Source organism: Phocaeicola massiliensis B84634 = Timone 84634 = DSM 17679 = JCM 13223 (assembly GCF_000382445.1).
GTDB classification, from domain to species: domain Bacteria; phylum Bacteroidota; class Bacteroidia; order Bacteroidales; family Bacteroidaceae; genus Phocaeicola; species Phocaeicola massiliensis.
Genome location: NZ_KB905472.1, coordinates 315,058 through 372,728 on the forward strand (window position 1 = coordinate 315,058; position 57,671 = coordinate 372,728).

Here is a 57,671-nt window from a genome sequence, read left to right on the forward strand (position 1 = left end):
CTCGTCCAAGTCAAGGTTTCCACCATTGTTTGCCATCATTTCGTCAAAATCAAGAGTCTGCTTGGGGGCCTCTCCCGCTTTGCGTGAGCAAATGGCATTGTCAAGGTCTTTGCCGGTTATGATTTCAGACAGTTCGATAAAGAATACACGTTCAGACAAGGGGTCGAAGACATAAAGCAATTTCTGTTTTTCGTCTTCCAACAGGTCGCTTAACTTGGTTTCCTTCATGATGTAACTGTCTTCATCCGAACTGGTACCCATATCCTCCAGTGTGATCTCCTGTTCTTTTTCCCAGTCATCATCACAGATGAAGAATGAGGTTAGTTGGTCATTTTTGTATCCTGCTGCTTTCAGGATGGCTTCGTGAAAGTCATGGAAAGTAGCTTCAGAATCTATCTTTATTTCTCTTATAAAATCATCGACTTCATCAGAGATGAGTGTAAATCTATATACCATATACTATATACTATATAACTTGTTTTTCGTGCAGTAAAGTTATAAAAAACTTTGTTATCTGATGATACCTCTTTGAGAATTTTCTATGAAAGAAATAATATATTCTATTTCCGGGCTCATAGGAACTTCTTTTCGCACTTCTGCCAATGCGTCTGTCACGTTCATACCGCTTTGATAGATAATGCGATAGGTGTTGTGTATGTTCTCAATCAGTTCATTTGAGAATCCGCGGCGGCGTAGCCCTACAATATTAATTCCTGCATAAGCAATCGGTTCGCGTCCGGCAATGATATAAGGGGGAATGTCTTTGCTGAATCGCGAGCCTCCCTGAATCATTACATATCCGCCCACACGACAGAACTGGTGCATCAATACGGCAGCACTGATAATGGCATTGTCGTCAATGATAATCTCACCCGCCATTTTAGTAGAATTCCCGATAATGCAACCGTTTCCCACCAGTGCATCGTGCGCCACATGTACACCTTCCATCAGTAGGTTGTTGCTGCCTACCACTGTTCTGCCTTTGGCGGCAGTACCACGGTTGATGGTTACGTTTTCGCGGATAGTGTTGTTGTCACCAATTTCAGCAGTTGTATCTTCACCGTGGAATTTCAAATCTTGCGGTATAGCGCCTATGACTGCTCCCGGAAAGATGGTGTTTCCATTGCCGATACGTGAACCATAAAGGATGGTGGCATTAGGCATGATGGTATTATTGTCACCGATTTCCACATTCTTATCGATAAATACGAAGGGACCGATTTCTACGTTTTCACCAATCTTTGCTTCGGGATGTATATATGCTAGTGGACTGATCATTTCTTTTCTTATTTGTTTTTTACTATTTGTGCCATGAATTCTGCTTCGCACACAACTTTCTCACCTACGAATACATATCCTTTCATTGTAGAAACACCGCGGCGGATAGGTGCCAGCAGCTCTACACGGAATATCAATGTATCTCCCGGCACTACTTTCTGACGGAACTTCACACCGTCTATTTTCAGAAAGTAAGTGGAGTATCTTTCCGGTTCGTCTACCGAGTTCAGTACAAGCAGCCCGCCACATTGTGCCATTGCTTCAATCTGGAGTACGCCCGGCATAACGGGTTCTTGAGGGAAATGCCCCTGAAAGAACGGTTCGTTGGCAGTAACATTCTTCACACCTACAATGTAGTTGGCACCAATGGCTATCACTTTGTCTACCAGTTGGAACGGATAGCGGTGTGGAAGTAATTCGCGGATGCGGTTAACATCCATGATAGGGGCTTCGTTACAATTATAACCGGGAGCCTGAATTTCGTGCAATTTGATTTCTTTGCGTATCTGGCGTGCAAACTTATTATTGATTGTGTGTCCCGGGCGTGTTGCGATGATGCGTCCCTTGATGGGTTTGCCTATAAGGGCAAGGTCGCCAATGATATCCAGCAGCTTATGACGTGCCGGTTCGTTATCCCATACCAAAGGAATGTGATTGATATAACCCAGCTGGGTGGCATCCATGTGGGGAACACCCATTACGTCAGCCAGTTTGTCATAATTGTCCTGGCTCATTTCTTTTTCGTAGATGACAATGGCATTGTCCAAATCACCGCCTTTAATCAGGCCGGCTCCTAATAACGGCTCAATTTCGCGTACGAATACGAATGTACGTGCAGAAGCTACTTCGGTGGGGAATTTAGACATATCCTCCAAAGTGGCAAATTGGTTGGACAGAATTTTGGATTGATATGAAATCAAGACATTGACACTGAAGTTTTCATCCGGCAAAACAATAATGGAAGAACCGGAAGCTTCGTCTCTGAATTCTATTTTCGATTTGATGATATAATAGTCCTTAACGGCATTTTGTTCTTCGATACCCACACGTTGGATGCACTCTACATATTGTTTGGCACTACCGTCCAATATCGGGAACTCGGGTCCGTTCACTTGGATGAGGCAGTTGTCAATGCCTGCTGCATAAAGTGCTGCCAATGCATGTTCGACTGTGCTTACTTTTATGCCGTTCTTTATCAGTACAGTGCCGCGGGTGGTATCACCTACATTTTCTGCCACTGCATCAATTATTGGTTGTCCTTCAAGGTCAATACGTTGGATTTTATACCCGTGGTTGTCCGGTGCCGGATTAAATGTCACCGTCAAGTTTACTCCGGTATGCAGGCCTTTTCCGTTTAATGAGAAACTGCCTCTTAGTGTCTTCTGTTTCAACATGGGGTTTATTTATTTAGTTGTTTTTTTAATTCTTCTATTTCTTTCTGCATGCTGTTCAGTGCTGCATACATTTCGGGAAGCTTCTTGTAGACGGCCGATGACTTCATGAAGTTCTTGGCATTGATGGCCGGGGTACCCATTATCTTTTCATTGGATTTGATATTGCCGGGAACACCTGCCTGTGCACCGATTCCTACTTTGTCTCCCACTTTGATATGACCGGCCAGACCTACTTGTCCGCCGAACATACACCATTCGCCCACTTTGGTAGAGCCGGCGATTCCCACTTGCGAAGCCATTACGGTGTGGCTTCCTACTTCTACATTATGGGCTATTTGGATAAGGTTATCAAGCTTTACGCCTTTGTGTATCACTGTTGCTCCCATTGTTGCACGGTCTACACATGTATTGGCGCCGATTTCCACATCATCTTCTATGATTGCTATGCCGATTTGAGGAATCTTTTCATATCCTTCGGATGAAGGGGCAAAGCCGAAGCCGTCAGCACCAATCACACAACCGGCGTGCAATATACAGTTATTACCGATACGGCAGTCATGGTATACAGTTGCATGCGGATATAATGTACAGTTATTGCCAACTTTCGCATGGCTGCCTACGGTTGCATGCGGGTGGAGTGAAGTATTATCACCAATCTCAGCACCATCGGCTACACAAGCGAATGGGGCGATATATACATCTTTTCCTATTTTGGCGGTAGGGGCAATATATGCCAGCGGGTCAATGCCGGTTTTTTTAGGTTTGCTCATTTCATAAAGTGTCAGCAGCTTTGCCAAACTTTCGTATGCATTGTCCACTTTGATAAGGGTCGCTTTAACTTCCTGTTCGGGGACAAAGTCTTTGTTAACCAACACAATGGTAGACTGCGTATCATAAATGTAATGAGTATACTTCGGATTTGAAAGAAATGAAAGTGCACCCGGCATTCCTTCTTCTATTTTAGCAAAAGTATGCACAGTTGCGTTTTCGTCACCAACAATAATTCCCTGGATGTATTCCGCAATTTGTTTAGCTGAGAACTCCATAATACTGTTTTAATTCTTTATGTTCTAAATGTTTCTGTTTTATTACTCGCGCGTTACATATCTGTGTAACCACACTATTAATTATGCAAATTACGCATTTTTTTTTTATATATCCGTACAATTCGCTAATTATTTAATGTCCGCCTTCTTCAGGGCGCAGGTAACATACATAATATTTCTTGACTTTTCGAGAGAGTAGGGAGATATTCAGCATATCCGAAGCTTCGGCAATGTCCTTGGTGCTTCCGTCGTTGTAGATGATTTCAATGCTGTCGTCTTCCTTTTTGTACATGTCATTTTCTATACTGGATATCGATAGAAAATAATTCGCTTCTTTCCTGTTGATATATAACTGATTACATATCCTTGAAAGCAATTCTTCCTTTCTCTCTTTCGAGATGGGGGAAGAGGTGACTTCTACTTTAAAGAGATGACGGTTGATGAGTCCGCGACTCAAAGTAGAGAGTATAATATCACTGTGGCTGCTCCATACTTTCAGTGCAGTCCATATATCGTTGTCGTCTAATTGAATAAAATATTCTAGACAATTAGAATCATTATAAAATTCTTCTTTACTAATGGAATGGTACAGGAAGAACTTCAAAGCCGGGGAAGCAAACAATTCGACTCCTTTTGAGGCTAATTCTTTGGCACGGAGCAGCGTACTGATGAGCATCTTTTCGCTGGCTACGGATGTTTTATGCAGGTAGACTTGCCAATACATCAAGCGGCGTGATGTCAGAAAGTTCTCTATGGAGTAGATTCCTTTTGATTCGACTACCAGATGATCGTCTTTTACGTCCAGCATCTTGATGATACGCGCCGAACCGATATTGCCTTCCGTTACTCCGGTATAAAAACTGTCGCGGCGCAGATAGTCCAACCGGTCCATATCCAGTTGTCCGCTTACCAATTGATGAAGAAACTTCTTGGGGTACTCGTCTTTGAAGATTTGGATAGCAAGATTGAGCTGTCCTTTTAAGTCTTTGTTGATACGCTCCATCAGCATCAGTGAAATTTCTTCATGCGAAACTCCTGTGACCAGTGTGTTCTCCAGAACATGCGAAAAAGGTCCGTGTCCGATATCGTGAAGCAAAATAGCCGCCTGAACAGCTTCCGCTTCGCTGTCAAAAATGAAATTACCTTTGGCTGTAAGATGGCTGATGGCTTCACTCATCAAATAGAAGGCTCCCAGCGAGTGCTGAAACCGGGTGTGTTGCGCTCCCGGATACACAGCAGAAGATAACCCCAGTTGCTTTATGCGTGTAAGGCGTTGCAGCAACGGGTGGCATACAATATTATATAACAACCCCTTCGGGATATTGATAAACCCGAAGACGGGGTCGTTTATGATTTTTCTTTCACTCATTAAAGGATTGCTTTCAACTGTTCTTCCATTTGTGCCTGAACTTTCTTGGCTTCTTGTCCGGCTACGTTTGCGAAGTTTTCAGTTTTATCGGCATAGATAATGGCGCGGCTGGAGTTGACAATCAGTCCGCAAGTGTTGTTCATGCCATATTTGCACACTTCTTCCAATGAACCGCCTTGTGCACCGATACCCGGTACCAGCAGGAAGTGGTTGGGAACAATCTTACGGATATCTTCGAATGCACGTCCTTGGGTGGCACCTACCACATACATCATGTTTTCATCGTTTGCCCAATTCTGTGAGGTGCGCAACACTTTTTCAAACAGGCGTTCTCCGTTGGCATCTTCTGTCAGTTGGAAGTCATGCGAACCTTTATTGCTGGTCAAAGCAAGCAGAATAACCCATTTGCCTTCGTAAGTGAGGAACGGAGTTACGCTGTCTTCGCCCATATAAGGAGCAACAGTGACAGAATCGATGTTCAACTCTTCGAAGAAAGTACGGGCATACATAGCCGAGGTATTACCAATATCGCCACGTTTGGCATCGGCAATGATGAATTGGTCAGGATAGTTTTCCTTGATGTAGTTCACTGTTTTTTCAAAAGCAATCCATCCTTTCACGCCCATGCTTTCATAGAAAGCCAGGTTGGGCTTGTATGCAATACAGTAAGGAGCTGTAGCATCGATAATAGCCTTGTTGAAAGCAAAGATAGGGTCTTCTTCCTTCAACAGGTGTTCGGGGATTTTCTTTATGTCAGTATCCAGTCCTACACAGAGGAATGATTTCTTTTTTTTGATGTTCTCAAATAATTGTTGCTTGTCCATAGTTATACTATTTAGCTTAATATTATTATAATTCACTCTCCTTCAATCGCTCTGCATTTTCGGCCACTATCAGATGGTCGATGCAATCTTGAATATCACCGTCCATAAAAGCAGCCAGATTGTAGATGGTGTAATTGATACGGTGGTCGGTGATACGTCCCTGCGGGTAGTTGTAAGTACGGATTTTGGCCGAACGGTCTCCGGTGGATACCATAGTTTTACGCTTGCTGGCAATATCATCGATATACTTTTGATGTTCCTTGTCATATATAAAGGTACGCAGGCGCGAAAGGGCGCGTTCTTTGTTCTTTGGCTGGTCGCGGGTTTCGGTACATTCGATGAGGATTTCCTCCACTACTCCCGTATTCGGGTTTTTCCAGTTGTAACGCAGACGCACTCCCGATTCTACCTTGTTGACGTTCTGTCCGCCGGCTCCACCGCTTCGGAAAGTATCCCATTTGATTTCGCCTTCGTTGATTTCCACATCAAATGGTTCGGCTTCCGGCAATACGGCAACAGATGCCGCCGAGGTATGCACACGCCCTTGTGTTTCGGTAGCCGGAACGCGCTGCACACGGTGAACTCCCGATTCGTATTTCAGCGTGCCGTACACTTTGTCGCCGGTCACATAACAGATAATTTCCTTGAATCCTCCGGCAGCACCTTCGTTGGCACTGGAGACTTCCAGTTTCCAACCTTTCGTTTCGCAGTATTTACTGTACATGCGAAACAGGTCGCCGGCAAAGATGGCTGCTTCATCGCCTCCCGTGCCGCCACGTATTTCGAGGATGGCATTACGGTCGTCCTGCGGGTCGGCGGGAACAAGCAGCAGTTTGATTTCCTCTTCTAGTTCGGGAATACGCACTTCGCAGGCATTAGCCTCTTCGCGTGCCATTTCTTTCATTTCGGGGTCGGATTCGGTTGTCATTATCTGCTTTGCCTCTTCCAGTCCGTTCAGACATTGTATATATTCTTTGCGGGCCTTCATAATGTCGCTCATATCCTTGTATTCCTTGGTGAGCTTGACATAACGCTTTTGGTCTGCAATCACATTCGGGTCGGTGATGAGGGTGGAAACTTCCTCAAACCGGGCTACCAGCCCTTCTAATTTTTCAAGTAGGGTATTATTGTCTGCCATATATGTTTATTTGTTCTTGGTTTCAATCCAGGTAAATATGACGGCCATAGCGAGTAGGAGAATGACATATCCTATCCATTGCCATGTTGTGTATTTTTTTACCCATTTCTTGGATTGGAAGTACACGTCTGCAATGATGCCTGCCGTAGCTCCTATAGCCATATAAGTAACGTTTTTTAGAAAAAGACTGTCCAACCATACGCTCAGACCTATACAGGCTGCTCCCAGAAAGATACATGCTAGCATCAGCAGGCAACCTTTGGGTGGTATTCCTTTTCTTGTTTCTTTGTTTTCGTCCATGGCCTTCTCTTTGCCGGATTTAGTATTTAAACTCCCCAAACTCGGAGCGGATAATCAATTCTTTCTTGTCGCTTTCTTCTACGCGTCCCACAATTTGTGCGTCGATATTGAACGACTTGCTGATAGCGATTACTTCTTCGGCATGCTCCGGTGACAGGTAAACTTCCAGACGGTGGCCCATATTGAATACCTTGTACATTTCTTCCCAATCGGTGCCGCTTTGTTCCTTGATGGTCTTGAACAGCGGGGGAACAGGGAACAGGTTGTCTTTCACTACACGTACTTTGTCTACAAAGTGCAGAATCTTGGTCTGTGCACCGCCTGAGCAATGAACCATACCGTGAATTTCGGGACGAAGTGCATCCAACAGCTTCTTCACTACCGGAGCGTATGTGCGAGTGGGTGATAAAACCAACTTGCCTGCATCCAGCGGACTGTCCTCCACTTTGTCTGTCAGTTTCAGGTTTCCGCTGTAAACTAATTCTTCGGGCACGGCCTTATCATAACTTTCGGGATATTTCTCTGCCAGATATTTAGAGAACACATCGTGGCGGGCGCTGGTCAGTCCGTTGCTTCCCATACCGCCGTTATATTCTTTTTCGTAAGTGGCTTGTCCGTAAGAAGCCAGACCGACAATGACGTCACCCGGACGGATATTGGCGTTGTTGATGACATCGGCGCGCTTCATGCGGCAAGTCACGGTAGAGTCTACGATAATGGTACGGACCAAGTCGCCTACATCGGCAGTCTCGCCGCCGGTGGCATAAACGCCTACTCCCATATCACGAAGTTCGGCAAGCAGTTCGTCCGTTCCGTTGATGATGGCAGAAATGACTTCTCCGGGAACGAGCAGTTTGTTGCGTCCGATGGTGGATGAAACCAAAATGTTGTCGACAGCACCCACACAAAGCAGGTCGTCAATGTTCATAATCAGTGCATCTTGCGCAATGCCTTTCCACACACTCAGGTCGCCTGTCTCTTTCCAATAAAGGTAGGCCAAGGACGATTTTGTGCCTGCACCGTCGGCGTGCATGATGTTGCAATATTCGGGGTCTCCGCCCAGAATATCAGGGATTATCTTACAGAAAGCTTGGGGGAAAATACCTTTGTCAATGTTCTTAATGGCGTTGTGTACATCTTCTTTGGATGCTGACACGCCGCGCTGCATGTATCGTTGATTACTCATGAGTTAAATGTTTTGTTCAATTGAATGCGCAAAAATAGCTATTATTTTGCTTATAGCCTTGAGTTTTACAAAAATAAAAAGAAATCCGGGGGTATGTTTTGCTTCCTGTCTGTATTTATTCCGATGCTTGGCCCCGATATTAGCCGGATTAAGCCTTTTCATCCTTTTGATTAAGTCTTTTGATAGGGCAGATTATTACAGACTTCGGCAATGGACCATACAGTCCGTTGTAATGGACTGTATAGTCTGCCGTAGTAGACTGTACGGTCTGCCGTAATAGACTGTACGGTCTGCTGCAGCGGACTGTAATAATCTTCCGTTTGAAAGAGCTTAGCCGACAGTAAAGAGTTGCTTGGTCTTCCCTTTTCTGCGAGAAGCAGGATAGTTGTTTATTTCAGGTATTGCTCTTTAAAGATATTGACGCATAGAATGAAGATGGAAATCAGTAGCGGACCGAATATCACTCCCATGAAACCGAATAGAGACAGTCCGATGACAACTCCGAATATCGTGATGAGAGGATGGGTGTCTGCCATCTTTTTTTGGAGAATAAAGCGGATGAGGTTATCGATATTGGTTACTATTAACCCACAGTAAAGAAGCAAGCCGATGGCATGAGGCCAATCACCCGATATAGCCATGTAAGCAGCTAAGGGAAACCATACAAGGGTTGTTCCCACAATAGGAATGACGGTGGCAAAGCAGGTAAGGAAACCGAAGAGCAATGCACTGGGAGCATCAAACAGGTAATATCCCAACGTAGCGATTGCTCCTTGAATGATTGCCAATAATGGGATACCTATCGCATTTGCCCGGACAATCATATTGATTTCGTTCATTACATGTTTCTTGTTGTTGTCACTGAAGGGGAGAAGCTCATAAATATATTGTTCCATTTTTGTTCCTCCAATCAGCATGAAGTAGAGTACAAAAACCAAAACAAACAGATTGACGGCAAAACTGCTGATGCCGCCCATCAGAAATTGGCCGATGCCGGGGAGTATGGATGCTATCGAGCTTATGTTTTCTTTGCTTAGTAAGTCATATTCTGTCTTCCGGCGAATCCAGTCGGCAAGGTTGGTAATTGTGTCGACAAAAGTGGCGGTGTCTACATTGACGGTCTGTAACTTGCTGATGAGCAGCCATACAGCCAATGAGAGAGGAACAAGAAAGCAGAGTATGGCTTCTATCAACAGGATAATGGCAGTGATGCTTTTCCTTATTTTTTTCTTTTGGGTAAGATAGAGCATCTGGTCTCTGACCATGATGTAGATAGTACATGCTCCTAATATTCCTCCCATAAAAGGAGTCATTTTCAAGAAGAGCAAAAGCCCTAATCCTAGTATGATGGTGATAAGGGAGTATTTCCGGTATTGTTCTTTTACGCTCATGTTTTATTGTATATCTCCTGGTGGATAAACAATAAAACAGAGCATAATGTTCATTTCATCAGAAGGGAACGTTCTTTGTCATGTTCTCGTAATTGTTATATTGCCCGCTGATGTTTCCTTCTGTTTCGGGAGCCAGTTCCATAGCCTTTTTCATATCTTCCACAGAGCCGTCTTTGTCACCTTTCAACAGTTTGATGCGACCTCGTTCGTGATAGGCTTGTGCAAAGTTGGGATTGATTTCGATGGCTTCATCATATACTCCGATGGCCTTGTCGAAGTCTTTCTTTGTAAGGAAAAGCTCTCCCAACAGCAGATATGCCTTTTCATTAAAAGGATTGAGCGACAATACTTGATTGAAACATTCCTCTGCCTGTTCCTCTTCACCGGTTGCTGCAAGGATTTCTCCTTTCAACAGCAGAGCTTGTTCGTCTTCGGGGTTGAGGTTCAGTAATTTCTGAATGTCCTCTGCGGCATCTTTTGCTTGCTTCATGCCCCATAATACTTCAGCACGTAATTGGTATGCCTCCGTATAATCTTCTTTTAAGACAATTGCTTTGGTCAGCATGGCAATGGCATTGATTTCTTCTTTCATTCCCACCGCTGCCTTGGCAGTGAGATAATAGGTCAGCGGATTCTTGTCGTCTAAAGCAAGTGCTTTTTGGCAGGCATCGTTCATGCCTTCATAGTCTTCCTGCATGAAGCAGATACTTGCTAATGACAGAAAAGTGTTGACCTGTTCCGGCTCTTTTTCTGCCATGCGGTTGAAGGTGATGCGTGCATCATCCAGGCGGTTGGCCTGGATGTATGCATTGGCAAGCAAGGTGAGCGTTTCCATTTCGTCATTGATGGCAACTGCTTCCTCAAAACATTTGATGGCGTATGGCAATTTGCCCATGTGCCGGGCGCGGATACCATCATATTTTAAAATCTCAAAGTTCTTTTTATCGTTTTTCTCTTTTTCTGTTTCAGGGGTATTGCTCCCACCGAATAAAGATTTAAAAAAGCCCATAATTTATAATCGTTTTATTTGTCTACAGTAATAACGAATCGTCTGAGATAGATTTCTTGTTCTTTGTCTTGGCTGTTGCTGAATCTCACAGCTTTGACGGGAGCTTTCTGCAGATCTGCTGTCAGGCGATTCTTTTCCTGCTTGTAATCTATTTTCTTCCATTCTTTGCCGTCGGTCGAAACTTCAAGTACTCCCCAGGTTGCCACTTCGGGTTTGCCGAAGTCAATGTCAATGCTTTGTGCCGGATAAACGTTGTCCAGTTCGATGGTGATAAAACCTTTGCCTTGCCATTTGATTACTTCCAGTGCCGGAGACACTTGGATGCGGTTGGTTTTTAACTGTAATGGCAGGTTTCTGATTTGTTCCACATCACTGATAAGCTTATGCGGCATATAATCGGTAGTTGCATCCAGTAGGGTATTATATTTCTTGTTATAGCGTTCTGTGACTGTGGCAAAAGTTTGGTCAATCAATGGCTTAATCACTTTTGTGGCAGTTTTTACGCCCGGCTGGTATGGATTCTGATTGTAAGTCTGGTCTATTTGGAACATCTGTTGCTGTAACGCTTTTACATGCTTGTATTTGCGCATAAACAGTTCCTGGTTGCCGTTTTCGTATGCTTTTGCCATGGCCAGGACTTCTTCTCCTGTTTCGCCCAGCAGCTTGAATTGTGTCAGCCATGGTTTCATTTCTTTTACCAATGGAGTGTTTTCGGCGTCAGTCAGCAAGATATCACCGGATTCTGCCATTCTGCCGAAAGTTTCCTGCAGGGCGGCATAATCGTTTTCATTGTATTTCTCGCCTTTTATATAACTGTCGGTAAAACTTTGGGCAACGGGTTGCAAGGCAACGGATTCGTCACGACGATATCGGTGTCCGTTAGCTCCCAAATCGGAATTATGTGCCGCAAAGAATTCCAGTTCTTCGGCAGATGCAGGCATAATGTTTTTGATGGCATCTTTCCAAGTCTTTTCACTGTCATACTTTTCGGGGTTCCATGAGTAGGATGCCACTCCGTATATGGCAATCTTCGATGCTTCGGCATGTTCCATCGGATTGGTCACGAAGCCGGACATTTGGTCAGCTATCCGGGTGTCATTGCCGTATACGGGACCGAGCAGCAGGTGGTCGCGTACATAGTCGGAAACAGGGAAGTTCCACCAGATATAGGCCGGACGTTTGATACGTTCGTTAATCCATTGGATGCCTTCTTGGGTGATGTCGGAGATAACGCGGTCGCCTGTCCACATGATTTGGATACTCGGATTCAGCTTGTCGCCCAGTGTGGTGAGATATCCGCCTTTAGGGTCGGACCAGCTTTTGTTATACTCTGTGGGACACATGACAAGGGGAGTCACGTCCTTTTTCACTTTTACAAAGTTTTCGTCGATGTAGTTCAACAGCTCTGCCTGTTTGACAGGGTTGGTTCCTTCACCCGAAATATCGTCAAAGAAAACAGCGAAAGAGCGCACGCCCAAGTCATACATCTTTTCAAACTTTGCCAGCAAGTTGTCACGGTCTTCCTGATTCCACTTGATGTCTTGTCCCGGATGAATGGCCCATACGAAATCGACTTCATTTTCTTTAGCCACCTTTACCAGTTCTTGCAATTGTTCGGCTTCTTTTTCGGGATAGGGCAGACGCCAGTTGGGAGAACTGTGGTAAGGGTCGTCTTTAGGTCCGTAGATATACGTGTTCATCTTGTTTTCGCCATAGAATTTGAGTTGGCGCAGACGAGCGGCATGGCTCCACGGAGTGCCATAGAATCCTTCCACTACACCGCGGAAGCGGATGGAGGGGTAGTCTTTTATTTCGACAGCCGGAAGTTGGTTGTCTTTCAACAGGCGGCTGAGAGTCTGCAAGGCATAGAATGTTCCTCGTTCGTCATTTCCTGCCAATACGATTTCTTTATCGTTGATACAAAGATAGTAGCCTTCCTTTTGATTGGGAATGCGGCGGGCAAACTTGCGGATGGCTTTGTCTCCCTTTTCCCCGATATAGATACGTAGACCTTCTTTGGCAGAATGATTGCCTGCCAATAATTGTTTTAATTGTTGTACTGCATAGGGGTTGGCTTCCGTGTCTCCCGTGAATTGATAGCTTCCGGGTAAAGTGATTAGCTGTCCGGATTCGGAAATCTGTTGAGGAACAGGCTGGATGTCTGTATGTTGTGCAAATGCATTGAATCCTGTAAACAGACAAATAATTGCTAAATACGCTTTTCTCATGTCTTATTTGGGGTAAAAGGTTAATAAATCAGTGGCAAAGATAATACTTATAAAGAAAGAATTCCATCATTTGATTGTATTATTTCTTCGGATAGGAGGTATGAAAGCACTCTTTCTGCTTTTTCGCGTTCTCCGTTTATGCGGTTTAACAGAGTGGCGGCAGAGAGGGGAGAAGTTTCGAGCTGTTCGCGGATTTGATTTTCCATCTCTTGAAATTCCCCCAGTTTCATACCCGAATGATGTTTGCTGAGACATACGTCACATAAACCGCAGTTATGCTCGTTTTTCTCGCCAAAATAGCGGAGCAGCATACGGCTGCGGCATTTGTCTTCGGCAGTGGCATACTCTGTCATGGCCTTGATTCGGGTGATATAGCTTTCCTTGCGCTCTTCATAGATGTCACGGGTGATGGCAAGTCGGCCGGCCTCCTGCCGTTCACGGGTATATATAATGTAAGGTGTCTTCTTGCGCGGAATATAGTGCAGTATATGGCGGCGGGTCAGCATCAGGAGAATTTCATAAATGCGTTGGCGGGTCAGTCCCGAGCGGATGGCCAGAGAGTCTTCGTTTATATAGGCATAGTCGGTAAACAAGCCGGTGTAAGAGCGAAGGATGACATTGATGAGTTTCTCTGTTTCGGGGTCGGTCTCGCGGAGTTTGTACAACTCGTCTCTGTGGATGGTGAACAGAATGCGGGAAGCATTGTCTTGTTCATCTGTATATTCCAGATATCCGGCACGTGTCAGTATTTTTAAGGCACTGTCTGCTTGTACAGGGAAATGCTTGAAGTTACGGCAGAATTCATCCAGATTGAAGGCAAAGGTACATCCCAAACCGTCTCCCATCGCCATCTGGAAATAGTAGTTCACATCTTCATATACTTTGCGGATGTATTCTTTGTCGGGGAATGTGTCGGTAATCCGTTTGCTGAGTGTTGCTTTATCGCTCTTGGCATAGAGCAGGACGGCATAAGCTTTTTGTCCGTCTCTCCCCGCACGTCCGGCTTCTTGGAAATAGGCCTCGGGTGAATCCGGCAAATCAACATGGATGACGAGACGTACATCCGGCTTGTCAATACCCATTCCGAATGCATTGGTGGCAACCATGACACGGCTTTCGCCCGATAACCAACTTTTCTGCCGTTGGTCTTTGACGTCATTGTTCAGTCCGGCATGATAAAAGGTGGCTGTAATTTCATTGTTTACCAGTAATTCCGCTACTTCCCGGGTACGCTTCCGGTTTCGGGTGTATACGATGGCGCTTCCTGACACGCTGTTCAGAATATGCAGCAATTCTTCCTGTTTGCTTTCTGTGTTGCGGACAATGTAAGCCAGATTCTTTCGCTCAAAGCTCATGCGGAAAATGCGGCTGTCTTCTCTAAAACCTAATTTAGTCTGAATATCCTTTACTACTTCGGGGGTAGCTGTGGCGGTAAGTGCCAATACCGGAACAGTAGGAAGCAACTCCCGAATTTCGGAAATCTTTAAATAGGCAGGGCGGAAGTCATATCCCCATTGAGAGATACAATGAGACTCGTCGACTGTAATCATGTTGATTTTCATATTCCGCAGTTTGGCGCGGAATATATCAGTGTCCAGTCGTTCGGGAGAGATATAGAGAAATTTATAGTCACCGAATATGCAGTTCTCTAGTGCAACAACAATCTCTTCGCGCGTCATGCCCGAGTAAACTGCCAGTGCTTTAATTCCCCGGTCTCGAAGATTGCGCACCTGATCTTTCATGAGCGCAATGAGAGGAGTAATGACCAGACACAATCCCGGTTGTGCCAATGCCGGTACCTGGAAGGTAATGGATTTACCTCCACCGGTAGGCATCAGCCCCAATGTATCATGTCCTTTTCCGATACTTTCTATGATTTCTTCTTGAATACCGCGGAAGTTATCATAGTTCCAGTATTGTTTTAGAATCTCTTTGTAGGTCACCCTTTTCTATTCCTCACTAGGTTTGATATCTTCAATCTGTAACTGCACCTCTCCGCGCTTATGCGTGTTTTCTTCGATGGTATAACAGATGTCGAACGAGCGCTTGGTCTTGATGTAACGGGCTTGTGAGCTTTGTCCGAAAGCGATTCCGTTCATGACGTTATTTGATTTGTTGTCGACCAGCTCCAGCTTGATATGTTCCTGATCACGGCCTACTACTTTGCTGGTTCCGTAATCATATACATTATGTGTACAGAATACCGGTTTGTGATTATCCGGGCCGAACGGATTGAACTTTTTCAGGTCGGCATGAAATTTCGGGGTAATGTCGCGGAAATCTATTTCGGCATCGATGTCTATCACCGCACTGGTTTGTTCGGGTAAAATATGTTCGGATACATATGTTTCGAAACGGTGGGTGAACTCTTCTACATTTTCTACTTTCATCGAAAGACCTGCCGCATACGTATGACCACCAAAGTTTTCCAGTAAATCACGACAGTTTTCAATAGCCTTATACACATCAAAACCGGAAACGGAACGAGCCGAACCGGTTGCCAGGTTATCCGTGCGTGTCAGTACCACTGCCGGACGGTAATAAATTTCGGTCAGGCGTGAGGCTACAATCCCGATAACTCCTTTGTGCCATGCTTCATTGTAAATGACAATGGTACGACGGTCTGCCAATCCTTCCAGACTGTCCACAATGTGGTTGGCCTCTTCAGTCATGGTTTTGTCAAGGTCTTTTCGGGTCTCGTTGTACTGGTTAATCAGATTGGCTTTCTCCAAAGCAGAAGAGAAGTCTTTTTCTATCAATAGTTCTACAGCCTCTTTACCGTTCTGTATACGACCGGAAGCATTGATGCGCGGACCTATTTTGAACACAATGTCTCCGACAGTGATTTCTTTCTCGGATAATCCGCAAATGTCAATAATTGCTTTAAGTCCTACGCTTGGGTTGGAATTCAACTGTTTCAGCCCATGATAAGTCAGTACACGGTTTTCTCCCATGATGGGGACAATATCAGAGGCTACACTGACTGCAACCAAATCCAAAAGGGGAGTCAGCTGGTTGAACTCGATACCGTTGTTCAAAGCAAAAGCCTGCATAAATTTGAATCCTACACCACACCCTGACAGATGTTCGTAAGGGTAAGTGGCGTCCGGGCGTTTGGCATTCAGAATAGCTACGGCAGGAGGCAGTACATCATCGGGTACATGATGGTCACAGATGATGAAATCAATTCCTTTTTCTTTTGCATATGCAATTTCTTCCACCGCTTTAATGCCACAATCCAATACGATAATTAGTTTTACACCTGTTTCGTATGCATAATCCACCCCTTTCACTGATACTCCATAGCCTTCGTTGTAACGGTCGGGAATATAGTAATCAATGTTCGAATAGAACTGCTGGAGAAACTTGTATACCAATGCTACGGCTGTTGTGCCGTCTACATCATAGTCTCCATAAACCAATATGCGTTCTTTCTTTCCCATAGCTTGGTTTAGGCGTTCTACGGCAATGCTCATATCCTTCATCAGGAAAGGATCGTGTAGTTCGCTAAGCTGTGGGCGAAAGAATCTTTTAGCCTCTGCTGCTGAGGTTATACCTCTTTCTAGCAATAGCTTACAGAGGACGGGATTGATTCCTGTCTCTTTAGCTAATGCTTTAGCTGCTTCTGTCTGTTCTTGGCTTGGAGGTTGGTAATTCCATTTGTGATTCATTTTATATATTGTTTTTTCTTTTTCTTCTCGCATGGGGAGGCTTCGCTTTTATTTGTTTCGGGCAGTCTCCAATTAATCCGTAAAGTTAGGAAAAAACAAATAAAAAAACCGTTAATTCCGTATATATTTTTACGGAATTAACGGTAGTGCTTTAAATACTAGTATATTACAGCATTATTTAATACCTAACTTTTTAGCGATTTCTTTAGGAAGTGCTTTCTTGTTGACAACGATATTCATGGTTTTATAGCGCACGAATGCTTTTGATGCATACCATACACCGTTATATTTGCCGGCTTTGCCCCAAGAGTTCTTTACCATATAGTATTCATTTCCATCCTGGTCTTTGGCGATACCATAAATCTGCATTCCGTGGTCATCGGTAGTTTCCCAGTTGTCATATGCTTCCTGGCGTTCTTCCTGAGTGCACCATTTCTGAGGTTGCGGTTTGCTGTTCAGTTTCTTTTCTTCCGGTTTCATTTTCAGCCAATGTGCCATGTCGGAACCACTTAATTCCTGTACTTTTTCAGCATCGGGCATCACTGCGATACCATCGCGGGTAAATCCTTGTTCGCTGACGTCAGACCCCCATGCAATAGTATAGCCGGTATTGATGGCGTTGTCAAATACTTCCATCAGTTCGTCAATTGGTAGGTTGTAAGATTGTCCCCAACGCCAGTTGTCCTGAATTTCAAGAACAAACGGTTCATAGAACGGATGATGGGTGTAAGAAGTCAATGAAATATAATCGTCCGGATTCAGTCCGGTTGATTCGAAGAATGACTGCGGAGTATATTCTTTCCCTTTGTAAGTGAATTTTTCGGGACATTCACCCAAATAAATGTCATGGATGGCAGCAATAGCTTTCTTCCACAGCGGTTTACGGTTTTCGTCTGTTTGGAGCGAACGGTGTTTTCCTTTTGCGATGGCAGCAACAACCGCATCAGATACGGCAGTCAGTTCTGTATGGTTACTTAATGTATCTCCATACATCACACCCGGGCGCATTTCTTCTTCCGGCACCAAACCGAATTTTTTCATACCATATATTACATCATAGAAAGAACCTCCTTGTGAGAAAGATACATCTCCATGAGTGCGCACTGCTGCATCGGCACGGTCAAGATAAGTTTGATGTACGATGTACATTTCGGACAAGTCGTATTCTCCTTTTCCCATACGGAGTAATTCTGATTCCAAAAAGGCCATACTTGAGTAGCACCAGCAAGTTCCTGCACGGTTTTGGTTCTTAATAGAAGTAATAGGAAGTTCCTTTACGGTAGTAAATACAAATCCTTCTTCTTTAGGTTCTTCTTTTGCTTCTTGAGCCGACAGACTCATGCTGAAGAGTCCGGCTGCGGCGAGTAATGTAAATCTTTTCATTCAGTGATAATAGTTTTGTTTGATATTAAATTATTATTCATTCATAATTGCTTCTACCTCTTCGATGGTGATGGGGATGCGTTTTTCTCCGGTAAAACGAGAGCCTTCGGGGGTAATCAGAATATCATCTTCCAGACGTATGCCGCCAAAGTCTTTAAATTTATCAATCGCATCGTAATTCAGGAAGTCGGTATGCATCTTTTCGGCTCTCCACTTGTCAATGAGAGCGGGAATAAAGTAACAGCCCGGTTCGTCTGTGATAACAAAACCTTCTTGCAGACGACGCCCCATGCGCAAAGAAGCAAGTCCGAATTGTGACGAAGGGCGTACTTCATCGTCATAACCGACATAAATCTGTCCCAGATCTTCCATATCATGTACATCCAGTCCCATCATGTGGCCCAATCCGTGAGGGAGGAATAAGGCATGTGCACCGGCTGCAACAGCTTCGTCTATATTGCCTTTCATCAGTCCCAGGTCTTTCAGTCCTTGTGCCAATACTTTACATACTTCTTGATGTACCGACATGTAAGTGATGCCCGGTCGGGCAATTTCCAATGCTTTGTCGTGGCAGGCCAATACTATATTATATACATCTTTTTGACGTCCTTGGAATTTTCCACCGACAGGAACGGTACGGGTATGGTCGGAACAATAATTGCTCAGTCGTTCTGCACCTGCGTCGGTCAGCATCATGCGTCCTACTTCCAAAATGTGGCTGTGGTCGTGGTTATGCAATGTTTCACCATGCTGAGTCAGGATAGTGGCAAACGAAGTCATGCTTCCATAAGAAGAAGCGATGCCGTCCAATACTCCGGCAATATATTGTTCTTTTACTCCCGGTTTGCATAAACGCATGGCAGCAGTATGCATTTCATAGCCGATATTGCAAGCCAAGTCAATTTCTTCTATTTCACAGGCTTCTTTTACAGAACGTAAAGCAACGACGGCTTTGATCAGTTCCAGTGAAGCATATTTTTTAACGATAGAAGCACGGATACCGGTCAGCTCTTCCAACAGCATCATGTTATCATAACGATAGGGAGGAAGAAAGTGAACTTTTCTGCCTTGTGCAATGGCTTTTCCCACTATTTCTTTCAGTTGTGCAAAAGGAAAACTCTGCTGAACACCTACCTGTGCGGCCAAGTCCTTGACGCTTGGTTGAGGTCCCATCCAGATAATATCGTCCATATCGACATCATTGCCAAAGAAATAGTCTTCTCCTGCTTCAACGTCCATCACTCCTGCATATCCCGGATGAGAATGACCGAAGAAATAGAGGAAAGAACTGTCTTGACGAAATTTATATGTATTATCCGGGTAGTTTGCCGGAGCTTCGTTATTGCCTAGTATAAGGATAAGGCCGTTTTGCACTTTATTTCTCAGTGCTTGCCGACGGTTTTTATAAATAGCAGAATCAAACATGGTTAACTTGATTTTAATTGAATATTAATGAACTGTTTGCAAATGTAACAATTATAATTTTAAATTCATGCGCAGAAGTTTAAAAAATAATCACTGCGGAGTGACTTTGACCTTATTTATCCCTGTATATTTTTTTATTCTTTCTTGTATAAACGGGAATTTCTTAATAACTTGCCGCATGTTTTCAATGAGATTTTTATTAAATCTGTTTCTTTTAATTTCTTAATAACTAACCAAATGAATGGAATGATAAGCCGAAGCCTGATGGGGGTCTTTTGCAGTGCTTGCTTTTCGGTGATGAATGCACAAGACCGTCCCAATATTGTAGTATTTATTGTGGATGATATGGGGTTGATGGATACTTCTGTTCCTTTTGTAACAGACCATCATGGAAATGCGGTAAAACAACCGTTGAATGAATGGTATCGCACTCCTAATATGGAACGCCTTGCCAAACAGGGTATTCGTTTTTCTACTTTTTATGCTCAGAGCGTGAGCTCCCCTTCAAGAGCTTCTATTATGACAGGGCAGAATGCAGCCCGGCATCGCACTACAAATTGGATTCAGCCGGAGAATAACAACCGTACTCCTTATGGACCGTTGGATTGGAATTGGAAAGGACTGACTCGTAATAATCTCATTTATCCTTATGTATTGGAACAGGCGGGCTATAAGACCATTCATGTAGGTAAAGCGCATTTTGGCTGTATAGGCAGCGAAGGGGCTGATCCTAAGAATTTAGGCTTTGACATTAATATAGCCGGTTCTGCTATCGGCAGTCCGGGCAGTTATTATGGAGAAAACGGTTATGGGGCGATAAAAGGAGCAAAGTCTCGCGCTGTTCCCGGTTTGGAGCAGTATTTTCATACCAACACTTTTTTGAGCGATGCACTGACATTGGAGGCGGATAAAGAAATAGAGAAAGCTGTTGCCGAAAAACGACCTTTTTACTTAAACATGGCTCATTATGCCGTTCATTCTCCTTTCGAGACAGACAAACGGTTTATAGGACATTACACAGACCCGAAGAAGAATCAACAAGCATGTGCCTTTGCCACTTTAATCGAAGGTATGGATAAATCATTGGGAGATTTGATGGATAAATTGGAAGAATTAGGTATTGCTGAGAATACATTGATTATCTTTTTGGGGGATAATGGAGGTGATGCCCCTTTGGGGGGAGCTGCGGATTATGGCTCGTCAGCACCTTTTAAAGGTAAAAAAGGTTCGGAATATGAAGGCGGAGTGAGAGTGCCTTTCATTGTTGCCTGGGCGCATCCTGATGCGGAAAATAAGTTTCAGAAAGCTTTTCCCGTTGCACAAAATGCCATACAGACACAGATGGGGACAGTGATGGATATCTATCCCACCGTATTGTCTGTTGCCGGAGTAAAAGTACCGGAAAATCATATATTGGACGGCTCCACCCTTGAAAGAATGATAGCAGGCAAGAAGGATAAAGCACATCGGGATGACTTCCTGATGCATTTCCCTCACGAACACCGTGGCAGTTATTTCACTTCATACCGCAAAGGTGACTGGAAGCTGATTTATTATTATAACCCGGAACATCCCGATGCTCCTTATTATAAGCTGTTTAATCTGTCAGAAGATCCCAATGAGAAGAATGATGTGGCAAAAGCAGAGCGGAAGAAAGCCAAAGAATTGTTTGGGCTGATGGTGAAAAGATTAGAGATGGAAAAGGCACTCTATCCCATCGACAAGGATAAAAATGAGTTAAGACCTTTTTTTATAGCAAAATAATTTTTGAAGAAAAGATGTTTGAATATTCATCGAAAAAGATAACTTTGCGCCGAACTTTAATAGGAGGCTGTTTGTTCCTTGACTTTGATTATGAAAATAGACGATAAAACAGGATTGGTATTGGAAGGAGGAGGCATGCGTGGGGTATTTACCTGTGGCGTGCTGGATTATTTGATGGATAACGAAATCTGGTTTTCTTACGGAGTAGGAGTATCGGCGGGCGCGTGCAACGGGCTTTCGTATATGTCCCGTCAGCGAGGGCGTGCAAAATTCAGCAATATCGATTTGTTGGATAAGTATCATTATATCGGTATCAAGCATCTGTGGAGCAAACATAGCATCCTTGACCAAGAATTGCTTTACGAGCATTTCCCTAAAGAAATCCTGCCATACGATTATGAAACGTATGCAAAGAATCCGGCACGTTTCGAAATGGTGACCACCAATTGTCATACCGGGCGCGCCTGTTATCTGGAGGAGAAGTACGACCGGAAACGTATTATAGACATAGCTAAGGCATCCAGCAGCTTGCCTTATGTGTGTCCTGTTGCATATGTGGATGGTATACCTATGCTCGATGGCGGAATTATTGATTCTATTCCTGTGATGCGGGCTTTTGAGCAGGGATATGAAAAGAATGTGGTGGTGCTTACCCGTAATCGTGGTTATCGTAAAAAGGGAAGGGATATCAAGATACCTCATTTCATTTATAAAAAATATCCTCGTTTGAGAGTGGTGCTCAGTAAACGTTGCCGCGTTTATAATGAACAATTGGAACTGGTTGAGAAGTTGGAAGATGAAGGCCGGATTATAGTGATACGTCCTCACAGACCCATGGAAGTCGACCGGATTGAAACGGATATAAAAAAGCTGACCGATTTGTATGACGAAGGGTATGCTTGTGCGAAAAAGATATTTGAGGAAAAGCACTTGCTGGAGAAGTGAATTTAGCGGAAAAACTTTTGATGAATATATTCAGGTAGCGTTATGGTTGAGGCAGTCATAACGCTAATTTTATATTATGTATTTTGTTTTCTTCCTGAATTATTGATTATATTTTGGGGTTTATGCTGATATCGGCCGGACTTCCTAATTCGTTTCATAGGATGAGCGTAATTATTTTGATAGGTAAAATCGTAAGAGTGAAGAAAAAAGCATATATTTGCAATTTTCAACTATAAGTCTTATCGTAGATTATTATACATAAAAAATATACAATGAAAAGAATAATTCCATTCTTGCTATCTGTCTCTCTTCTTTATTCTTGTCATCAGGAGGAAGAAATCAGTCTGCCGACCGATGGGCCGGTTATTAATCTTGCTGAGTTGGGACTGTCTGAAAATGATGTTGTACAGGGACGTATGCGCATTAAACTGAAAGAAGAACCTGCCGGAAATTTAAGCGAGAAGAGTATCGAAGGCGGCATATCCGCACGAATTAAAATGATAGGCCGTTCTGCTTCTGCATTGAAAATAACCCGCATGGAACGTACTTTTCCTCATGCCGGGAAATATGAAGAACGTACACGCCGTGAGGGACTGCATTTGTGGTATGATGTTTGGTATTCGGAGGATGTTTCTGTGGCGCGTGCGACCGGTGAAGTTTCAGTGCTGGAAGGGATAGAAATAGCCGCGCCTGTCGTGAAGGTGAGATCTTTGGGGGCGGGCGAACCGGTTTGGCGTGCCGTCGACTTTAATGATACCTTTATTGCCAAGCAGTGGTATCTGGAAAATCCGGGTACGGAGTCGTGGCAACAATTAGGAGCCGATATCCGGGTGGCTGATGCCTGGAAAAAATGCACAGGAGACCCCCGTATCATCGTTGCCGTGATGGACGGAGGTGTTCAGGTAGACCATCCCGATTTGGTAGATAATATATGGGTGAACGAAGGAGAGATACCCGGAAACGGTATTGATGATGACGGGAATGGTTATATAGACGATATAAACGGTTATAATTTTATGTATGATTCCGGTAAACTGACTCCCATGAAACATGCTACGCATGTGGCGGGAATCATAGCGGCGAGTGGAAATAACGGTAAGGGAATTGCCGGAATAGCAGGAGGAAACGGTACGGCGGGAAGTGGCGTAAAACTGATGTCTACCCAAGTGCTGGGGGCTACAAGTTCAAATAATACAGCTGCGGCTATTAAGTATGGTGCCGATAATGGAGCGGTTATCAGTCAGAACAGCTGGGGTTATAATACGACCACTACCAGTGTTTCGTATATTGATCCTGCGGATAAAGCGGCAATTGACTATTTTATCAAGTATGCCGGATGCGACAATGATGGCAATCAATTGCCCGATAGTCCGATGAAAGGCGGTATTGTAATCTTTGCTGCAGGTAATGATAATGTGTCTAATCCCGGTACGGCTTCTCCGGCAGACTATGATGCGGTGGTGTCGGTGGCTGCCATTGCTCCGGACTATACAAAGGCTTCTTATTCCAACTATGGTTCATACATTGATATTTCGGCTCCCGGAGGTAACTTGAATGGTAATGGAATGGTATATAGTACTATTCATAATTCTTCTTACGGGGATATGAGTGGAACTTCTATGGCTTGTCCGATGGTGTCGGGGGTGGCTGCGTTAGTTATTCAGAAATATGGATTGAACGAACGGGGATTTACTCCTGACAGGTTAAAAGAAATACTCTTCAAGAGTGCTTATGATGTGGATAATTATAATCCGAAATATGCCGGACAACTCGGCTATGGTTGTGTAGACGCTACTGTGGCATTGGGAATTGAAGTAACGGATGAGATGCCGACGCTGACATTGAAAAACAATAAAGTGAGTGATGGAAACTTGCTTTTTTGGGTAAACTATCAGTTGGCCGGTAATGCACGTATCATTATTTATAATAGTACGGGTGGAAAGGTATTCGACTCAAAAAGAGGAGTAATGGCTATGTCTATCACAAAAATAGATGTAAGTAAGTTGGCTGCCGGATATTACACGATGGAATATCAATGCAACGGCCGCACGATGAAACAGAACTTTATTAAATATTAATCCGGTAGAAGAATAAACAGTAGAATATGAAGAAAACGATATTTTGTGTAATAGCTCTTGGCATGTCGGTTGCCACAGTTTATGGGCAGGATGAGGTAACTGCTATCAATACGGGTGCTGCCAATTTCCTGACTATCATGCCCGATGCTCGCACCGCTGCATTGGCCGGTGCAGGTGTTTCACTCACCGGAAATGAGAATGCCATCTTTTTGAATGGCGCGACCATTGCAGCGGATAAAAACTGCCGGGGAGGTGCTTCTTACACGTATGCTCCGTGGATGCGCGATTATCAGTCAGGTTATTCGTTGCATACATTGGGAGGTTTTTATAAGATAGACGAAAAGAATGTGATTCTGGCAGGATTTCGTTATTATAATTATCCGAAATTGGGTGTGCTCGAGACCGGAGGAGAGAGTATACGTCCGAAGGAATTGGCTGCCGAGGTGGGTTATGCTCGTGAGTTAATCAAGAATCTTTCTGTGTCGGCTACTTTCCGTTATATTTATTTGGATATGGGAAAGGTGGGTAATGACCGGGGAGCAAGTACAGTTGCTTTTGACTTAGGCGCTTTTTATACAAAGGCGATTGCCAGGATGGAAGGGGCGAGTTGGTCTGCCGGATTGCAGGTGAGCAATCTGGGGCCAAAGATTAAATATCCCAAATCCAGCGAGTCTCTGCCGATGATGGCCAAAGTAGGCGGTTCGGTAGACTTGCCGTTTTCACAGATGCACCGTCTGATGATGACGGCCGATTTAGGTTATCGTTTGGCTCCTTCGGATGTGCAGGCTGTGAATGTGAGTGCCGGAGCAGAATATACGTTGGCAGAGCATTTTATGTTTAGAGGCGGTTACCATTATGGAGACAAGGAAAAAGGCGACCATAGCTTTGCCACTGTGGGTGCAGGAATGAACCGTTACGGTGGACATTTGGATTTTGCATGGTTGTTTGCATCGGATGACTGTCCGTTCCGAAATACATTTTGGGCGACTCTTGGATATTCTTTCTGATGATATAAATAAAAGGGAGTGTGTCAAAACATGGATAATGCTGTCGTTTAGTTCGTAGGGGCGAGGTGCACTCGCCCGAAAACAGTTTACTTTGTGTCTTTGGGCAGGCAACCCCTGTGCCTACAGCTGATGATTGGATAGGCCATTTTAGTTTTGTCACACTCTCTTTTATTTATGCCTTGTTGTAATGCCCTGGTTCTAATGATTATCGTTCATTTGCTTCATGCGGCCGATCAACAGGTAATTATTGTCATTTTCTTGGATGGAACTTGCCAGTGTGTTTACCTTCTCCCTAATTTCAGGTAACAGGTTGGTTGTCTTGAGTGCTGTTTCCAGCTCCTTTTTCAACACACCGGGGTCTACGTTGCGAATGTAATACCCGTTCCGGCAACTTGCGAACCAAAAAGCATCTCCTCCTCCCAAAAAGTCATTGTGTACTTTGTACAATCCTCCTTTCAGTGTTTTTTTGTCTACAATAAAATTTCGGTGCTCTCTTGTTTCGCTGCCACCGTGATTGTCTGTTTGCTCCATTTTTCCTACGACAGTCCCAATAAAGCAAGTCGGGTATTCGTATTGCCAGTGAATTGGGATTTTTCCACCAGAGAAATGGATGGTAAAGGTCGGCTGTAGCTTGTTCTGTGCATAATCGTAATGATACAAGGTATCTGCTTTTTCTATATGAAAGTCCAGAAAGGAGAAATCAAAGGCTTCCGTGTTGTTGTTATGGTAAATGTCGTTGCTGTAATCGGGCTTCATCTCTGTTATGGGAGAAAGCTCGGCAAGTCGGTTACCTTCGAGGTCTTGTACCCAAATCATTCTTGGATTGTTTTTCCAAGGCAGCGTGGCTACAGTAATCCGCCCTTTGTCTCCGTCTGCATAGAAGACGGATTTGGGGAGCATCCATTTTTCTGCTTCATCTATCAGGGGAATGTTTTTTTGCAATTCTCCGTTCAGATTGTAAGTGATGAGTTTGGTTGCATTCCATGGCATGAGGTAGATGCGGTCATGCTTTTCATCCAGTTGGAAAGGCCCTACCTGAGTATATTCTCCGGGACCGTTTCCCACTGAGCCGATGTTACGCAAGAATTTCCCTTTACGGTCGAATAATTTAAAAGGTATGTTTTGAGAACAGTGGATTAGAATGTAGTTATCCGATACAGTTACGCTACTGTTTCTTACCAGTGCTTCGTCCTTATTGTCCAACTTTACAATTTCCAAGTCTTCAATGAAATAACTGAGTGGCAAGTGGATGGAATCTTTAACGGCTGTCCAGTCGCATACCATGAGGGTTGTTCCGTTTGTTTTCACTTCGGCTGCTACAGTGGGCAATTCGTTCCATATCTTTGAATCGTCCGATGCCGTGTTGTCGTTCTCTTTTTGTTTGTTGTTGCAGGCTGTTATAATCAAGGTTGCCAAAACCCAAAAGAAATGTGTTCTCATACTTTGTAGTTTTAAAATTTACCGCAAAGTTAGGTATGAAAGGGATTTGATTGTAAAATCGTGATGGACAACTGAAAAATATTATATTGTTGTGTATTAGCTATTTATTTGTTTTATGTGATGGACAATTAATACTTTTGCAAGTATTCGTCCAATGAAATTCCTTCATCGGAGGTGATACCGAGTTTTTCTTTCATTCGTAGCTTCTTCTTGCTGACAGAGTTTCGGCTTATACAGTAAATGTTCGACATGTCGTGTAGGCTGACATTGATTTTTATCAGGCAACAGAAGTTAATGTCCGCTACACTCAAGGCGGGAAATTCCTGTTTCAGGCGTGTTGTGAAATGGTCATAGTTACTGTCGAGTATGATTCTTATTTCCCGCCATTCATTGTCTGTCAATGATATTTGCCGGTTGTTGTTCTTGTCTTCTTCTGTGTCATTGTCTAAAGAAGGTAGTTTTTTGAATACTTCCATTTTACGAAGCAGCTCTTCGCGTAACATGCCGGCCTTCTCTCTGAGGACACTTAATTCTTCTGCTTGTTTCAGTAGTTTGTTTTCTTGCTTCAGTCGGTCGCTTTCTTGTTGAAGCAGCCTTTTCATTTCTTCTTTTCTTTTGTATTGGAGATAGAACAGGAAGGCACAGACAATCATGGAGAGGATGAATGTAAGTAGCAATATGAGGTTGATATGACGTTGGCGTACAATTTCCAGTGCATTGATTTCTGTTTCCAGCTTTAGTTCGTTATACTGGCTGGCACTGGCTTGATGGTTATAGGCTGAATAGATGTTATGAAGGAAAGCAATGGCATTTTCATGTTTGCGGAATGCCTTTTCGGGAGAGCCGATGTGCTCGTACAGGTGAGAGAGGCGTAGTGCGGCTTCACTTGCCAAAAATATATTGCTTGATTGGGATACCAGATTATAGTAATAACAGGCGGAGTCTTCCCGGTGCATGAGCTCGTAAACATGAGCTTTGTACATGTTGTGCAAAGGAATGTCGTTTCGCTTCATATATCGACGGGATTGTCGTAGGGCTCGCAGGGCTTCGGAGAACTGTCCTTGTGCTGTGTATAAGTCGGTATATTCTTTAGCAAGGCTATAGACGAATTCGCTGTCTTTATCTTTCATGGCACAGGCTTTGGCGGAATCCAGCATTTCTTTTGCGACTCCGAATTCTTTTAGTTGGAGTAGTGTCTGAGCTTTTTCCCGATAATAATGCTTGCGGTGCAGATGAGTGGTGTCTATGCCCATTCTTTTGTTGATGTAAGCCAAAGCAGAATCTATTTTCCCTATTTGTTTAAAGAATTGTGTTTTATATATATAGGTGCGTACAAGCTCCTGGGGGCATTGTTGTCCCCTTGCTCTTTTTTCAATTATTTGAAGCATGGAATCGGCTTTATCGTATGCTTGATTGTATAGGAATAGTCTGTACCTGATGTGGTTTATCTCTTTCAGGTTTATTGTGTCTTTTGTTTTTTCATAATGTTGAGACAGTTTCTCTATCTTCTCTGCAGAATGCCGGATGAACGGTTGGGGTGAGGTGCTGAACTGAATTCGCCAATAGGTATAGACGTCTTCTCCTTCCAACTTTTCAGGTATGATTCTGTTTAAGTAAGTGAGCGTGCTGTCTATTTGTTTATCTGCATAGAATTGTTCAGCTTTTTGCAGCCATAAGTCATTTTCTCGTACAGAACAGGCGGTAAGTAAGAGGAGCAGGGAAAATATTGAGAGAGACTGTAACTTCATGCGGTCATTTGATAGGGAATGAAAAGAGGATGTCCCATTTTGATGAAACATCCTCTGTATAAAATTCTGTTTTATTTGATATTATTTGGCGAAGCTCACCGCACGTGTCTCGCGGATAACTGTTATTTTTACCTGTCCCGGATAAGTCATTTCATCTTGAATCTTCTTCGCAATTTCTCCTGACAGGCTTTCAGTCTGCTTATCGTCAATCTTGTCGGCGCCTACGATAACACGTAGTTCACGACCGGCTTGGATAGCGTATGTCTTTGTTACTCCCGGATAAGACATGGCCAGCTGTTCGAGGTCATTCAATCGTTTGATATAAGCTTCTACTATTTCTCGGCGCGCTCCCGGACGTGCACCTGAGATAGCGTCGCACACCTGAACGATAGGAGCCAACAGGCTGGTCATTTCCGTCTCATCGTGGTGAGCACCGATAGCATTGCAGATATCCGGTTTTTCTTTGTACTTCTCTGCAATCTTCATACCTAGCAGTGCGTGCGGCAATTCCGGTTCTTCATCAGGCACTTTACCGATATCATGCAAGAGTCCGGCACGTTTGGCCTTCTTCGGATTCAATCCCAATTCGGAAGCCATCACAGCACAGAGGTTGGCTGTTTCGCGGGCATGTTGCAATAAGTTTTGGCCGTATGAAGAACGATATTTCATCTTACCGATGATGCGAATCAATTCAGGGTGTAAACCATGAATACCCAAGTCGATAGTGGTGCGTTTACCGGTTTCGATGATTTCGTCTTCTACTTGTTTACGCACTTTGGCAACCACTTCTTCGATACGTGCCGGATGAATACGTCCGTCTGTCACCAACTGATGAAGTGCCAGGCGGGCTATTTCGCGGCGAACCGGGTCGAATGCAGAAAGCACGATAGCTTCCGGGGTGTCATCCACTACGATTTCAACACCTGTTGCTGCTTCCAAGGCACGGATGTTACGTCCTTCACGACCGATGATGCGACCTTTGATTTCATCGGATTCGATATGGAATACGGTGACAGAGTTTTCGATAGCTGTTTCTGTAGCAACTCTCTGAATGGATTGGATAACGATTCGTTTGGCTTCCTTGTTGGCTGTCAACTTGGCATCGTCCATGATATCATTGATGTAAGAAGCAGCTTGTGTTTTGGCTTCCTCCTTCAAAGAGTCCACCAAACGTTCTTTGGCTTCTTCGGCAGACAGACCGGATAGTGCTTCCAGCTTTTCGCGTTCTTGCATCTGTAGTTTATCAAGTTCCTCTTTTTTCTTGTCTACAATAACAATCTGTGCTTCCAGATTCTCTTTGATAGCTTCAGCTTCTGTACGTTTACGTTGTACTTCTTCTTGTTTTTGATTCAGCATCAGTTCGCGCTGTTTCAACTTGTTTTCGGCTTGTTGGATTTTCTGGTTGCGCAATGCAACTTCTTTTTCCAAGTCGGCCTTTTTATTTAAGAATTTCTCCTTAACTTCGAGAAGCTTGTTCTTCTTAATTACTTCAGCTTCTGTTTGTGCTTCCTTAATGATGATATCATACTTAGATTTCAGGCCATATCTGAAAAGCATGTATGATAACCCACCACCTACAGCGAAACACACAATTGCTATTATTACTGTTGTTACCATTGTTATTAATTTATATAAATAAAAAACGCACAACCATTCTGCCAAGAACTCTTCTCTTGACAGTTAAGTTGTGCGTGAATATCTTTAATTTAAAATTTTAAACTATCCGTTTTTACTAAGATATTGCTCTATCTCTTTTGTTAGCTCTTTTAACTTCTCCTGATAAGGTTCAGTATTATTTTTGTCTTTCATAGAAATGTTTTCAAAAGCTAATTCCAACGCAGCCATTGCCCAATGCCTTGTAGGGCTGAAATCAGGAAAGCGGCTACGGTATTTGTTTAGTTTATTATCAATCTGTTTGGCAGCGTTCCTATATAACAGTTCATCTTCCCGACGAATAGTTAAAGGGTATCTTTCGTTGTCAATCAGCAAATGTATTTTCATCACATCGTCCATCATACTATCGTTTTATTGTTTTAAAATCCTATTGGCCTTTTAATAAAGCGATGCATCTGTCGACTTCACGCACAAGCTTTGACAATCTTTGTTTTGTATCTTTGATATCATTATCGTGGATACTGATTGTCCTCGCCATTTTTAAATTGGTATACATTGCTTCCAATTCTTTACGACTATTTTCTACTTGTTTTATCTCATCGTCTTTTTCGGCGAGAAGTTGCTTCAACCGGGCATTTTCACGTGTTAATTCGTCGTGTAAATACATAAAATGTCTCAGTCTTGCTTCAAAAGTACTTAATAGCTTTTTGTCTTCTTCAGTCATTTTATACCAAAATTGTACACAAATATATAGGATTGAAAGCAAACAAGAAAATATTTTGAAAGGAATTTATCAATCCCGACCAAAAAAACTTTTTTTAAGTCTTTTGCAACTCCTTTTTTTATGTCTTTCTGTCGGTTTACTTTTTCAGCGTTTTGTATGAAAGGATATGCCAGGTAGTGCCAATAGCTATGGCGAGTAATATTATTTTCAACCAAAGGTAGGGGGCTATTTGGAAAATGCAATAACTGAGTGTTATCCATATCAATGATAAGGAAATGATTTTTGCACGTAGGGGGATAGCGCGGTATTCGCGGAAGTTTTTAATATAAGGTCCCAGTTGTTTTTGTTGGATTAGCCAACGATACAGACGTGGAGAACCGCGAAAATAGAATGCGGCGGATAATAATAAAAAAGGGGTGGTAGGCAGAAGAGGTACAAAGATTCCAATAATGCCTAATACCAGTGATATCGTTCCGGTGACGGTATAGAAAATTTTCATGGATGCAAATATAGACCAAAAAATGAAAAAAATAGGGATAACTGTTCTATATTCTTAGATTTTATAATGTATCTTTGCATCTGCACACCGAGGTGACATTAGGTGTAAGTTCTTTCTAAATATAAACTAAAGTGATGTATACAGTAATTAAGCGAATGGAAGTATCGGCTTCGCACAGCCTGAATCTTTCGTATAGAAGTAAATGCGAGAATTTGCATGGTCACAATTGGATTATTACAGTTTATTGCCGTTCGGAGGTGTTGAATGCAGATGGAATGGTGGTGGACTTTACCCATATCAAAGAGGCTGTGATGGGGCGTTTGGATCATCAAAATCTGAATGAGGTACTTCATTTTAATCCTACAGCCGAAAATATTGCACATTGGATTTGTGAGCAAATACCCTTTTGTTTTAAAGTTGAAGTCCGTGAATCGGAAGGTAATACTGTGATATATGAAAAAGATTAATGAGATTTTCTATAGCTTGCAGGGTGAAGGATATCATACAGGTATTCCTGCTATATTTGTCCGCTTTTCGGGATGTAATATGAAGTGTTCCTTTTGCGATACGTTACATGAAGACGGGATAATGATGAGCGATGAAGAAATAATATCGGAAGTTGTTAAGTACCCCGCTTCTATGGTTGTTCTTACCGGAGGCGAACCGGGTTTATGGATTGACGAAAGTTTGGTGGATGCTTTACATAATGAAGGAAAATATGTCTGTGTCGAAACTAACGGTACGTGTGTGCTACCAGGCAATGTAGACTGGGTAACTTGTTCGCCAAAAGAAGGAGGGGAAGTAAGATTGAACCATATAGATGAGGTGAAGATTGTCTATGTGGGACAAGATGTATCTGTTTATTTGGATTTGCCTGCTCGGTATTATTTTATACAGCCTTGTTCCTGTTCCAATACCGAGGCAGTAATTGCTTATATTCTGAAGTATCCCAAGTGGCGATTGAGTTTGCAAACTCATAAGTTATTACAAATCCCCTGATGTCTTTTTCTGCAATAAAAATGCTTTCAAGAAAAAGTTGATATAAAGTTGCTTTCACACGTTTCGCTCTCTGAAACCCTTTATTCATCGGCTTTTTGGGTGAAAAGGATTTTTAAGAGGTGAATTTATTGCTTTCACACGGAAACTCTTATGAACAGTGAGTTTCCGGTATTTGTGAAATGTGAAAGGACATTTTATCAACTTTTTTTTCAAAACTCAATTAATGCATTAAATCGGCGAGAAAATTCAGAGAAAAGTGTTTTGAAAAAAAGACCTTGGTCTTTTCGCAAAACATCTTGTTCTTTTTTAAAAAGAACAAAGTCTTTTTCTAAAAGCCGATGAAGTTTTTGGAGGCTCTTGATTCAGTATTAGTTTTATTGTTTATATTCAAAATTTTAAATACCGATTTCCCAACAGCAATAAATAATAGCCTTATCAATTTCATAAACTGTTAAGTTTCTTTTTATGTGAGGCAAAGGTACGTATTTTAAGGAGTTTCGGAACGGGGAAAGTTGAGGCTTTGCACGATATAAAAAAGTTGTATCAATTTGATACAACTTTTTAGCACGGGAGGAGAGGCTCGAACTCCCGACACCCGGTTTTGGAGACCGGTGCTCTACCAACTGAGCTACTCCCGTGTTTTCGGCTGCAAAGGTAGTGTAATATTTGAAATATACAAATCTATTTATGAAAAATATTTTTTTTCTATTCGTTCAGTAATCCTAATTCGTTGAACATGACCCGATAAGCTGCAGCTTTTTTTTCCAGGGCCAAAGGATAGGCACGGCTGGAAGAAGGCATTCTGTATAATTTCATAGCCTTGTCTCCAAATTCGAAAGGTTCGCTTGTACCTACGGTTGGCTCTTTTACCTCTATTTGTTCGCGGATAATGTCTGTTGCTTTCTGTCCGGTGGTAACAATGGCTTTGCACATCGGAATTTGTTTTAGTAACAGGCTGATATCTGTTTGTTCTATTACTTCCAGAAACTTGTCGGAGGCATTGTCTTGTAAACGGCGGATAGCTGAAGCTGTATCATAAAGTGCGATTCCTTTGTCGTTTAGGAATTCAATGATACGGTCTTTATCAAATACTTTCTTCTCAGGGTTCAGGAAATGCTCTTTGTCCTGAAAGAAAATAAGTCCGACGATACGCCACATATCATTTTGCAGGTTAGGGTAGAAGAAATCCATGCTCCACCGTTTTTTTTGCGGAGGAAAACTGCCAAGCATCAGCAGGACAGCATTAGCCGGCAGAAAGGGTTCTAATGGATGTTCTTCGATATTTAATAGAGAATCCATGAAATCTTTGGAAATTAAGTTTATGAAGCTATATCGAAATATGTACTTACCATAGGGGCAAATACTCGGATTCGTCCCTACAGCAAAGCTATAATGGCAAGAGTAGTAAACCGCAATGCGAGTTTATTCTTTTGGCTTCGGCTCTTTTTTAGCCAATAAAACGATATTGTAAACGTATTCGGTCATCCAATTTTCAGAGTATCCCAATGCGTGTTGATACTTACGGATAGCAATACAAGTTTTGTGTACGCTGTCATCTTTCCAGTCTGTTTTGGTCATAATGTCATGGATAGTTTTTTCCGTCATATTACGTAACATCTTCTTCATTACGCTGGGCATACGGAACTTCCATTGCATCAGATTGCCGATAAGCATCATCAAGTCATTGCTGAATCCTTGGAACATAAAAAGATATGTCTTTACATCGTTTACATTCTTACAATTCTTTTTAATGGAATTGTCTATTTCTTTGAAGAAATCATCACTTAGTCCATAAAGTTCTACTAACATTTTTTTACAGCGTGACTTTTCGGCAATTCCTAATTTATTGTTTTGGGTCGGGATTTTAAGTGTACGTTTGAAAACTGCCATGTCAGGCAGAAAATTAATATTGGTAATACCTATATTGCAGGCCATTACAGACTGATAATATACACGAATCAGCGTCATGAAGTCTTCCATTCCACCTACTTTGGCGTTTTCTTCTCCTTCTGCTTGTTTTTTACTGAATAATTTTGAAAATATGCTCATGGCTTTTTTATTTTATGTTCTTGCCGCAAAGATACTTATTTTTTTTTAATACTTTACCAACATTCCAAATCTTCCTCAATGTCCTTCATTCTATCTTTCGTGAAAACAGGATTCTTAATTCCGCTACGTTTCTGTATCCGATAATCTTCTAATAGGCGGAAAGCATATTTGCCTAATAGAACGATGGCTATCAGGTTACAAATGGTCATGAATCCCATTGCTATATCTGCCAGGCCCCATGCCAAGTCCAAGCTGGCAAGTGCACCGAACATTACCATGCCGCATACAGAGATGCGGTAAACCGGAATAGCCCAGCGTTGGCGGGTGATATATCGTACATTGGCTTCGCCGTAATAATAGTTTCCCAATATACTACTGTAAGCAAAAAATAGAATTGCTACTGCTACATAAATTGTTCCGATATCACCTATTTCATTATTTAACGCCATCTGTGTCAGTTTAATTCCGTTGGCTTCTCCTGTAGACGCCAGCCCGCTGAAAAGAATGATAAATGCTGTACATGTGCAAATGACCAAGGTATCTGTAAAAACACCTAATGTTTGAATCAATCCTTGTTTTACGGGATGGGTGACATCGGCGGTTGCTGCCACATTGGGTGCAGAACCCATACCGGCTTCGTTGCTGAACAATCCGCGTTTGATGCCTTGCATCAATGCCATGCCTATACCCCCGCCTAATGCCTGTTCCCAACCGAAAGCATTCTCAATAATCAGCTCAATGACTCCCGGCAAATGTTTGACATTCATAATCACGATGAAAAGTGCTAAAAAAATATACCCCAAGGCCATGATGGGTACAATGATGCTGCTGACTTTGGCTATACGCTGAATACCTCCGAAAATAATAATTAATGTAAGTGCAGTCAATATGCATCCCATCAGAGCCGGAGAAATATTGAAAGCTTCCTCGAATGCGGCACAGATAGTGTTGCTCTGCACGGAATTGAAAGCAAACCCGAAGGTGAAAATGAGCAAAAAGGCGAATAGAATTCCCATCCATGGTTGTTTTAATCCTTTTTTCATGTAATAAGCGGGGCCACCGACAAAAGAATTATGTCCATGTACCTTATATAGCTGGGCAAGTGTGGATTCGATAAAGGCACTGCTGGCACCAAAAAGTGCAATTACCCACATCCAAAAGACTGCACCCGGACCACCCAATGTAATGGCGGTGGCTACTCCTGCCAGATTGCCTGTTCCCACGCGGCTTGCTATGGAGATGGCAAATGCCTGAAAAGAGGAGATGTGATGTTCGCGACCTTCTGTCTTGCCGGTGGAATCTCCAAGCAGGCGTACCATTTCGCCTATCATGCGGAATTGTACAAATTTCGTTTTGTAAGTGAACCAGAATGCGCAACCTAGCAGCATTATAATTAAGATGTATGTCAAAATAACATCATTTACGTTGCCAATTAATTGGGTTAAAATATCCATTACTTTATATTGTCTTTAGTTTAGGTTTTAATATTGATGTTTTTATTCTTGGTTTAGTCTGAAGTAAAACTTATGTCCGCTAAATACAGGCTCTACTAAGCCAAAACGAATAAAGTCTGCTAATAGTTCGCTTGCAGTCTTCCTGTTTAAGTTACAAATTCGGCAACACTGATTGAGAGATATTTCTCCACGTTCTTTCAGTGTGTCAAGCAGCCGTTGTTCTCTTTCTGTAAACTCAACCAATACGCCTTCCGTTTTTTTTGTATGCTGCCACATTTTCAGATGTACAGGTGTGGCAAGGATATTTTCATCTTTGATACGGATGTATGCCCAAGGCTTATTTTTTTCATCCAGTGCATAGACAGGCTTGACTGCCATTTCACCGATAGAAACTTCTAATACGCTTTTTCCTTCGACCAAATAAGTCCGTGTCTCGATTTCTACTTTAGGGCAGCAATACATTGTGGCTGCCGCTTCTATCATATATATTTCTTCTTCTGAACGAATGCCGGCTATTTTGCCGTTGTCTTTGACGCCGACCAACAATCGTCCTCCTTCTGTATTGGCAAAGGCGGACAAGCTTCGGGCTATCTTGCGTGCATCCGATATTTCGAATTTAAAATCTTGATGGCAATGTTCTCCCTCCGAGACCAGTTGCCGGATGTATTGGGTATCTGTTAATGGCTTCATTTCGGTTGCAAAAATAGGAAAAATAATGCTTATGCTCAAAAGGGAGGAGGAAGGATGAAACAAATTATAGGTATTAAATGATAAAAATGAAAGAATTAACTTGGTTATTATCAAGCTTTTTCTTTCATTTGCATAGGAAAAAGAAATTAGCTTTTAAATAATAAAGGATATGAAGAAATTGGGACTTGTCATTGTGCTGTTGTGTCTTTCTATGGCAGTTAGTGCAGGTGGGTTTATGTTCAAGCATCTTGAAGTAAAAGATGGTTTGTCTAGTAATCGGGTAAACGATATATTTAAAGATTCAGAAGGCTTTATGTGGTTTGCTACGGCTTCGGGGCTGAATCGTTATGATGGTTGCCAAATGAAAGTTTATCGCAGCCATAACCTTGACTTGGGACCTTTGCCGGATAATTGTGTTCAAAAGGTACAGGAAGATGGAAAGAAAAGACTGTGGATACGTACCGCTGCCGGTTATACGATTTATGATTCTAAAACAGAAAGTTTTAATCGTGATGTGCATGCTTTGTTGTGGGAAGCCGGTATTGACGGAATCCCTGCTTTGACTTATATTGATAAGAATAAGAACATGTGGTTCTATATTGCTTCTAAAGGCTGCTATCTTTATATTCCTGAATCACAGTTGCTTTATCCGCTTTTGTTTGATGCCGGTCAATTGCCTGAAGGAGAGATAACGGATATTTCAGAGTGTAGTGATGGAGTATTGCTTGTGTATAATACGGGAATGATTGTGTGTCTGAACAGGGATACAAATAAAATAAATTGGGATTTAAAGGAGATATCCAAAGAATTGGGAAATAATAAATATGAGACTTTTTCTTTTTTCGTAGATAAAGAGAATGACATTTGGATTTACAGTCCTTCCGGACTTTGGATTTATAATCCGGCAGAGAAGAAGTGGCAAAAGAAGTTAAGAGACCTTATAAATCGGCAATCGCGGAGTGCGGTGTTGTCCGTTGCTCAGGATTTGCAAGGACGTATTTGGATAGGACGGGAACATGACGGGGTAAATATCCTGAATAAGTCTACCGGGGAAATAAAAACATTGATGCATCAACCTGACGATGAACGCAGTCTGCAAGATAATACTGTTTCTGCATTATATGAAGATCCTAATGGAATGATGTGGTTAGGCACATGGAAGAAAGGAATATCTTATTATCATGAAAGTATCTTCAAATTCAGTCTTGATTATGTGGGTGATGTCACTGCTGTTGAAGAAGATAAGAATGGGGATTTGTGGATAGGAACCAACAATGATGGTTTGATACATTGGAAAATAAATACCGGTGAACCTCAATTGTTTGTCCGTGAGGTATCCGATGCCAATTCTTTATCATCGGATGCTGTCTCTTGTTTATTGAGAACCAGAGACGGAAAGCTTTGGATAGGAACGCTGGGAGGAGGATTGGACTGTTATGATAATGGTCGATTTACTCATTATAAGAATATGGTGAAAAATAGTAAATCATTGACTGATAATAATATTGTGGCGTTGGCGGAAGATAAATCCGGTATTGTCTGGATAGGTACATCAGGTGGTGGTCTGCAAAGTCTCAATCCACGTACAGGAGAATTTAATACTTATAATACCACAACGTCTGACCTTGCATTTAATACTGTTTCTTCATTGTATATAACTAGGGATAACTCCTTAATGATAGGGACTTCCCGGGGACTGTCTGTCATGGATTTGTCAACAAAAAAGATTATTTCTTTGACGGGAACTAAATCGGGAAAAACTCGTTTCTCAAACCAGAATATAAATCAGGTGTATGAAGATAGTCGTGGGCTGATATGGATAGCAACTCGTGAGGGATTGAATATTTATAACCCGAAGATAGATGAATTGACGATTCTTGCAGAGAAAAATGGTTTGTCAAACCTGTTGACAGTCGGAATTGTGGAGGATGATAACTCGAATATGTGGATAACTTCTGCCAAAGGATTGACTCATATCATACCGATGCTTGACTCAAAGACCGGTATGTATGATTTTCGTTGTAATATTTATGATGAAAGAGATGGTTTACAGAGTAGCGGTTTTAATCAACGCTCTGTGAAAAAGTTGTCTTCCGGTGAAATCGTAATAGGAGGAGTATATGGAATTAATCGTTTCTTTTCTGATAAGATTAAATACAACGAGGTATTGCCTAACGTGTTTTTTACTCATTTCTTGTTGTTCAATAAAGAAGTTGAAGTAGGAGAAGTATATGGTGATAAAGTCATTTTGGATAAGGCTTTGAATTTTGTAGATCAAGTGGAGTTGGATTATAAGCAGAATATGTTTTGTGTGCAGTTCGCTTCAGATAATTATATTATTCCTGAGAAAGTGGAATATGCCTATAAGCTGGAAGGATTCGGTGATGAATGGATTACGACTAAGACAGGAGAGGCGGTTTATACCAATTTATTTCCCGGTACTTATTTATTGAGGGTAAAAGCAATAAACAGTGATGGATTCAGTGGAAATGAAGAAGCTTCGCTGAAAATAGTTGTTACACCTCCGTTTTGGCTGTCTACATGGGCTTGTATACTGTATGTTATTCTGTTTGTTGGCATTATGTTGTTAATGTGCAGTAAAATGTGCGGTGGCAAACGTAAATCCGGACAATCAGAGGAGCAGTCTGAGATAGGAGAGGATGAATCGGATGAGGAATCGGAAGAATTAGAACAGCCCGGCAGTTATAAACCGGAAGAGAAGGTGACGTCTGAAGAAGAATCCGGTGCCGTTTTACTTGCTCACGATGAATCAATATCTTCCGAAGTTGTGGATGAAGTTGTTTCGAAAGCAGTTGAAGAAGAAGAGGTTGTAGAGATAAAAACGATAGAATCTGTTTTGGAGGAAAAAAAGGAAATTGACACCGTTTCAACCATCAAGACCCAGAGGGCCAGAGTTATCCAACTTATAGAAGATGAAAACAGTGACGAGTATACTACTTATATAGTACCGGAAGATGAGTTGCCGGAGGTGATTATTACTGCAGGAAGTAAGAAGGTTGATGGTATTATCCCTCCTGCTATCAGTGAGATGATAGGAACGAAGAAAGCTGTAAGCCATAGTGGTAATGATGAATCGGTAGATGAGAAGCTATTGGGAGCCGCGATGAAATATGTAGAAAGTAATATTTCCCGTAGCGATTTATCGGTAGAAGAATTAAGCCGTGAACTGGGAATGAGCCGTGTAAACTTATATAAGAGATTGGTGGCTATGACAGGGAAGACACCGATAGAGTTTATTCGTGTTATTCGTTTGAAGCATGCTGCTAAGTTGTTGCGTGAGACTCGGATGAATATATCGGAAGTTGCTTATCAGGTGGGATTCAATAATCCTAAGTATTTTACTAAATATTTTAAAGAAGAATTTGGTATGCTTCCGTCAGTGTATCAGGAGAAAGAAAAACAAGAACAAGGCGAATGATAAGAACAATTCCATTTGGAAGTTGTTTTATTTGTAATAATCACATTTAAAATAAGAATAGAATGGAACATACAGTCATACATGATGAGAAGGTAAATCGGTTTGAGGTTTTTGAATCGGGACAGATTGCTTATCTGCAATATGAGGAAAAAGACGGGGTGCTGGATATACTCCATACCATGGTTCCTCCACAATTGGAAGGAATGGGAATAGCAGCAGATTTGACAACGGCTGCTGCCAGATATGCCGAAATAAATCAATTGAAGATAAAACCTACTTGTTCATTTGCAAAAACATATTTCATACGTCATTCGCAATACGGGGATTTATTGGTATAAAGACGAAAAAGCAGTGTGTTGGAAATCCAATGTAACTATTACACTGGTTTGTTTTTGACACACTGCCTTCTTTGGTATCCGTATTTTAGTCACACTGTTTGTGAGTCATAATCTCCAATACTAATTTATCTGTTTCATTCATGCCTTGTGAGCCGATTTTGGTCAGGTTGCGGATACTGCGGTCTACATTATCATCGATAATACCTTCTACGGAACTGACGCATTTATGCTCCATTGCTAAAATAGCGGAAAATACAGCTGTAGATACACCACTGGTCAGTTTGAGGGCACAGCTGGGCTTTGCTCCGTCGCAAATCATTCCCGTGATATTGGCTATCATATTTTGTACGGCAAAAGTAATCTGTTCGTAATTTCCTCCCATTAAGTAGGTTATTCCACAACTGGAACCTGTTGCTGCAACTACACAGCCGCACAAAGCAGATAAACGCCCCAAACTTTGTTTTATATAAATAACAGTCAAATGACTGAGAACGAGTGCACGAATTAATTCTTCTTCAGATTTATGGTTGTCTTCTGCATAAACCACCACAGGCAAAGTAGCAGTAATTCCTTGGTTTCCACTGCCGGAGTTACTCATTACAGGAATCATGGCTCCGGCCATACGTGCATCGCACGCTGCAGAAGTATAAGATAGAATATGAGTGAAAGTATTGCTGCCTAATAACTGTTTTTCGCTTTTACTTTCTTTTAATATTTTGCCTAATTGATGTCCGTAATTACCTTGAAAAGAGCGTTCGGCTGCATTTTTGTTCAAACGTTTGGTCTCAAGTATGAAGCGGATTTCTTCGAGAGGGGTAGTCGTGGCAAAGTCATAAACTTTCCGCAAATTAAGTTCTGGTTCATGTTGTTCTTCTTCAGAGGAGCTTGTAGCCTGTTTGTTCAGTATAACATCATTGTTATGAGATACATATATAAAATTAGTATGCCCTCCTGATATAATAGCCGTTGCCTTGTCATTATCGGCTTCACAGATTATCTCAATATATAGCTTTTCGTCTATGTCTTTTTTAAGCCCGATGCAGATTGCTTGTGAATCTATCAGCTTTTTTCCTTCCTCTACAGCTTCGGGGGTGCTGTCTTTTAATACTTCAAGCTGGTATTCGGATTTTCCGATTAAAGCTCCCAAAGCGATGGCAATGGGAAGGCCGATCATACCGGTTCCCGGGATGCCCACTCCCATGGCATTTTTCAATATATTGGCACTTAACAGTGCTTTTATTTTTTCAGGTCTTTTCCCTAATGTTTCAGTTGCTTTGGCTACACAAAGTGCGACAGCTATAGGTTCGGTACATCCGATAGCAGGAACCACTTCGCGGTTAATCAGGGCAATGATTTGCTCTCTTTCTGACTTGGCAATCATAGTTTTAGAATTTTTATGAATAAGAAGGCTGTCCGATTCATTTTATTCAGAATGACAAGATGATGGGACTGCCGGGTCTTTAGAGACAGCCTTCTTATCCGGGGGTTTATTTTTCTTTCTTGTAATTATCTAATCCGGTCTGAAGGAAATCCACGTATTTATCTATATCTTCGTCATATGAATACGATTTATTCAGCGGCTTTCCTTCATTGTCTATTAATACATAGAATGGTTGTGCATTAGCACCAAACTTAGAACGTTGCAGATAACTCCATTTGTCACCTACTGTGCGTAGAGTACGTTCCTTACCGTTTTCCATTACCTTGATATGTTCCGGCAATGGCTCTTTGTTGTCTACATATAATGTAATCAATACATAATCGTCTGTCATCAGTTTGCTTACTTTCGGGTCTGTCCATACAGCAGCTTCCATCTTGCGGCAGTTTACACATCCGTAGCCTGTGAAGTCGAGCATAACCGGTTTTCCATTGCGTTTGGCATATTCCATGCCGGCATCGTAATCATCAAATTTGGCATGGACTTCATTGTTATACAAATTGAAATCCTGAGTTGTCATAGGAGGAGCGAACGCGCTGACAGCTTTTAACGGTGCTCCCCACAATCCGGGAACCATATATACGGCGAATGCCAAAGAAATCAATGCCATAAAGAAGCGGGGTACACTTGTGGTATTGTCATCGTCATCATGTGGGAATTTAATCTTGCCTAACAAGTAGAATCCTAACAAACCAAAGATTACAATCCACAAGGCAAGGAATGTTTCGCGGTCCAGAATTCTCCATCCATAAGCTAAGTCGGCTACGGATAAAAACTTTAAGGCAAATGCTAATTCAAGGAAACCCAATGTTACTTTTATGACATTCATCCAGCCTCCGGATTTCGGCATTGATTTTAACCAAGACGGGAACATAGCGAACAGTGTGAATGGCAAAGCCAAAGCGATAGCAAAACCCAGCATGCCGATAGCAGGGGCAATGACACTGCCGGTGGTAGAAACTTCTACCAATAAGAAACCTATAATAGGACCTGTGCAAGAGAAAGAAACCAATGACAAGGTAAATGCCATAAGGAAGATACTCAATAAACCGCTTGTTTGTTCTGCTTTGCTATCCACTGCATTACTCCATTTGGAAGGTAATGTCAATTCAAATGCTCCGAAGAATGACGCAGCAAAAATAATCAGCATTAAACAGAACAAGATATTAAATACAGCATTGGTAGATAGAGCATTTAATGCACTTGCACCGAAAATTAAAGTAATAGCCAAACCTAATGCAACATAAATAACTACGATAGATGCACCGTAAGTCCAAGCATCACGGATACCTTTCTTTTTATCTTTGCTGCGTTTCAGGAAGAAACTTACGGTCATTGGAATAATAGGCCATACACACGGAGTGAATAAGGCAAGCAACCCACCGATGAATCCGGCAAAGAAAATATATATCCAAGAACGATCTTGCTGCGAAGTTGTCTCACCATAGCTGTTCAATTCTTTGATAACCGGTGTCCAATAGTCCTGTACAGAGGTTTCGTTATCGGATAAGGCTACAGTAGCAGCACTGTCAATGGCAGTTGCTTCTGCAACAGAATTTTCAGCAGCAGGTTGGTTTACTGTTTCGGCTTTGGTTTCCGATGTTGCAACTGTAGCGGTAGCGGCATTCCCTTTTCCCGAGAAGGAGAACGGTACTTCTGTCGGTGGTAAGCAGTTTTCGTCATTACATGCACCATATTCCAGATAGCCTTCAATTTGATAGGAAGCATCTGTGATTTTAAACTTCTGAACAAAAGTTGCAGTATTCTCGAAGTAACGTAATTTCATTTCGAACACTTTGTCGAAGTTTTCAATTTCTTTTCCTTGTGGAGTGAGCTTTCCCATCAGCTCTGCACCTTGTATTTTTTCCACATTAAAGGTAGCGGAAATAGGACCGCCCGAAGGAAGGTCAGTGGAATAAACATGCCATCCGGCATCAATATTACCGGTAAACACAATCTGTGCTTCTGTGTCGGAAATTGTTTTCAACTCAGTTTTAAACTTGACTGGTTCTTGAATTTGGGCAAATGACGGAAGCCATGCCATGATTATCAAGAGGCAGCTTAATAAAAACTTCTTTTTCATTGTCTGTATTTTACGTTATTAATATTCTGATGATACAAAGAAAGGGATAAAATCTAAAAAAAGAGTCTTTATACCTATATAAATATCGGCAATTGCTGTTTTCGGAAGAAAAATCAAGGGTATATAGTGACTTATTGCTGTTTTTGTAATTCCAGCACTTTATTGCGGTATTGAGAAGGAGTCATTCCCACCACCGATTGGAAAAGGTTGTAGAAAGTAGAAATGGAGTTGAACCCCAAGTCGGCAGAGATTGCTTTTAGCGGGGTGTCGTTTTGGGGATTGGATAATAGGCGGATGGCTTCTTCAATACGGAAACTGTTTACATAGTGAGTAAAGGATTGTTTGGACTGCTCATTGATAATACGAGAAAGATAGGTGCGGTTTGTGCCTAATAAATCGGCTATTTTATCCTTTGTAATACTGTTGTCTTTGTAAATTTTTTCTTCACGCATGGCTCGCTCTAAAGCTCTGAAAAGTTCCAGACTTTTCTCATCGGTGAGTGATGATCCGGCATATTTTTCGGGAGCATTACCGGACTTTCCGTTTTGTTCCAGTTCTCTGATACGTCGGTTCAGTTCTGTTTCTCTTTTGATGGCTTCTTGATTTTGCTTGACGATACTTACATAAAGTTTATTTTTACGTTGGTAGAGGTAGTACAGCAATCCCAATACAATAAAGATAATGATAAGAATAAATGTTTGCTGCTGGATGCGTTGTTCTTTCTGCATCACATCTAGCTTACTCTGTTTTATCATATTCTCTTGTCGCTCGGTGTCATATTTAAATCTCATCTCGCTTAAATCTCTTTCCTTATCTTTATTAAAAAGACTATCATTCTCCAAGCGGAACACCTTATAGTAATTCAGTGCGTTATGGTACTGATGAAGTTGTTCGTAACAGGTAGAAAGAGTTTCATAAAGTGCATTGCGGTGAATTGCATTTGCCCGTGCATACGAAATTGCCAATCCTTGTTTCAGTAACAGGATAGCTTCTTCATAGTTCTTTTCCTTCATTAAAACACGGGCGTATCCCAAATGGGCATATACAATGGAAGAAGTTTGTGCAGCCTGTTTATCTTTCATTGCTTTTTTATAGTATTCGATGGCTTGTACATATTCTCCTGAATCACATAGGATATTTCCGAAAAGATTATAAGTATGTGCCTGATCGTAAAAATCATTTTCCAGCATTAACTTTTCTGCTTCATGAATATATTTTATGGCTTCTTCGTTTTGCTTCATCAAGAAATACAGATAAGCGGTATTAATTGCTCCGGTGTAAATAATATAGGGGTCGTTGAGCCTATGTCCGAGTTCATACGATTCTAACGCATATTTGATGCCGGCTTTATCTTTTTTCAGATAATAGATATTAGCTAAATTAGCTAATAGGATAGCGTATTGCTCTTGATATTTATTTTGTTGTGCCAACGTGATACCCTTATACAGCCATTGAATGGCACGATAATAATCTGTATCGATATTGGCAGCATATAGCCCTAAATTGCCATACACTGAGCATAGAAGGGAATCATTGTGAAGTTTGGTTGCCAACTCCAAAGCCAGATTCAAATTCTTTTTGGCAACCTTCTCCCTGCCACTCATCATTTGTGCTTGTCCTTGAAAGAGATAGGAATATAGATAGAGAGATGGATTTTTACTCTTATCCGCTATATTTTTCATGTATTCAGCATAAGTGATTGTTTTGGAGAACTCTCCTTTATTGAGGTAATATTGACATAGAAATTTTAGTGCATTACTATTTTCAGGTTCCTTTTTGATAACTTCCAGTTGCTTTTCGATAATAAAAGGCTTCTTTTGCGCTTTTGCGCAAAAGGGTGTCCAAAGGAAAAGTACTAAAAGGAGATACGTTATCTTCATGCGTTTTTTCTATTGTAGATGCAAATGTACATGATAATTTTGGGATTTTCATTCTGCATTGTCTCTTTCTTATAATAATTTATGAGGAGAGTAGACTTAAAAAGTGGGATATAGGTGGTCTTAAGAGAAAAAATATAGTGTTTTTTGTTTTTTTTCTCCTAAAAGTATTGCAGTTTTAAAATAAAAGCGTACCTTTGCACCGCTTTCAGGAAGAAAGTACTTCTCAAAGGAGTTTTGGAGAGGTGGCAGAGTGGTCGATTGCGGCGGTCTTGAAAACCGTTGTACCGCGAGGTACCCGGGGTTCGAATCCCTGTCTCTCCGCAATAAACATTGAAAATCAATAGTTTACAAGAATTACACCCAGTTTTACACCCTACAATGTAAAATTGGGTGTTTTTAGTTTATTTAAGTTCTCTGTATTGTTTCGGCTTAGTTATATAAACCGCAAAACGAAATGAAGTACTTTTTCAAATCATTTTGCGATTTATAAATATCTGTTAACACAAATCAAAAAGCGATAAACTTTAACCTCTTGTGTTTTTAATCAGGGATTGCTTGGATTCGGGATGCGTAATTGCTCCAGTTGGTTGCAGACTTGTAAGTTGTAATGGAACCGGTTGGAACATAAATAGGGCAATTGTTTGTATTGTAGAATACATCATATTCTATAGTTGGTGGTGTAGCAGCTTCGCATCGTACAAACTGTAGTTGGACACAGTCTCTAAAAGCATATCTCCTTATATACGTTACAGAGTTTGGAATGGTAACGGTTTCTAAGCTTGAGCATCCTCTGCATAACTGTTCTTCAATTTTGGCTATGCCATTAGGTATGTTTATGGTTTTAAGGCTCGTACAATTCAAAAAAGCATTTGAACCAATTTCTGTCAATGATTTGGAGAAGGAAAACTCAGTAATCTTTTTGCAGTTCCAAAATGCACCATAACCAATATTTTTACATCCTGAAATATCTATATTCCCTTGCAGTGCCGTTCCGCGATACCCATTATCTAAGATTATTTCTAAGTGTTTTATATCACCAGTATCCTTCAGTTGGACACATCCGTCAAAACACTGTTTCCCAATAGTGGCGATAGATTTTGGAAGTCTAATACTACTTAAAGTCGTACATTGATAGAATAAGGCTTCGAATTTAAGGGGATTTATTCCTGTAAAGTATTCAAACTCGTCAAAGGAAGTGATTTCCGAGTTCCCCTGGAACTTATTCCCCAAGGTGGTTACCTTGGCTGCCTGTTCCTTGGTGATTCCGGCTCCGTCCCCCCAGTTTGCCGCAACTATATTTTGCACGACTTTGTCGGCAAAGCGAATGTACCATGCACCGTCTATGACCAGCGTCAGTTTGGTGAACCTTTCACGGAGTGCGTTCACAGTGTCTTCGTAAGCATTTGCCCGGACAGTGATTTTGCCGTCCAAGACAGGGTAAGGGTCTTCTCCGGCAAGACCGTCGGCGTTAAGGCCCTCGTAAGTACCGTCCGTCAATGAGCCCAGCATATCCAGCACTTGAGAGCCGGTGTCGGTGTAAGTGGAGTCGAAGCCTACCGCACGGATACGCTTCAGGGCATGGCCGATTCCTTGCGATGCCTGCGCGTTAAGAATGGTCACCAGCACATCCATGGGGTTCAGCATGGGGCATCCGGTGATGAAGAAGTCGGTAATGACAGATGCACACTGGTCTATGATGACGTTCCGGGCCGTCAGGACAGGGAAGTTGCGGAGCGTAAGATACCTGTTCCCGGCAGGGTATTCTATCCGTTCCAGTCCGCCGCCTTCGGGAAGTTTGAGCTGCGAGAGGGACGTACCGTCGGCATATACCTCGCGGATGTTCTCCAGCGCGCTAAGGTTGAGCGTGCCTTGCAGGGTGGAGATGTTGGACAACAGTACCCGCTGCATGCTGCCGCAGTCGGCAAGGGTAAGGCCGGTGATGGAAATGGTGACGCTTTCGGTCTTGCTGCCCAGTATAAGTTCCGTCAGACGTCTGCCACGGACCACCATGGTGCCGCTGACGTTCTTGTTGTGCCAGTCACCGATGCTTAGCAGCCATGAAGCGGCCTGTATGGCATTCTGCTGGTCGGCGGAGCCGCCCAGGTCGATAGTCATCCGGCACACCTGTCCGGCTTTGGTACGCGCGCCCTGTACGATGGAGGTACCGTTGGCAATAGCCGGGTACATGTCGAATGCGGGGGTTATCTCGTAGTCAATCAGGTCACCGGCGGCACGCACGATGACGGTGTCCGTGCCGTCAGCGCTGAACAGACCGTAGTTGTACTTCGACATGATGTACATGATGCGTTTCTTCACCCAGGCGGTTTCGGCACTGTAAAAGTCGCCATGCGACTGCGTGATGGGGTCGGTATCGTTCGTGTAAGAGCCGTTGTTGTAAGCTATCTTGGCTATCTCGTAGCGTTTCGCGTCGGCATTGACCAGCGTGGCGGGGAAATAATTCTTCACGCCTAGGTAATACTTCTTATAAAAGGCATATACCTTATCGTAGGGTGTGCCCGATGACTGTCCGCACAAACTTTCCATGGCGGAGAGCATCTTCCTCATGCCGGCCGTGATCTCTGCACTGAACGCCAGTTCCAGCATGTTCCAGAACACCGAGGTTTCTCCGTTCCATATCGGCTGACCATTGCTGTATGTGTCGTGCATTTCGCAATGATACGGCTTACGGTCCTGCCCCTGGTTGTCTATGGGGAAGATGGTGTCGGCATCGTCCAGGCGCCAGCGCCATTTGCTGCCTGCGGTGCAGAAGTTATAGGGATAGGTGTTTTTCGCCCGCTGGTCCGTCCCGGCGGTGAACTCAGTGAAGCAGTAATGGAATACCGTATCGTCCATATCGAACAGGGCAGGGACAGTGGCCCGGAACAGCTGCTTGCGGGCGTTGATGAACAGTTCGTTCAACTGCTCTGCCGTGAATGCTGATAAATCATCGTTCAAATAATCTTTGAGCTGTGTTTGAAGATTGATCGGCCCGGCACCGGTATCCGAAGGAATGAACCGGCTTTCCGCCGCCTCAAAGTAATAAAGATGATACAAGTCGGCATCCCCGGCTTTCGCTATCCAGTACTCATATCCCGTGCTGCGGTATTCCGCCACGGCGGCATTCAGTTCGGCCAATGTGCCGGTAAAGGGGCGGATGCGGTTGCTGCACAGGTACACGGCATTGTAGGCGTCTATCCATCTCTGCGCCGAGAGCGGTTCGGTCTCATCGGCATTCAGTTCCCCGGCATCGAAGTCCCAGCAGTTGGTGTCGTTATACTGAAAGGCTTCCTCATCGGGATTGTACGCCCAATAGGACTTGTTGCGGTTCCAGGGCACACGGAAGAGTGCGCCCAGCGGGGCATTGTCCGAGCCTTCCACAGACAATAGTTCCGGGAAGGCGGAAGTGTCATAGCCGAAGCAGAGGTCATCCCCCTTGTCCGGACCGAAGGTGAACTCACCCATGCAGGTGTACACGTCCTGCCCTTCCTCGTTCACGGACTTGGAGAATCCGATGAACGGTTCCTGATAGACCGCCACGCGTATCTGAGGGTCGGCGGTCATCGCCTCGTTCCTCATGCCCATTTCCTTGTACAGGGAGTCGTAGGCGTCCACGCTGCCCGCCTTGTGGTCCTGCATGGAGCTGGCCCAGTTCTTTTTGGCGGTGAGGCGGCCGGACTTCGGCACTCCGTCAAACATCAGCACCTTGTTCTTGTCCGTGGTTCCGTCAGCGTAGGTGGCTATGGAGGCTATCTTGTTGCCGTCGGCATCTTTTAAGCCTTTCAGCTTGAAGCGGATATTCCATTCCAGATACTTCTTAGAAGACGTTCCCTGACCCTCCACCAACAGGTTGGTCAGCGTGAAGTTCCTTTCCGGCTTGTCCTTGAAGTAGACTTTCAGGTTACCTGCCACACCGGAGGGGTTCATCAGGCTGGGGAACCGCTTGTCGATTAAAAATACATTATATAACAGCCGGGTGGCATTGAAGTCAATGTTCACCCCTTCGCCGTCCAGCACCTCGTTGACACTCTTCTCCGCCTGTTTCTCATCGGTCGTCACGAGCTGGTTGATGTAATTCTTCTGCACCGCCTCGGAGGTGAGGGCGGCATCGTACACGCGCAATCCGTACAGATACAGGTTGGCGTAATCGTTGCCCAGCACGATCTGTCCGTCATTGCGGAAATAGTCATTGTTCTCGTAGGCATACTGGCGGTTCTTCCTTCCGTTGATGTAAATGGCAACCAGGTTGAATCCCGCATTTCCATACGCGTCCGGCATCACCACCACGGTGAGGCGGATACGCACGCCGTTGTCAATGGGGACATCCTGCGTGCTGCTCTCATGCCTCGATTGTGAGAAGAAGGACACGTTCTCGCCCGACACGCGCAGGCCTACGTTCCCCCCGGCAATGGTGATAATGTCCTTCGATGTGTCCGAGGCATTCTCCACCCGGAAGTCTATCTCTACCGTCTTACCCTTCCGGGCCGCTTCCGTGGCAAAGGGCCGGTAGTCTATGACAGCCTTGCTGCGGGCGAAGATTTTCAGCGCCTTCACTCCGTCGCCGTCTGCCGTCCAGCCGTCGTTGCCCCAGTTGAAGTTGTTCCATTCCACCGGCACCACTGTCTTGTCCGCCTCGTTGATGATGCTCTCGTGGTTGGTCTGTGAGTTGCCGCGTGTGCGCGGATTAAGATAGAACACCGCTCCGGCTGTGGCCGAATATCCTAGCGAGTTATTGACCGGGAGGGTGATCGGATCGATAAGGGGGATGGTTCCACCATCGCCGCCATCGCTTCCGGTGGCGCTCACCCGTACATGGAAATCAGCGTCATCGTCCGTCTCCACCTCCATGGGATAGGTCAGCGTCTGTCTGGCATTGGTGGGGATGGCGTTGTTCTCGGAGCTGTACACCTCCTCACCGTCCCTTGTGATAGAGAACAGCACATCGGTAGTTGCCGCCTGCCCGTCGTAGACAGCGTAGTCGAACACGGTATTGTCCTGCCAGTTGGTGAGCAGGCCGGCCACATTGTTCACGCACATCAGCTTCACCGACTCCCCGGCGGTGGCGGTGCACATCACATTGACGGACACGGCCCTGGTCTGCAGGGTGTTGTCCGAGTTGGAGAGGTAGAACGATATGTTATATATGCCTGTCGCTCCCGGATGGGGGATGACGTAATTATAAGGTGTGTCGGTATAGATGGCCGTGCCGAGGGACACGTCATAAGTCTGGTTGTAATCCTTGCCGGTAACGGTGACGTGCAGCATCTTGCTGACATTGCCGCTGATCATCATCGGGATGGTGATGTCTCCGGCGAAGGCCGTCCACCAGGCGAAATTCGGTGCGCTGACCCCCAGGGAGGTGAGCTGTACGGTATAGGTCACGGGGGCGGTGGTCTTATCCGTATTCTCCCCCTTGACGGTAATCTTTACGCTGTTACTTCCTGCGGACAAGAACTCTGATATCTCCTGCCGGATGGATACCCCCGAAGAGACTTCCATCTGCCTGATGACGGTGAAGTCAGTATACTTGGCGTTCTTAATCATGATGGTACACAATCCCATTTCCCCGGTAGGCTTGTAAGGCTTGTTGGAAGTTTCACGGTATTGGGACACGAAAGTGAAGTCTATCACGCACTCCTCACCATATTGTGTTGCAAAACCGAGTGACTCCATATTATTCCGGATATACAGGTTGTACATGATTCCACCTTCACCGCCACCGCCTCCGGCACTGCCGAACTCGCTCATCTTGCGCATGGTCCACATATCCATACCTGCCATCTTCACCAGCACAAAGTCGTCATCAAGCGTCAGGTCCACATCAGACAACACATTGGTCAGTCCCCCCAGCGTGGTCGCCCCGCCACCTTCTCCGCCGCCCCCACCGGATGGCAATTTGGAGAACGGAAAAAAGTCCCAAGTCTTACTTCCGTATTTCTGTACCAGGAGCCGTGTTTCGGCAGGTTCGTTGTCCGCATCAGGGTCCACGTTGCTCAATCCGCCAAGTGAGGACGAAAGCCCCGCAAGTGAGTCCGTAAGCAGTTTTTGGGATACCGCCGCGTCTGTCCTCTCACCCGGCTCGTTGACTATCTCCACTGCTCCTGCAACTTCGCGGATATTATAGAGATCCTCCCATACACCACCTTCATTCTTTGTCTGTATGTAGTCATCGTTCCGCCGGAGGACAGCGGCATCCCCCTTGTCACCCTTCAGTTCTGCCAGGGCAACAAGGTCCGTCCATTGGCCATCCTCTCCGATACGCCACCGGATGTGCGTATCGCCCTTCTGCAGGTATATGTTCTTTCCGCGTATCTCTTCCTTCTGGGCTACAGTCAGGTCGGTGAACTTCAGCTTCAACTTGTCCAGCGACACCAGTTCGCGATACTTCGTGTCGGGTTCGCTTTCATACCTGTATTCTATACCGGTTTCGGTGAGTCTGAGCATCACCTTGTCACCCTTGGCTGAAACCTTCATGCCATTGTTGTCCAGCACATGGGCGTATGTAATCCCGCCGTCATAGGACACCTGCCAGAAGTCATCGACGATACGCAGGAAGGTTTCCCCATCCGTCAGCGGGTTCTGCCCGATATAGGTGCGGATAATCCTGCCTTGCTCCTTGAGGATATAAAATGTTCCTGCACCCTTCGTCTCTAGCGCGTCATATTCCGATGGTGTCAGCACGGAATAGTTCAAGGACAGGGATTCTATCAGCGGGCGGATAACGCTTGAACAGAAATCCTGTACACTGATGGCTGCATCTGAGTGCGCATTCAGACTGTTGGTCATGAGGATGCGGTCCAGTTTCGCAGCGGCAGACTTCTGCGTGAAGTCCTTTATGGATAATGTTTGTCTGTCTGTTGCCATTTTCATTTGTTTATTAAGTTGACATGTATAGTTCGTTCCAGTAGCTGCCGTCGAAAATGAATCCGCGCATCTTGTTGTCCGTGAATTTATAGCTGCTTTCCGTACTTCTCTGGTCGCTGCGCCTGATGCCTCCCGTCACGGTATAGTTGCCGGTCGATATCTGCTTCATATATATGATTTTGCCGGTACATGCAGTTCCCGTAGGGAGAGATACGGTAATGTCGGAGGCAGTGCTTATCCTGATAAAGTCATCGCTGGTCTCGACGCTGCCTGACCCTGTCAGGGTACGTACCTTGACACACAGTCCGTTCACCTTGATTACTTCTGTATTTCGGGCTATAAGCTCCACGTTTCCCGCAGACTTTATCGCATAAGTGCCGGTCCCCGCCTGCGCGGTGACGCTGACCGCCGTGGAATAGTTGCCGTAACCGGACACCCGCAGTGCGGTGATACTGTCCCCCCGTATGGCACACATGCAGTCCGAGTCCCGGTTTACCCGGAAGAACTTTCCTCCGTCCTTGCCTATGACCACATATGCGGTAGGGGTGGCGTTGTTCTCCAGCCCTTGCGTGGTTATATTGAATGCGCCTATGGTATTCTCACCGGCACTGTTGAGCTTGAACACCAGGTTCCCGCCGCTGAACCCGTATATTCCCGCCTTCCCGCTTTCGTACACATTATTACCCAGCAGCACACCGGTAGAGAGTTTTCCTCCGCTGACGGTGCCGAAGTAGGCTTTGGGAGAAAGTACACTCGTTCCGTTGACGGTTGTCTTCGTCCCGTTCCATTCCTCCACCCAGTCCAGCAGGTTGGCGTCCTGTCCGTCCTGTCCGTCATCTCCCTTGATTTTACTCCATTTGTAAGCCCCCACATACGAGGGATCGTTCACATTCAGGTCCACACAGAAACCGATGTAACTTCCCGATGTCTCTCCGTTGTTGGAAGTGAAAGTCCTTCCGCCGTCATCGGAATATTTGATATGGGTGTAATACGTCAATCCGTCATCACCGTTCATTCCGGATATTCCCTGTTCCCCCTTGTCACCCTGAAGGCCCTGAAAGCGTCTCCATGTGTAATAGAAATAATAGCTGCTGTCCGTAGGATTATAATCCACATAGGTGCCGATGTAAGGGGCAGAGGAGTCCTCCGTCATGGGGTTGCCATCGGCACTGTAGGAATACTTGATATGAAAATAAGTGGTTTGTCCGTTGCTGCCGGGAGGTCCCTCCAGTCCATGTTCCCCTTTCTCCCCCTGTATGCCCTGGATTCCCTGCTGTCCCTGTTCGCCCTTCTCGCCGGTGACACGTGCCGTTCCGTCCCATGAGGCGGGATAGGTAGCGGGCGGGACGATCTTTCCCCATCTCATCCAGAGATATTGTCCGGACGCCACGGAGGGGACGGAAGCGGTCCAGCCTCTTGCGGGTGCATCGGTTTCCGACGAGTTCACGGCATATTCGTAATACATGCCGTTCCCGTCCTGCCCCGTCACCTGTATGGGCGTAGTCCAGTTGCCGGCTTTGCCGGTAGTGCCGTTGATATCCCCTTTGGACATCCACCACTTGCCTTCGGCCGAAGGGCCGTCGCTCCATCCGGGCGGAATGATATCGGTTCCGGTCGGTGTGGCGGGCTGTTTGGCCGATTGCTTGAATACGTATGACACTCCGTTGGCATTCACACCGCCGTAGACACGGGTCAGGGTGAAGTTCTTGGTAAAGGCCACTTCGCCCTCGCAGTTCACTTCAATCGTTACCTCCGCCTTGTCTTCCGTGATGCCGGTCACTGTCAATACCCCTTCATTCAGCACGCAGGTGCATCCTCCGGCAATGAATGAGGCGGAATAGCTGCCTTTTCCCGGTGTGGTTGCCCATACAAGCCGTTCCGCCCCCTTGAAGGCCTGTATCATTGTCTGTATCTTATACCGGGTCGTGACGACCTCGCTGTTTCCCGTTATGACGAGCTCTTCGCCGTCCACCACATTGATGATGTCATACACCGACGAATCTATCCTTCCCAGACTGTCTACAGCCACCACAGCATCATAAGTCGTGAGCGAGACAGCATAGCCGCCGTCGCCCTTGAGCTCCTCCATCTGGTCGGGCAGGAACTCGATGTGCCCCTTAAAGTAACCGTTGGTCTGGAAGCTGGAATAACCGTTGAACTCCACCCCATTGATGGTGATGCCCGTCAGGTCTCCGTAGGCCGCTCCATAATGCACGTCCGGGTCTATCTGCCAGGTGGCCACGTCCTTCAGGTATAGTGTGTGCCGGGTGTTGGTTACTTTCGACATGCGGCGGGCGGGGTCGGTCAGATTGCCGTATGCGGCGAACTTCATCCCGGCGCACGGATGCTGCGTGGTTCCGGGACGGAGCGCATACTTGAATCCGCTGCCGTCTTCGAGCAGCTCCGTGGGTGTGAAGTAGGCAGTGGAGAATCCGGCATGTGTATAGAATCCGCAGTCGTCCGGTTTGCTTCCCGCTGCATTGTCGGAGGATATGTTGTGGAAGATGCCGCGGCACAGGTCATTCACATGCGCGCTCATCAGTTCGCCTTCCACCAAGTCCAGATGAACCGTCCGGTTCTCCGTGTCCACCGACTTTATCTTGCCGAACGCAAACGTGCTCCACTGCTCGCCATCGATGACATCGACGCGGTTGAAGCGGTATTCCATCGTGTCGAAGCGGTCGCGCGCCAGTACCTCGTCCACCTCCAGCCTGGTCTTACCGGTCTTGGGATCGACGGTTATCGCACCGCCGCTTCCCGTCCATCCGGCAACGAACTTGCCTATCTTGATTCCTTTCAGGAAAGTGACGATTCCCTGCGCTATGTCATCCTTCTTTTTCGATATGAATTCACCGAACGACCGCAAGGCTGAGAATACATTGTATTCCGAAGGCGCTTCCGTGTCTCCGCTCTTCAGTATCCGAATCGCCCCTTGTTTCAGTTCCTTGGCGATGGTGTATTCCAAGTTGCTGATTGACGAATCCACTGATGTTTTCCATGAAGTATTAACAGCATCGGAGCACGCTATCGTGGCTTCCGACAGGTTGTCCAGCTTCCGCACCACCCGTGTCATGCGGCTGTCGCGGTATCCGCCGTTCCGGCCGAAGTACTCTTCGGACATCAGCCTCACCCGTTGGCCGGGAGATAACGGCACACGGTTGCTGTCCACATAGATATAATCCGTGTCAGCAGTGTAGATGGATATGTCCCTAGCGTATTCATCCAGAAAGTTGTTCACGGCGATTTTGTATTCCTGTTCCGCTGCGGCGGTGTAGGAGTCCGGCATCCGAATGTTCCATAATATATAGTTATTGCCGATGGCAGGAATCAGGTTGCCGCCCGGCAGCTGGGTGTTCTCGTCGGGGTAGGTATTGATAATCTCGAATTCCTGCGTGTCGGCCAACCAGTTGCACTCGAAGTCCTTGCCTGCCAGGTATCCCGAGTGGAAGGTCATGTGTATCACCAGCCCGGGCAGCATCTGTTCTTCGGGGTTGAACGGCAGGTCCGAGTCCTTGACATAGTACACGGTGTATTTTCCGCCTTCCTTGTCAGTCTTCTCCTCGGAGCGCACCGCCGAGACCGTCCCGATGCGATGGGGGTATATGCTGGAGAAGGCGTTCTCCTCGCGGTGCTCCTTCAGCCCCAACTGTGTGTTGAGGTCTATATACTTGTCCCGTGAGGGCAGCTGCAGGCGCGCGTATCCGTAGTCTGACGGGTCGATATTCCTTGTGCTTCCCACCGGGATGAGCCGCGTGAACCACTTGACGGCGTTGGTGTTCTCCTGCTGCGTCAGGCCCGTTTTAAGCCCTTGCATATAGCCCAGCGTAACCCGCTCGCCACGCTCGCACCGGCACAGATTCAGGTATTCGCCGTCCACCCACCACTCGGTCTCGAACGCCTGCGCTATCTCGTTCAGCGCGTCCCGGCAATAGAGGCCGTTGAAGTTGACGGCCTTGCGGTCACCGGCGATGGCATCGCCCACTTTCCACACCACCCCGTCGGTGTTGCGGTTCAGGTTCTGCACCGCCTTCTGCAGGAAGTCCATGGGCGTGCCGTCGTAGGCGAAGACGGATTCAAGATCGTCCTCTCCTTGATTCAACCGGCAGAAAAGCAGGTCTTCCGCATCATGTTCCCGTCCGTGGAACTTCACGTTGTAGGTGTACTTCTGCTTGTCCGTCTGTCGGGGACGATACTCCTTCTTTATCTTGAAGGTTTGTCCGTCCACCCGTATGTAGTCGCCCACGGACAGGACGAAGAACTCCCAGGTGGTGAAGTTTACCGTGACGGTGTTCTCCACGCCTATCTCTTGCGCCCACTGCGAGGACGAGTCCGGACTTACCGTCTTTTTTACTTTTCCTGCTATATCATAGATGATCAGCTCCATTTTAAACGCTATTTAATCATTGTTCGAAGATTGTTTAAATGCTTGGTTCCGGCTCGCGGAACTTCGCCTTGAAGATACATGCGTATTTTCCCTGCGCCGTAGGCCGCGGATACCATGCGGGCACCTGCGGTTCGGACAGGTGCATTCTATAGTCACGCATACCTTTCAGCCCGAAAACGAGCCAGCCCGATTTCAATGCCGTCAGCAAAGCGGAGTAACGTGACTCCAACGATGCCTCCGTATCACCCGTGACCATGAATTGCAAGGTTCGGTCTATCGCCTCGAAACAAGGGACCGGCAGCACGTCGGGCAGCTGCTCTCCGTTCCGCTCGCGAAACGACACAGCGGTGTAGGGTTTCATCTTCGGCATCTTGCGCAGCTCGTCCATGTTGACGTGCTCGGTGGCCGACACCTCGCAGAGGTACGCGCCGTAGTCCGTCCACGCGTCCTTGCCGTTTATCGTCATATATCCTGTCATATCTTCCATATCCTGTCACATCACATGGTTATTTTAAAGCGGTTCGCCTCCCAGCGTTTCATGATTTCCAGCAGCGGCTCCAGCATCTTGCAGTACGCCGTGTTGGCGGCTATCTCG

General features: G+C 44.4%; 41 protein-coding genes, 2 tRNA genes and 2 pseudogenes (2 of these 45 only partly in view). 10 read left to right on the forward strand and 35 right to left on the reverse strand.

Translation table 11 applies throughout. From position 1 onward, the window contains the following. From HMPREF1534_RS17595 to HMPREF1534_RS17525, 16 genes are all read right to left on the reverse strand, one after another. Positions 1 to 456, reverse strand: the 5' portion of a protein-coding gene (locus tag HMPREF1534_RS17595) for an IS1096 element passenger TnpR family protein (RefSeq protein WP_005935985.1). It extends 105 nt beyond the left edge of the window; only the first 456 of its 561 coding nucleotides appear in the window; its start codon is at positions 454 to 456; the stop codon falls past the left edge of the window. A gap of 54 nt (positions 457 to 510) precedes the next feature. Further along, positions 511 to 1,278 carry an acyl-ACP--UDP-N-acetylglucosamine O-acyltransferase gene (lpxA, locus tag HMPREF1534_RS17590; protein ID WP_005935987.1) on the reverse strand — a complete coding sequence of 256 codons (768 nt, stop codon included), beginning with the start codon at positions 1,276 to 1,278 and terminating at the stop codon, positions 511 to 513. 8 nt (positions 1,279 to 1,286) lie between these two features. Then, positions 1,287 to 2,672, reverse strand: a complete 1,386-nt coding sequence (locus HMPREF1534_RS17585; protein WP_005935988.1) for a bifunctional UDP-3-O-[3-hydroxymyristoyl] N-acetylglucosamine deacetylase/3-hydroxyacyl-ACP dehydratase — start codon at positions 2,670 to 2,672, stop codon at positions 1,287 to 1,289. Between the two features lie 5 nt (positions 2,673 to 2,677). Continuing rightward, positions 2,678 to 3,718 carry a UDP-3-O-(3-hydroxymyristoyl)glucosamine N-acyltransferase gene (gene lpxD, locus HMPREF1534_RS17580; RefSeq protein ID WP_005935992.1) on the reverse strand — a complete coding sequence of 347 codons (1,041 nt, stop codon included), beginning with the start codon at positions 3,716 to 3,718 and terminating at the stop codon, positions 2,678 to 2,680. A 133-nt stretch (positions 3,719 to 3,851) separates the two neighbouring features. Next, positions 3,852 to 5,087 (reverse strand): HD domain-containing protein, encoded by a 1,236-nt coding sequence (locus HMPREF1534_RS17575; RefSeq protein WP_005935995.1) that lies wholly within the window; start codon positions 5,085 to 5,087, stop codon positions 3,852 to 3,854. Next, positions 5,087 to 5,911, reverse strand: a complete 825-nt coding sequence (gene pyrF, locus HMPREF1534_RS17570) for an orotidine-5'-phosphate decarboxylase (protein ID WP_005935998.1) — start codon at positions 5,909 to 5,911, stop codon at positions 5,087 to 5,089. Before pyrF ends, HMPREF1534_RS17575 begins: the two co-directional genes overlap by 1 nt. Before the next feature lie 25 nt (positions 5,912 to 5,936). After that, positions 5,937 to 7,049, reverse strand: a complete 1,113-nt coding sequence (gene prfA / locus HMPREF1534_RS17565) for a peptide chain release factor 1 (protein ID WP_005936001.1) — start codon at positions 7,047 to 7,049, stop codon at positions 5,937 to 5,939. A gap of 6 nt (positions 7,050 to 7,055) precedes the next feature. Beyond that, a complete protein-coding gene (locus HMPREF1534_RS0118760; protein WP_117573557.1) occupies positions 7,056 to 7,349 on the reverse strand; it encodes a hypothetical protein in 294 nt (97 codons plus the stop codon). A 19-nt stretch (positions 7,350 to 7,368) separates the two neighbouring features. Beyond that, on the reverse strand, positions 7,369 to 8,535 hold the full coding sequence (locus tag HMPREF1534_RS17560; RefSeq protein ID WP_018452611.1) for an AIR synthase-related protein: 1,167 nt from the start codon (positions 8,533 to 8,535) through the stop codon (positions 7,369 to 7,371). A gap of 389 nt (positions 8,536 to 8,924) precedes the next feature. Continuing rightward, positions 8,925 to 9,926 (reverse strand): AI-2E family transporter, encoded by a 1,002-nt coding sequence (locus HMPREF1534_RS17555; RefSeq protein ID WP_005936010.1) that lies wholly within the window; start codon positions 9,924 to 9,926, stop codon positions 8,925 to 8,927. A 58-nt stretch (positions 9,927 to 9,984) separates the two neighbouring features. Further along, positions 9,985 to 10,935, reverse strand: a complete 951-nt coding sequence (locus HMPREF1534_RS17550) for a tetratricopeptide repeat protein (protein WP_005936012.1) — start codon at positions 10,933 to 10,935, stop codon at positions 9,985 to 9,987. Positions 10,936 to 10,949: 14 nt separating this feature from the next. Then, positions 10,950 to 13,163 carry a beta-N-acetylglucosaminidase gene (locus HMPREF1534_RS17545; RefSeq protein ID WP_005936014.1) on the reverse strand — a complete coding sequence of 738 codons (2,214 nt, stop codon included), beginning with the start codon at positions 13,161 to 13,163 and terminating at the stop codon, positions 10,950 to 10,952. A gap of 47 nt (positions 13,164 to 13,210) precedes the next feature. Further along, the gene (locus HMPREF1534_RS17540) at positions 13,211 to 15,106 is read right to left on the reverse strand and encodes a RecQ family ATP-dependent DNA helicase (protein WP_005936017.1); all 1,896 of its coding nucleotides are present in this window, start codon (positions 15,104 to 15,106) and stop codon (positions 13,211 to 13,213) included. Positions 15,107 to 15,112: 6 nt separating this feature from the next. Next, positions 15,113 to 16,834 carry a single-stranded-DNA-specific exonuclease RecJ gene (gene recJ, locus HMPREF1534_RS17535; RefSeq protein ID WP_025066759.1) on the reverse strand — a complete coding sequence of 574 codons (1,722 nt, stop codon included), beginning with the start codon at positions 16,832 to 16,834 and terminating at the stop codon, positions 15,113 to 15,115. 174 nt (positions 16,835 to 17,008) lie between these two features. After that, positions 17,009 to 18,217, reverse strand: a complete 1,209-nt coding sequence (locus tag HMPREF1534_RS17530) for a C1 family peptidase (RefSeq protein ID WP_005936020.1) — start codon at positions 18,215 to 18,217, stop codon at positions 17,009 to 17,011. A gap of 33 nt (positions 18,218 to 18,250) precedes the next feature. After that, positions 18,251 to 19,642 carry an aminopeptidase P family protein gene (locus HMPREF1534_RS17525; protein WP_005936022.1) on the reverse strand — a complete coding sequence of 464 codons (1,392 nt, stop codon included), beginning with the start codon at positions 19,640 to 19,642 and terminating at the stop codon, positions 18,251 to 18,253. A gap of 246 nt (positions 19,643 to 19,888) precedes the next feature. Between HMPREF1534_RS17525 and HMPREF1534_RS17520 the strand changes: the two genes are divergently transcribed. The 4 genes from HMPREF1534_RS17520 to HMPREF1534_RS17505 all read left to right on the forward strand — a co-directional run bounded on the left by HMPREF1534_RS17520 (position 19,889) and on the right by HMPREF1534_RS17505 (position 25,436). Next, positions 19,889 to 21,406 carry a sulfatase gene (locus HMPREF1534_RS17520; RefSeq protein WP_167321119.1) on the forward strand — a complete coding sequence of 506 codons (1,518 nt, stop codon included), beginning with the start codon at positions 19,889 to 19,891 and terminating at the stop codon, positions 21,404 to 21,406. 90 nt (positions 21,407 to 21,496) lie between these two features. Continuing rightward, a complete protein-coding gene (locus tag HMPREF1534_RS17515) occupies positions 21,497 to 22,351 on the forward strand; it encodes a patatin-like phospholipase family protein (protein WP_005936026.1) in 855 nt (284 codons plus the stop codon). Between the two features lie 272 nt (positions 22,352 to 22,623). After that, entirely contained in the window at positions 22,624 to 24,429 is a 1,806-nt protein-coding gene (locus tag HMPREF1534_RS17510) for a S8 family serine peptidase (protein ID WP_005936028.1), read from the forward strand. 26 nt (positions 24,430 to 24,455) lie between these two features. Then, positions 24,456 to 25,436: a PorV/PorQ family protein gene (locus tag HMPREF1534_RS17505; protein WP_005936030.1), complete on the forward strand. Its 981-nt coding sequence runs from the start codon at positions 24,456 to 24,458 to the stop codon at positions 25,434 to 25,436. 198 nt (positions 25,437 to 25,634) lie between these two features. On the opposite strand, the gene HMPREF1534_RS17500 is transcribed toward HMPREF1534_RS17505, so the two are convergent. From HMPREF1534_RS17500 to HMPREF1534_RS19580, 6 genes are all read right to left on the reverse strand, one after another. Continuing rightward, entirely contained in the window at positions 25,635 to 26,876 is a 1,242-nt protein-coding gene (locus tag HMPREF1534_RS17500) for a 6-bladed beta-propeller (RefSeq protein WP_005936032.1), read from the reverse strand. 128 nt (positions 26,877 to 27,004) lie between these two features. Beyond that, complete coding sequence (locus HMPREF1534_RS17495; protein WP_005936033.1) at positions 27,005 to 28,624, reverse strand: tetratricopeptide repeat protein; 1,620 nt, start codon at positions 28,622 to 28,624, stop codon at positions 27,005 to 27,007. An 81-nt stretch (positions 28,625 to 28,705) separates the two neighbouring features. Further along, positions 28,706 to 30,241, reverse strand: a complete 1,536-nt coding sequence (gene rny, locus HMPREF1534_RS17490) for a ribonuclease Y (RefSeq protein ID WP_005936035.1) — start codon at positions 30,239 to 30,241, stop codon at positions 28,706 to 28,708. A gap of 102 nt (positions 30,242 to 30,343) precedes the next feature. Continuing rightward, positions 30,344 to 30,637, reverse strand: a complete 294-nt coding sequence (locus HMPREF1534_RS17485; RefSeq protein WP_005936037.1) for a cell division protein ZapA — start codon at positions 30,635 to 30,637, stop codon at positions 30,344 to 30,346. Positions 30,638 to 30,665: 28 nt separating this feature from the next. After that, complete coding sequence (locus HMPREF1534_RS17480) at positions 30,666 to 30,962, reverse strand: hypothetical protein (RefSeq protein ID WP_005936039.1); 297 nt, start codon at positions 30,960 to 30,962, stop codon at positions 30,666 to 30,668. 136 nt (positions 30,963 to 31,098) lie between these two features. Then, a complete protein-coding gene (locus HMPREF1534_RS19580; protein ID WP_081619636.1) occupies positions 31,099 to 31,461 on the reverse strand; it encodes a YbaN family protein in 363 nt (120 codons plus the stop codon). A gap of 134 nt (positions 31,462 to 31,595) precedes the next feature. Between HMPREF1534_RS19580 and HMPREF1534_RS17475 the strand changes: the two genes are divergently transcribed. Next, a complete protein-coding gene (locus tag HMPREF1534_RS17475; protein ID WP_005936041.1) occupies positions 31,596 to 31,928 on the forward strand; it encodes a 6-pyruvoyl trahydropterin synthase family protein in 333 nt (110 codons plus the stop codon). Further along, on the forward strand, positions 31,915 to 32,460 hold the full coding sequence (locus tag HMPREF1534_RS17470; RefSeq protein WP_005936044.1) for a 7-carboxy-7-deazaguanine synthase QueE: 546 nt from the start codon (positions 31,915 to 31,917) through the stop codon (positions 32,458 to 32,460). Before HMPREF1534_RS17475 ends, HMPREF1534_RS17470 begins: the two co-directional genes overlap by 14 nt. A 565-nt stretch (positions 32,461 to 33,025) precedes the next feature. Here HMPREF1534_RS17470 and HMPREF1534_RS17465 read toward each other — a convergent pair. The 5 genes from HMPREF1534_RS17465 to HMPREF1534_RS17445 form a co-directional block, all read right to left on the reverse strand. Continuing rightward, positions 33,026 to 33,098: transfer RNA gene (locus tag HMPREF1534_RS17465), tRNA-Trp, on the reverse strand. A gap of 67 nt (positions 33,099 to 33,165) precedes the next feature. Then, positions 33,166 to 33,759 carry a uracil-DNA glycosylase family protein gene (locus tag HMPREF1534_RS17460; protein ID WP_005936046.1) on the reverse strand — a complete coding sequence of 198 codons (594 nt, stop codon included), beginning with the start codon at positions 33,757 to 33,759 and terminating at the stop codon, positions 33,166 to 33,168. Positions 33,760 to 33,882: 123 nt separating this feature from the next. After that, positions 33,883 to 34,509 (reverse strand): hypothetical protein, encoded by a 627-nt coding sequence (locus HMPREF1534_RS17455; RefSeq protein WP_005936048.1) that lies wholly within the window; start codon positions 34,507 to 34,509, stop codon positions 33,883 to 33,885. 53 nt (positions 34,510 to 34,562) lie between these two features. Next, entirely contained in the window at positions 34,563 to 35,963 is a 1,401-nt protein-coding gene (locus tag HMPREF1534_RS17450) for an alanine/glycine:cation symporter family protein (RefSeq protein ID WP_005936051.1), read from the reverse strand. Positions 35,964 to 36,005: 42 nt separating this feature from the next. After that, positions 36,006 to 36,653 carry an AlbA family DNA-binding domain-containing protein gene (locus HMPREF1534_RS17445; protein WP_025066760.1) on the reverse strand — a complete coding sequence of 216 codons (648 nt, stop codon included), beginning with the start codon at positions 36,651 to 36,653 and terminating at the stop codon, positions 36,006 to 36,008. A 169-nt stretch (positions 36,654 to 36,822) separates the two neighbouring features. On the opposite strand from HMPREF1534_RS17445, the gene HMPREF1534_RS17440 reads away from it, so the two are divergent. After that, positions 36,823 to 40,092: a two-component regulator propeller domain-containing protein gene (locus HMPREF1534_RS17440; protein WP_005936056.1), complete on the forward strand. Its 3,270-nt coding sequence runs from the start codon at positions 36,823 to 36,825 to the stop codon at positions 40,090 to 40,092. A 62-nt stretch (positions 40,093 to 40,154) separates the two neighbouring features. Continuing rightward, positions 40,155 to 40,430: a GNAT family N-acetyltransferase gene (locus HMPREF1534_RS17435; RefSeq protein ID WP_005936059.1), complete on the forward strand. Its 276-nt coding sequence runs from the start codon at positions 40,155 to 40,157 to the stop codon at positions 40,428 to 40,430. An 85-nt stretch (positions 40,431 to 40,515) separates the two neighbouring features. Here HMPREF1534_RS17435 and HMPREF1534_RS17430 read toward each other — a convergent pair whose 3' ends face one another. The 4 genes and pseudogenes from HMPREF1534_RS17430 to HMPREF1534_RS17420 form a co-directional block, all read right to left on the reverse strand. Beyond that, the gene (locus tag HMPREF1534_RS17430) at positions 40,516 to 41,811 is read right to left on the reverse strand and encodes an L-cysteine desulfidase family protein (protein WP_005936062.1); all 1,296 of its coding nucleotides are present in this window, start codon (positions 41,809 to 41,811) and stop codon (positions 40,516 to 40,518) included. Positions 41,812 to 41,917: 106 nt separating this feature from the next. Then, positions 41,918 to 43,351: pseudogene (locus HMPREF1534_RS17425) on the reverse strand (protein-disulfide reductase DsbD family protein); the annotation flags it as partial. Positions 43,352 to 43,449: 98 nt separating this feature from the next. Continuing rightward, positions 43,450 to 43,951, reverse strand: a pseudogene (locus HMPREF1534_RS21375) (protein-disulfide reductase DsbD domain-containing protein); the annotation flags it as partial. Between the two features lie 131 nt (positions 43,952 to 44,082). Then, positions 44,083 to 45,831, reverse strand: a complete 1,749-nt coding sequence (locus HMPREF1534_RS17420; protein WP_005936068.1) for an AraC family transcriptional regulator — start codon at positions 45,829 to 45,831, stop codon at positions 44,083 to 44,085. Positions 45,832 to 46,067: 236 nt separating this feature from the next. On the opposite strand from HMPREF1534_RS17420, the gene HMPREF1534_RS17415 reads away from it, so the two are divergent. Beyond that, positions 46,068 to 46,152: transfer RNA gene (locus HMPREF1534_RS17415), tRNA-Ser, on the forward strand. Between the two features lie 219 nt (positions 46,153 to 46,371). Here HMPREF1534_RS17415 and HMPREF1534_RS17410 read toward each other — a convergent pair. Both HMPREF1534_RS17410 and HMPREF1534_RS17405 read right to left on the reverse strand, forming a co-directional pair. Then, the gene (locus HMPREF1534_RS17410) at positions 46,372 to 52,692 is read right to left on the reverse strand and encodes a leucine-rich repeat protein (protein WP_258462291.1); all 6,321 of its coding nucleotides are present in this window, start codon (positions 52,690 to 52,692) and stop codon (positions 46,372 to 46,374) included. Positions 52,693 to 52,705: 13 nt separating this feature from the next. Continuing rightward, positions 52,706 to 56,431: a hypothetical protein gene (locus HMPREF1534_RS17405; RefSeq protein ID WP_258462293.1), complete on the reverse strand. Its 3,726-nt coding sequence runs from the start codon at positions 56,429 to 56,431 to the stop codon at positions 52,706 to 52,708. A 69-nt stretch (positions 56,432 to 56,500) separates the two neighbouring features. On the opposite strand from HMPREF1534_RS17405, the gene HMPREF1534_RS20880 reads away from it, so the two are divergent. Beyond that, on the forward strand, positions 56,501 to 57,148 hold the full coding sequence (locus HMPREF1534_RS20880) for a hypothetical protein (RefSeq protein ID WP_258462295.1): 648 nt from the start codon (positions 56,501 to 56,503) through the stop codon (positions 57,146 to 57,148). Here the strand turns inward: HMPREF1534_RS20880 and HMPREF1534_RS17400 are convergent. After that, complete coding sequence (locus tag HMPREF1534_RS17400) at positions 57,111 to 57,563, reverse strand: hypothetical protein (protein WP_005936078.1); 453 nt, start codon at positions 57,561 to 57,563, stop codon at positions 57,111 to 57,113. The genes HMPREF1534_RS20880 and HMPREF1534_RS17400 overlap by 38 nt on opposite strands. Before the next feature lie 11 nt (positions 57,564 to 57,574). Beyond that, on the reverse strand, positions 57,575 to 57,671 hold the 3' end of the coding sequence (locus HMPREF1534_RS17395; protein WP_005936081.1) for a hypothetical protein. Its footprint extends 3,428 nt past the window's final position; only the last 97 of its 3,525 coding nucleotides appear in the window; the start codon falls outside the window, past its right edge — the gene reads right to left on this strand; the stop codon is at positions 57,575 to 57,577.

Bases quoted from the DNA above. Each gene is read 5' to 3' on its own strand.
- lpxA (WP_005935987.1), bottom strand. From the start codon at position 1,278: ATGATCAGTCCACTAGCATATATACATCCCGAAGCAAAGATTGGTGAA.
- HMPREF1534_RS17585 (WP_005935988.1), bottom strand. From the start codon at position 2,672: ATGTTGAAACAGAAGACACTAAGAGGCAGTTTCTCATTAAACGGAAAA.
- lpxD (WP_005935992.1), bottom strand. From the start codon at position 3,718: ATGGAGTTCTCAGCTAAACAAATTGCGGAATACATCCAGGGAATTATT.
- HMPREF1534_RS17575 (WP_005935995.1), bottom strand. From the start codon at position 5,087: ATGAGTGAAAGAAAAATCATAAACGACCCCGTCTTCGGGTTTATCAAT.
- pyrF (WP_005935998.1), bottom strand. From the start codon at position 5,911: ATGGACAAGCAACAATTATTTGAGAACATCAAAAAAAAGAAATCATTC.
- prfA (WP_005936001.1), bottom strand. From the start codon at position 7,049: ATGGCAGACAATAATACCCTACTTGAAAAATTAGAAGGGCTGGTAGCC.
- HMPREF1534_RS0118760 (WP_117573557.1), bottom strand. From the start codon at position 7,349: ATGGACGAAAACAAAGAAACAAGAAAAGGAATACCACCCAAAGGTTGC.
- HMPREF1534_RS17560 (WP_018452611.1), bottom strand. From the start codon at position 8,535: ATGAGTAATCAACGATACATGCAGCGCGGCGTGTCAGCATCCAAAGAA.
- HMPREF1534_RS17555 (WP_005936010.1), bottom strand. From the start codon at position 9,926: ATGAGCGTAAAAGAACAATACCGGAAATACTCCCTTATCACCATCATA.
- HMPREF1534_RS17550 (WP_005936012.1), bottom strand. From the start codon at position 10,935: ATGGGCTTTTTTAAATCTTTATTCGGTGGGAGCAATACCCCTGAAACA.
- HMPREF1534_RS17545 (WP_005936014.1), bottom strand. From the start codon at position 13,163: ATGAGAAAAGCGTATTTAGCAATTATTTGTCTGTTTACAGGATTCAAT.
- recJ (WP_025066759.1), bottom strand. From the start codon at position 16,834: ATGAATCACAAATGGAATTACCAACCTCCAAGCCAAGAACAGACAGAA.
- HMPREF1534_RS17530 (WP_005936020.1), bottom strand. From the start codon at position 18,217: ATGAAAAGATTTACATTACTCGCCGCAGCCGGACTCTTCAGCATGAGT.
- HMPREF1534_RS17525 (WP_005936022.1), bottom strand. From the start codon at position 19,642: ATGTTTGATTCTGCTATTTATAAAAACCGTCGGCAAGCACTGAGAAAT.
- HMPREF1534_RS17520 (WP_167321119.1), top strand. From the start codon at position 19,889: ATGATAAGCCGAAGCCTGATGGGGGTCTTTTGCAGTGCTTGCTTTTCG.
- HMPREF1534_RS17515 (WP_005936026.1), top strand. From the start codon at position 21,497: ATGAAAATAGACGATAAAACAGGATTGGTATTGGAAGGAGGAGGCATG.
- HMPREF1534_RS17510 (WP_005936028.1), top strand. From the start codon at position 22,624: ATGAAAAGAATAATTCCATTCTTGCTATCTGTCTCTCTTCTTTATTCT.
- HMPREF1534_RS17505 (WP_005936030.1), top strand. From the start codon at position 24,456: ATGAAGAAAACGATATTTTGTGTAATAGCTCTTGGCATGTCGGTTGCC.
- HMPREF1534_RS17500 (WP_005936032.1), bottom strand. From the start codon at position 26,876: ATGAGAACACATTTCTTTTGGGTTTTGGCAACCTTGATTATAACAGCC.
- HMPREF1534_RS17495 (WP_005936033.1), bottom strand. From the start codon at position 28,624: ATGAAGTTACAGTCTCTCTCAATATTTTCCCTGCTCCTCTTACTTACC.
- rny (WP_005936035.1), bottom strand. From the start codon at position 30,241: ATGGTAACAACAGTAATAATAGCAATTGTGTGTTTCGCTGTAGGTGGT.
- HMPREF1534_RS17485 (WP_005936037.1), bottom strand. From the start codon at position 30,637: ATGGACGATGTGATGAAAATACATTTGCTGATTGACAACGAAAGATAC.
- HMPREF1534_RS17480 (WP_005936039.1), bottom strand. From the start codon at position 30,962: ATGACTGAAGAAGACAAAAAGCTATTAAGTACTTTTGAAGCAAGACTG.
- HMPREF1534_RS19580 (WP_081619636.1), bottom strand. From the start codon at position 31,461: ATGAAAATTTTCTATACCGTCACCGGAACGATATCACTGGTATTAGGC.
- HMPREF1534_RS17475 (WP_005936041.1), top strand. From the start codon at position 31,596: ATGTATACAGTAATTAAGCGAATGGAAGTATCGGCTTCGCACAGCCTG.
- HMPREF1534_RS17470 (WP_005936044.1), top strand. From the start codon at position 31,915: ATGAAAAAGATTAATGAGATTTTCTATAGCTTGCAGGGTGAAGGATAT.
- HMPREF1534_RS17460 (WP_005936046.1), bottom strand. From the start codon at position 33,759: ATGGATTCTCTATTAAATATCGAAGAACATCCATTAGAACCCTTTCTG.
- HMPREF1534_RS17455 (WP_005936048.1), bottom strand. From the start codon at position 34,509: ATGAGCATATTTTCAAAATTATTCAGTAAAAAACAAGCAGAAGGAGAA.
- HMPREF1534_RS17450 (WP_005936051.1), bottom strand. From the start codon at position 35,963: ATGGATATTTTAACCCAATTAATTGGCAACGTAAATGATGTTATTTTG.
- HMPREF1534_RS17445 (WP_025066760.1), bottom strand. From the start codon at position 36,653: ATGAAGCCATTAACAGATACCCAATACATCCGGCAACTGGTCTCGGAG.
- HMPREF1534_RS17440 (WP_005936056.1), top strand. From the start codon at position 36,823: ATGAAGAAATTGGGACTTGTCATTGTGCTGTTGTGTCTTTCTATGGCA.
- HMPREF1534_RS17435 (WP_005936059.1), top strand. From the start codon at position 40,155: ATGGAACATACAGTCATACATGATGAGAAGGTAAATCGGTTTGAGGTT.
- HMPREF1534_RS17430 (WP_005936062.1), bottom strand. From the start codon at position 41,811: ATGATTGCCAAGTCAGAAAGAGAGCAAATCATTGCCCTGATTAACCGC.
- HMPREF1534_RS17420 (WP_005936068.1), bottom strand. From the start codon at position 45,831: ATGAAGATAACGTATCTCCTTTTAGTACTTTTCCTTTGGACACCCTTT.
- HMPREF1534_RS17410 (WP_258462291.1), bottom strand. From the start codon at position 52,692: ATGGCAACAGACAGACAAACATTATCCATAAAGGACTTCACGCAGAAG.
- HMPREF1534_RS17400 (WP_005936078.1), bottom strand. From the start codon at position 57,563: ATGGAAGATATGACAGGATATATGACGATAAACGGCAAGGACGCGTGG.